Source organism: Pseudomonas sp. NPDC088414 (assembly GCF_044753325.1).
In the GTDB taxonomy this organism is placed as follows: domain Bacteria; phylum Pseudomonadota; class Gammaproteobacteria; order Pseudomonadales; family Pseudomonadaceae; genus Aquipseudomonas.
The window spans coordinates 1-57671 of record NZ_JBIVMY010000004.1; the positions used below are offsets into that span (position 1 = coordinate 1).

General features: G+C 59.4%; 44 protein-coding genes, 1 tRNA gene, 2 rRNA genes and 1 pseudogene (1 of these 48 running past the window's edge). 32 read left to right on the plus strand and 16 right to left on the minus strand.

Features of this window, described 5'->3' with window-relative positions:
* Window positions 1-76 (plus strand): 23S ribosomal RNA (locus ACIP8I_RS06555); the annotation flags it as partial.
* Window positions 77-230: 154 nt separating this feature from the next.
* Window positions 231-346, plus strand: a 5S ribosomal RNA gene (gene rrf / locus ACIP8I_RS06560).
* An 82-nt stretch (window positions 347-428) separates the two neighbouring features.
* Here rrf and ACIP8I_RS06565 read toward each other — a convergent pair.
* The 3 genes from ACIP8I_RS06565 to ACIP8I_RS06575 all read right to left on the minus strand — a co-directional run bounded on the left by ACIP8I_RS06565 (window position 429) and on the right by ACIP8I_RS06575 (window position 3705).
* Window positions 429-1358: an alpha/beta hydrolase gene (locus ACIP8I_RS06565; protein WP_400759613.1), complete on the minus strand. Its 930-nt coding sequence runs from the start codon at window positions 1356-1358 to the stop codon at window positions 429-431.
* 90 nt (window positions 1359-1448) lie between these two features.
* Window positions 1449-2711 carry an MFS transporter gene (locus ACIP8I_RS06570; RefSeq protein WP_367084731.1) on the minus strand — a complete coding sequence of 421 codons (1263 nt, stop codon included), beginning with the start codon at window positions 2709-2711 and terminating at the stop codon, window positions 1449-1451.
* A gap of 52 nt (window positions 2712-2763) precedes the next feature.
* Window positions 2764-3705, minus strand: a complete 942-nt coding sequence (locus tag ACIP8I_RS06575) for a DMT family transporter (RefSeq protein WP_400759615.1) — start codon at window positions 3703-3705, stop codon at window positions 2764-2766.
* 99 nt (window positions 3706-3804) lie between these two features.
* On the opposite strand from ACIP8I_RS06575, the gene ACIP8I_RS06580 reads away from it, so the two are divergent.
* Window positions 3805-4671, plus strand: coding sequence for a LysR family transcriptional regulator (locus tag ACIP8I_RS06580; RefSeq protein ID WP_400759617.1), 867 nt, complete (start codon window positions 3805-3807; stop codon window positions 4669-4671).
* Between the two features lie 48 nt (window positions 4672-4719).
* Here ACIP8I_RS06580 and proP read toward each other — a convergent pair whose 3' ends face one another.
* Window positions 4720-6222: a glycine betaine/L-proline transporter ProP gene (gene proP, locus ACIP8I_RS06585; RefSeq protein ID WP_367084728.1), complete on the minus strand. Its 1503-nt coding sequence runs from the start codon at window positions 6220-6222 to the stop codon at window positions 4720-4722.
* A gap of 239 nt (window positions 6223-6461) precedes the next feature.
* Between proP and ACIP8I_RS06590 the strand changes: the two genes are divergently transcribed.
* Window positions 6462-8666: an OsmC domain/YcaO domain-containing protein gene (locus ACIP8I_RS06590; protein ID WP_400759619.1), complete on the plus strand. Its 2205-nt coding sequence runs from the start codon at window positions 6462-6464 to the stop codon at window positions 8664-8666.
* Between the two features lie 338 nt (window positions 8667-9004).
* Here the strand turns inward: ACIP8I_RS06590 and ACIP8I_RS06595 are convergent, their stop codons facing one another.
* Window positions 9005-9286 carry a hypothetical protein gene (locus tag ACIP8I_RS06595; RefSeq protein ID WP_400759622.1) on the minus strand — a complete coding sequence of 94 codons (282 nt, stop codon included), beginning with the start codon at window positions 9284-9286 and terminating at the stop codon, window positions 9005-9007.
* An 88-nt stretch (window positions 9287-9374) separates the two neighbouring features.
* Between ACIP8I_RS06595 and ACIP8I_RS06600 the strand changes: the two genes are divergently transcribed.
* Window positions 9375-9872, plus strand: a complete 498-nt coding sequence (locus ACIP8I_RS06600; protein ID WP_400759624.1) for an AAA family ATPase — start codon at window positions 9375-9377, stop codon at window positions 9870-9872.
* A 74-nt stretch (window positions 9873-9946) separates the two neighbouring features.
* Here ACIP8I_RS06600 and ACIP8I_RS06605 read toward each other — a convergent pair whose 3' ends face one another.
* On the minus strand, window positions 9947-10855 hold the full coding sequence (locus ACIP8I_RS06605; RefSeq protein ID WP_400759626.1) for a LysR family transcriptional regulator: 909 nt from the start codon (window positions 10853-10855) through the stop codon (window positions 9947-9949).
* Window positions 10856-11033: 178 nt separating this feature from the next.
* Here ACIP8I_RS06605 and ACIP8I_RS06610 point away from each other — a divergent pair, with 178 nt between their 5' ends.
* Together ACIP8I_RS06610 and ACIP8I_RS06615 are read left to right on the plus strand one after the other, a co-directional pair.
* Entirely contained in the window at window positions 11034-11471 is a 438-nt protein-coding gene (locus ACIP8I_RS06610) for a DoxX family protein (protein ID WP_400759628.1), read from the plus strand.
* 36 nt (window positions 11472-11507) lie between these two features.
* Window positions 11508-12431 carry an NADP-dependent oxidoreductase gene (locus tag ACIP8I_RS06615; RefSeq protein WP_400759630.1) on the plus strand — a complete coding sequence of 308 codons (924 nt, stop codon included), beginning with the start codon at window positions 11508-11510 and terminating at the stop codon, window positions 12429-12431.
* Between the two features lie 120 nt (window positions 12432-12551).
* On the opposite strand, the gene ACIP8I_RS06620 is transcribed toward ACIP8I_RS06615, so the two are convergent.
* On the minus strand, window positions 12552-13073 hold the full coding sequence (locus tag ACIP8I_RS06620) for an AAA family ATPase (protein ID WP_400759632.1): 522 nt from the start codon (window positions 13071-13073) through the stop codon (window positions 12552-12554).
* Window positions 13074-13130: 57 nt separating this feature from the next.
* The gene (locus ACIP8I_RS06625) at window positions 13131-13607 is read right to left on the minus strand and encodes a hypothetical protein (protein ID WP_400759634.1); all 477 of its coding nucleotides are present in this window, start codon (window positions 13605-13607) and stop codon (window positions 13131-13133) included.
* A 378-nt stretch (window positions 13608-13985) separates the two neighbouring features.
* On the opposite strand from ACIP8I_RS06625, the gene ACIP8I_RS06630 reads away from it, so the two are divergent.
* Window positions 13986-15905 (plus strand): tyrosine-protein phosphatase, encoded by a 1920-nt coding sequence (locus ACIP8I_RS06630; protein WP_400759636.1) that lies wholly within the window; start codon window positions 13986-13988, stop codon window positions 15903-15905.
* A 115-nt stretch (window positions 15906-16020) separates the two neighbouring features.
* On the opposite strand, the gene ACIP8I_RS06635 is transcribed toward ACIP8I_RS06630, so the two are convergent.
* Window positions 16021-17544, minus strand: coding sequence for an EAL domain-containing protein (locus ACIP8I_RS06635; protein WP_400759638.1), 1524 nt, complete (start codon window positions 17542-17544; stop codon window positions 16021-16023).
* 198 nt (window positions 17545-17742) lie between these two features.
* Window positions 17743-18726, minus strand: a complete 984-nt coding sequence (locus tag ACIP8I_RS06640; RefSeq protein WP_400759640.1) for an AraC family transcriptional regulator — start codon at window positions 18724-18726, stop codon at window positions 17743-17745.
* Window positions 18727-19268: 542 nt separating this feature from the next.
* On the opposite strand from ACIP8I_RS06640, the gene ACIP8I_RS06645 reads away from it, so the two are divergent.
* The 6 genes from ACIP8I_RS06645 to ACIP8I_RS06670 are packed head-to-tail and all read left to right on the plus strand — an operon-like array spanning window position 19269 to window position 25048.
* Window positions 19269-19739, plus strand: a complete 471-nt coding sequence (locus ACIP8I_RS06645) for a hypothetical protein (RefSeq protein ID WP_400759641.1) — start codon at window positions 19269-19271, stop codon at window positions 19737-19739.
* 41 nt (window positions 19740-19780) lie between these two features.
* A complete protein-coding gene (locus ACIP8I_RS06650) occupies window positions 19781-20461 on the plus strand; it encodes a hypothetical protein (protein WP_007969042.1) in 681 nt (226 codons plus the stop codon).
* A 14-nt stretch (window positions 20462-20475) separates the two neighbouring features.
* Complete coding sequence (locus tag ACIP8I_RS06655) at window positions 20476-21327, plus strand: hypothetical protein (protein ID WP_007969043.1); 852 nt, start codon at window positions 20476-20478, stop codon at window positions 21325-21327.
* Window positions 21324-23273 carry a nitroreductase family protein gene (locus ACIP8I_RS06660; protein ID WP_400759644.1) on the plus strand — a complete coding sequence of 650 codons (1950 nt, stop codon included), beginning with the start codon at window positions 21324-21326 and terminating at the stop codon, window positions 23271-23273. The genes ACIP8I_RS06655 and ACIP8I_RS06660 overlap by 4 nt, the downstream gene beginning before the upstream one ends.
* Window positions 23263-24525, plus strand: a complete 1263-nt coding sequence (locus ACIP8I_RS06665) for a polysaccharide biosynthesis C-terminal domain-containing protein (protein ID WP_400759647.1) — start codon at window positions 23263-23265, stop codon at window positions 24523-24525. The genes ACIP8I_RS06660 and ACIP8I_RS06665 overlap by 11 nt, the downstream gene beginning before the upstream one ends.
* A gap of 10 nt (window positions 24526-24535) precedes the next feature.
* Window positions 24536-25048 (plus strand): N-acetyltransferase, encoded by a 513-nt coding sequence (locus tag ACIP8I_RS06670; RefSeq protein ID WP_367084717.1) that lies wholly within the window; start codon window positions 24536-24538, stop codon window positions 25046-25048.
* Window positions 25049-25359: 311 nt separating this feature from the next.
* On the opposite strand, the gene ACIP8I_RS06675 is transcribed toward ACIP8I_RS06670, so the two are convergent.
* The gene (locus ACIP8I_RS06675) at window positions 25360-25722 is read right to left on the minus strand and encodes a DUF6124 family protein (protein WP_400759650.1); all 363 of its coding nucleotides are present in this window, start codon (window positions 25720-25722) and stop codon (window positions 25360-25362) included.
* Window positions 25723-26182: 460 nt separating this feature from the next.
* Between ACIP8I_RS06675 and ACIP8I_RS06680 the strand changes: the two genes are divergently transcribed.
* On the plus strand, window positions 26183-27055 hold the full coding sequence (locus ACIP8I_RS06680; protein ID WP_400759652.1) for a helix-turn-helix domain-containing protein: 873 nt from the start codon (window positions 26183-26185) through the stop codon (window positions 27053-27055).
* A gap of 116 nt (window positions 27056-27171) precedes the next feature.
* A pseudogene (locus tag ACIP8I_RS06685) lies at window positions 27172-28440 on the plus strand (YbiU family protein).
* Between the two features lie 57 nt (window positions 28441-28497).
* Here ACIP8I_RS06685 and ACIP8I_RS06690 read toward each other — a convergent pair.
* The 4 genes from ACIP8I_RS06690 to ACIP8I_RS06705 all read right to left on the minus strand — a co-directional run bounded on the left by ACIP8I_RS06690 (window position 28498) and on the right by ACIP8I_RS06705 (window position 32501).
* Window positions 28498-29427 (minus strand): MBL fold metallo-hydrolase, encoded by a 930-nt coding sequence (locus ACIP8I_RS06690; protein WP_400759654.1) that lies wholly within the window; start codon window positions 29425-29427, stop codon window positions 28498-28500.
* A 41-nt stretch (window positions 29428-29468) separates the two neighbouring features.
* Window positions 29469-30671 (minus strand): NAD(P)/FAD-dependent oxidoreductase, encoded by a 1203-nt coding sequence (locus tag ACIP8I_RS06695; RefSeq protein ID WP_400759657.1) that lies wholly within the window; start codon window positions 30669-30671, stop codon window positions 29469-29471.
* A gap of 309 nt (window positions 30672-30980) precedes the next feature.
* Window positions 30981-31352 (minus strand): response regulator transcription factor, encoded by a 372-nt coding sequence (locus ACIP8I_RS06700; protein ID WP_400759659.1) that lies wholly within the window; start codon window positions 31350-31352, stop codon window positions 30981-30983.
* A gap of 129 nt (window positions 31353-31481) precedes the next feature.
* Window positions 31482-32501, minus strand: a complete 1020-nt coding sequence (locus ACIP8I_RS06705; RefSeq protein ID WP_400759661.1) for a GlxA family transcriptional regulator — start codon at window positions 32499-32501, stop codon at window positions 31482-31484.
* Between the two features lie 198 nt (window positions 32502-32699).
* Here ACIP8I_RS06705 and ACIP8I_RS06710 point away from each other — a divergent pair, with 198 nt between their 5' ends.
* From ACIP8I_RS06710 to ACIP8I_RS06720, 3 genes are all read left to right on the plus strand, one after another.
* Complete coding sequence (locus ACIP8I_RS06710; protein WP_400759663.1) at window positions 32700-33371, plus strand: response regulator transcription factor; 672 nt, start codon at window positions 32700-32702, stop codon at window positions 33369-33371.
* Between the two features lie 48 nt (window positions 33372-33419).
* On the plus strand, window positions 33420-38909 hold the full coding sequence (locus ACIP8I_RS06715) for an AAA family ATPase (RefSeq protein WP_400759665.1): 5490 nt from the start codon (window positions 33420-33422) through the stop codon (window positions 38907-38909).
* Between the two features lie 290 nt (window positions 38910-39199).
* Entirely contained in the window at window positions 39200-39451 is a 252-nt protein-coding gene (locus tag ACIP8I_RS06720) for a DUF2790 domain-containing protein (RefSeq protein ID WP_400759667.1), read from the plus strand.
* Window positions 39452-39495: 44 nt separating this feature from the next.
* On the opposite strand, the gene ACIP8I_RS06725 is transcribed toward ACIP8I_RS06720, so the two are convergent.
* The gene (locus tag ACIP8I_RS06725; protein ID WP_400759669.1) at window positions 39496-40440 is read right to left on the minus strand and encodes a LysR substrate-binding domain-containing protein; all 945 of its coding nucleotides are present in this window, start codon (window positions 40438-40440) and stop codon (window positions 39496-39498) included.
* An 87-nt stretch (window positions 40441-40527) separates the two neighbouring features.
* Between ACIP8I_RS06725 and mug the strand changes: the two genes are divergently transcribed.
* From mug to ACIP8I_RS06790, 13 genes are all read left to right on the plus strand, one after another.
* Window positions 40528-41049, plus strand: a complete 522-nt coding sequence (gene mug / locus ACIP8I_RS06730) for a G/U mismatch-specific DNA glycosylase (RefSeq protein ID WP_400759671.1) — start codon at window positions 40528-40530, stop codon at window positions 41047-41049.
* 304 nt (window positions 41050-41353) lie between these two features.
* On the plus strand, window positions 41354-41869 hold the full coding sequence (locus tag ACIP8I_RS06735; protein WP_027613808.1) for an Hcp family type VI secretion system effector: 516 nt from the start codon (window positions 41354-41356) through the stop codon (window positions 41867-41869).
* 127 nt (window positions 41870-41996) lie between these two features.
* Window positions 41997-44903, plus strand: a complete 2907-nt coding sequence (locus ACIP8I_RS06740) for a type VI secretion system tip protein VgrG (protein WP_400759672.1) — start codon at window positions 41997-41999, stop codon at window positions 44901-44903.
* Window positions 44900-49585: an RHS repeat-associated core domain-containing protein gene (locus ACIP8I_RS06745; protein ID WP_400759674.1), complete on the plus strand. Its 4686-nt coding sequence runs from the start codon at window positions 44900-44902 to the stop codon at window positions 49583-49585. The genes ACIP8I_RS06740 and ACIP8I_RS06745 overlap by 4 nt, the downstream gene beginning before the upstream one ends.
* The gene (locus ACIP8I_RS06750) at window positions 49575-50057 is read left to right on the plus strand and encodes a DUF4265 domain-containing protein (protein WP_007969242.1); all 483 of its coding nucleotides are present in this window, start codon (window positions 49575-49577) and stop codon (window positions 50055-50057) included. Before ACIP8I_RS06745 ends, ACIP8I_RS06750 begins: the two co-directional genes overlap by 11 nt.
* 59 nt (window positions 50058-50116) lie before the next feature.
* Complete coding sequence (locus ACIP8I_RS06755; RefSeq protein ID WP_400759677.1) at window positions 50117-50380, plus strand: PAAR domain-containing protein; 264 nt, start codon at window positions 50117-50119, stop codon at window positions 50378-50380.
* A gap of 124 nt (window positions 50381-50504) precedes the next feature.
* The gene (locus tag ACIP8I_RS06760) at window positions 50505-55208 is read left to right on the plus strand and encodes an RHS repeat-associated core domain-containing protein (protein WP_400759680.1); all 4704 of its coding nucleotides are present in this window, start codon (window positions 50505-50507) and stop codon (window positions 55206-55208) included.
* Window positions 55208-55447 carry a hypothetical protein gene (locus ACIP8I_RS06765; RefSeq protein WP_238547102.1) on the plus strand — a complete coding sequence of 80 codons (240 nt, stop codon included), beginning with the start codon at window positions 55208-55210 and terminating at the stop codon, window positions 55445-55447. The genes ACIP8I_RS06760 and ACIP8I_RS06765 overlap by 1 nt, the downstream gene beginning before the upstream one ends.
* A gap of 49 nt (window positions 55448-55496) precedes the next feature.
* Complete coding sequence (locus tag ACIP8I_RS06770; RefSeq protein ID WP_400759683.1) at window positions 55497-55892, plus strand: hypothetical protein; 396 nt, start codon at window positions 55497-55499, stop codon at window positions 55890-55892.
* Window positions 55893-55916: 24 nt separating this feature from the next.
* Window positions 55917-56300: a DUF1801 domain-containing protein gene (locus tag ACIP8I_RS06775; RefSeq protein ID WP_400759686.1), complete on the plus strand. Its 384-nt coding sequence runs from the start codon at window positions 55917-55919 to the stop codon at window positions 56298-56300.
* Window positions 56301-56437: 137 nt separating this feature from the next.
* A tRNA-Gln gene (locus tag ACIP8I_RS06780) sits at window positions 56438-56512 on the plus strand.
* A 172-nt stretch (window positions 56513-56684) separates the two neighbouring features.
* A complete protein-coding gene (locus tag ACIP8I_RS06785; protein WP_003224376.1) occupies window positions 56685-57065 on the plus strand; it encodes a RidA family protein in 381 nt (126 codons plus the stop codon).
* Between the two features lie 202 nt (window positions 57066-57267).
* Window positions 57268-57671, plus strand: the start of a protein-coding gene (locus ACIP8I_RS06790; protein ID WP_096796873.1) for a U32 family peptidase. Its footprint extends 1585 nt past the window's final position; the window shows 404 of its 1989 coding nt (coding positions 1-404); the start codon lies at window positions 57268-57270; its stop codon lies off the right edge, out of view.

Consider the following 57671-nt stretch of genomic DNA (forward strand, 5'->3'; position numbering starts at 1 on the left):
ACGTTGATAGGTTGGGTGTGTAAGCGCTGTGAGGCGTTGAGCTAACCAATACTAATTGCCCGTGAGGCTTGACCATATAACACCCAAGCAATTTGACTACTCGAGAGAGCATCAGATTGCGGTGTGTGAAGACGCAATGAACCGAAAGTTCGCGCTGCTCACAAACACCTGTATCACATACCCGATTTGCTGAAGCGAGGCCAGCCGGCCACGAGTCAGTACCCGAATTTCTTGACGACCATAGAGCGTTGGAACCACCTGATCCCATCCCGAACTCAGAAGTGAAACGATGCATCGCCGATGGTAGTGTGGGGTTTCCCCATGTGAGAGTAGGTCATCGTCAAGATTAAATTCCGAAACCCCAATTGCGAAAGCAGTTGGGGTTTTGTTTTGCCCGCAGGAAAGTGGTTTGCATGCCAACTCAGGCACTAACTGCTTGTTTTTGCCTCGATCTGACGCGAAAGCCACGCCCGGCTGTAGGCCAGAACACGGCTAGCCATGATGGTCGGAAAATGGATAAAGCCATGGGCGGACGAGGGCAATAGATGTACTTCAGCAGGTGCTGATTGTTGCCAGCGCTGAGCCAGTTCCAGCGTGTCATCGCGTAGCGGATCCAGTTCACCGGTGAACATCAACGCCGGTGGCAATCCGCTCAAGTCGCCGTACAGCGGAGACAGTGGCGCCCGCCGGCGCTCATTATCGCTCAAGCCTGGAGTCAGCAGGCGCAACGCCTCGGCCATGCCCGGGCCGTCTAACACCAGCGTTTCAGCAGCGGCTGAGTGCACGCTCGGGGTGCCCGCAAGATCGTAGACGCCGTAATAAAGCAGGGCGCCGCTGACCCGCTGCAGCAAATCGGCTGATTGCTTGAGCGACAACAGCGTGGCGACGGCCAGGTGCGCGCCCGCCGATTCGCCGACAACGATCACTGGCAGGCCGACGAACTCCGTGCAATCGTCGCTTAGCAGCCAGCGTGCGGCGCACAGACAATCCTGCATGACATCCTCAATAGGCGTATTGACTGCCAATCGATAGTCAACCGATACCACTGCCACGTTGCATGCCTTGACCATGGCGATATTGAGGTCGTCGTTCATCTGCGCATTGCCGATCACCCAGCCGCCACCGTGGTAATCCAGCACCACACCTTGAGCCTTCCCTTGCGGTCGGATGATTCGGACGGGCACTGAAGCACCTTGCGAATAGACCACAGTGTTTTGCGCAAGCAGGTCATATTTGAGCGGTTTGTCCGTGCCGACAATCTGACAGAAGCGCAGCAATGCCTGGATCAAACGCGGAGTCAGCCGATTGCGGATGCGAAACCGCGGCAGCCAGGCGAGTTTGCGGTTGAAGCGCTGCATCTGCGCCAGATCACTTTCGCTGAATTCAAGCGTGTTATCAGCCAAATCCTTTCTCCCTCATCAGCAATCCCCCCTTAAAGATACATACCGTTACGGCGGAGAGGTGAAGGGCGCCGCGCGGTCAGGAACATGTGCATCATTCCCTACGCGCTGCAATGTTTCCGGCACCGCCAACCACAACAGCACAAACGCCACGCCGGCAATCACCGCCAGGGTCAGAAAAGCCGCGTTGTAACCGGCCTCCTGCAACACAATGCCCGCGACACTACTGCTCAATGCCGCGCCTAGGCCGAACACCGTCGAAAGAGCGCCGAGGCTGATGTTGAAGTGGCCGGTGCCCAGCGTCAGGTCTTTCACTACCACCGGGAACAGCGCGCCGAAGATCCCCGCGCCGACGCCGTCGAGCATTTGTACCGCAACCAGCCAGTAAGGATCAGCAGACAAGGTGTAGAGCACGCCACGCAACGGCAGAATCAGGAAGCCTGCGAGCAGCAGCGGCTTGCGTCCCCACACATCAGCTTTGGCCCCGACCAGCAAGGCGACCGGCACCATGACTAGTTGCGCGGCGACGATACAGGCCGAGGTCAACGGCGTCGCCATCTGCAGATTGACCTGCGCCAGTTTCTGGCTCACCAATGGCAGCATCGCCGCGTTGGCGAGGTGGAAGAGGGCGCAGCAGATGGCGAACATCAGCAGCGCCTTGTTTGTCAGCAGCACCGCGAATCCCGAAGGTGCCTTGGCATGTGCGGCGTCGCTGGGGTCAAGTCCCCGCGCCAGATCATGGTTGATCGCGTTGGCATCGACGAAGCTCACGGCGATTACACTGCACAGCGCCATGACCGCCATCAGATAGAACACCGCCACAGGGCCGAACAGGTAGGCGAAACCACCGGCCAGCAACGCCGCGCAGGCGTTGCCGGCGTGGTTGAAGGTTTCGTTGCGTCCGGTGCGTCGGGTGAAGGCTCGTGGGCCGGTGATGCCGAGGGTGATCGCCGAAATGGCCGGGGCGAACACCGACGCTGCCGCGGCGCTCAGCGCTTGGGTGATCGCCACCAGGCTGAAGGAGGTAACGAACGGCAACACCACGCAACTGCCGGTTACCAGCAGCGCGGCAACTGCGATCGCTGCCCGCTTACTACGGGTGTTGTCGACCAGGGCGCCGGCGGGTGTCTGGGTGACAAGGGCGGCGATGCCGGCCAGGGTCATCACCAACCCGATGCTGGCCGGCTCCCAGTGGTGAACCGCCAACAGATAAATCGCCAGATACGGCCCGAGTCCGTCGCGCACATCGGCGAGGAAGAAATTCAGGCTGTCCAGCGAGAGGTTGTTGCGACGATCGTTATGAGTGACCACGCTGGCATCTTCAATAAACGAGGTTTGGCGAAATGCCTCAACCTCCGCTAAGTCAGTGACTAGTCGCCCGCGGATTTAGTTTCGTGCAGGGTGCAGGCGCGAGGCTCGAATCGCTCGACGTTCTCCCGAGCAATGGCAACCCGAAAAAGGTCAAGCCAATACCGAACAGGGCGCTGACACTCAGCGGATCGTCGAACTGCAGCCACGCCCACAGCAGCGTCACGGGTGGCGTCAGAAACAGTGCGCAACTGATGCGTTGCATGCTGAAACGCTGCAGGCAAAGCCAGTAAAACCCATAGCCGCCGAAGGTCGAGAAAATCACCAGCCACAGCACGCCACTGGCGAAATCCGTACTGATGGGCGGGCACAATTCACCCTCGACACCGGCCAGCAACGCAAACAGCGGCACCACGGCACACACCTGAATGAACAGCGCTGTAGTGACCGGCATTGCCACGCCGGCGCGGGCTTTTTCAAACAAGGTGGCCGCCGCCAGCGACAGCACCGCCAGCAATGGCAAGCTGTAGACCCACAGCGTCGCACTGGCCCATTCGACACTCGCGGCGCTGGCCAGCAGCATGCCGATCACACACAACGCCAAACCCAGCCATTGCCAGCCGCGCGTGCGCTGGCCCGGGACGCTGCCCGCCAACAATACAATGGTCAGCGGCAACAGATTGGCAAACAGTGACGCGGTGCCCGGCGTGACGCCAAGTTGAATCGAGGCAGCAATCGGTCCGATGTAGCCACCAATAGCAAACAGCCCCAGCAGTGCCTGATGCATCACATCCTTGCCGCGCAAACCACGCAAGCCAGCCCAGGCGAAGGGCAGCAACAGCAACGCCGCCAGCACAAATCGCCACAACGAAGCCAGGTACACGCTGCCCTGATCGGCGATGTAGCGATAACCGATGAATCCGGAACTCCAGCTGGCCACCATCGCCATCAGCAAGAAAAAATTCAGCAGTGAAAATCGAACCGGCATGACGTTCATCGAATGGCACCTGACAGAGGGCTGAGTTCGATGATATGAATCAACCGCTGATGCATTCAAACGATACGATTCGCACCACTGATGCAGGAATTCTCAAGCATGGCCGAAGCCCTTGATATCGAACTGTTGCGCACCTTTCAGGCGATCGTGCGCTTCGGGCAATTTCTCGCCGCCGCGAGTTTCCTCAACAAGAGCCCGTCGGCAGTCAGCCTGCATGTGCGGCGTCTGGAAGCGCTGGCGGGCGGGCGATTACTGGAGCGCGATAACCAGACTGTCAATCTCACGCCGCTGGGTCGACGCTTCGCCCTGCAGAGCGCCGAACTGTTGCGCCATCACGATCAATTGCTGGCGAGTTTCAGCACGCCGCTGGCCAGTGGGCGGGTTCGCCTAGGGATTTCCGAGGAGTATGCCGGCGCGGTACTGGGCTGTACGTTGCCGCACCTGTCGGCAGATTTTCCGCACATCGAGCTGGAAGTCGAAACCGGTGCCAGCGGCCGTCTGAGTGCGCGTCTGGAGCGCGGGCAACTGGATCTGGCGTTGCTGGTGGTCGTCGCCGATGCGCCGTCATCGACGCGTTGCGCAAGGATGCTGGGCCTGACCCAGCCAGTGTGGGTCGCCGCGCACAACTACACGCAGGATCTCACCCGGCCGGTACCGCTGGCGTTGCACGGCAAGGGTTGCCCGTATCGTAGCGTTGCCGTGGATGCATTGAGCGAGCAGGGTCGGCGGTGGTGCGCAGTGATTGTCAGCGCCGGTGCCAGCGCGCTGGAAACAGCCATTGAGGCCGGACTGGCGGTGGGCATTGTTGATCGTGCGCAAGTGCGACCCGGCATGCGGGTGCTGAGCAGTGAGGAGGGGTTACCCGAGTTGCCGCTGCACGAGTTGCGCCTGATGCGGGCACCGGGTGAATTGAGTGAGGCGGGGGAGGTTTTGGTGCGTTTGATCGGTGACGGCTTTGTGTTGTGAGGTGTTGATCGACGGCAGCCCTGGGCAGGGCCGCCGTCAGTCATCGCATCAGTTGATCCGCGGATGCTGCTGCACCAACTCCTTGCGCTTGGCTTCCAGCTCGGCAATTTCGGCGTCGATGTCTTCGATTTTCTGCTCGATGTTGTCGTGGTGCTCTTTGAGCAGCTCCTTGGCTTCTTCCAGGTCCGACGCCGCCGGTGCGGCACCGCGCAGCGGTTTGTTGGCGGTCTCTTTCATGGTCACGCCGGTGATCAGGCCGACCACGGCAATCACCATCAGGTAGTAGGCCGGCATGTACAGGTTGTTGGTGCTTTCCACCAGCCAGGCCACGGCAGTCGGGGTCAGGCCGGCGATCAGCACCGAGACGTTGAACGCCGCGGCCAGTGCGCTGTAGCGGATGTGCGTGGGGAACATCGCCGGCAGGGTCGAAGCCATGACACCGATGAAGAAGTTGAGCAATACCGCAAGGATCAGCAGGCCGGAGAAGATCAGGCCGATCTTGCCGCTGTTGATCAGCATGAACGCCGGAATCGCCAGCAGAAACAGACCGATGCTGCCGACCACAATGAAGGGCTTGCGGCCGATCTTGTCGCTGATAAATCCAATAGCCGGCTGCACGAACAGCATGCCGACCATGATCGCGATGATGATCAGCACGCCACGGTTTTCGCTGTAGTGCAGGTTGTGCGACAGGTAGCTCGGCATGTAGGTCAACAGCATGTAATAGGTGACGTTGGTCACCGCCACCACGCCGATGCAGGTCATCAGGCTGCGCCAGTGTTTGGTCGCGACTTCCTTGAACGAGACTTTCGGGCCGCCGGCCAGACCTTCGCGATCGCCTTCTTCGAGCTTCTCGACATGCTGTTGAAACGCCGGGGTTTCTTCCAGCGCATGGCGCAGATAAAGGCCGATCATGCCCAGCGGCAGGGCGAGGAAGAACGGCAGGCGCCAGCCCCATTCGAGGAATTTCTCTTCGCCGATGATCGCCGAGATCAGCACCACCACACCAGCGCCGAGGACGAAGCCGGCAATCGAGCCGAAGTCCAGCCAACTGCCGAGGAATCCGCGCTTGCGATCGGGCGCGTATTCGGCGACGAAGATTGAGGCGCCGGTGTACTCACCGCCGACCGAGAAACCCTGGGCCATTTTCGCCAGCAACAACAGGATCGGCGCCCAGATGCCGATCGACTCGTAGGACGGTATCAGGCCGATGGCGAAGGTACTCAGCGACATGATCACGATGGTCGCGGCCAGCACTTTCTGTCGCCCGTACTTGTCGCCCAGTGCACCGAAGAACAGCCCGCCCAAGGGACGGATCAGGAACGGCACCGAGAAGGTCGCCAGCGCTGCAATCATCTGCACGCCAGGGTCGGCGCCGGGGAAGAAGATCTTGCCCAGTGCATAGGCGACGAAGCCGTACACCCCGAAGTCGAACCATTCCATGGCGTTGCCCAGTGCGGCGGCGGTGATCGCCTTGCGCATCTTGGCATCGTCGACAATCGTGATGTCTTTCAATCCGATGGGATTGACCTTGTTTTTCCTTGATTTCATACGGGTCACTCATAGCTGAACGGATTCGATGCCATTGTTTTGCTGGCATGGCTTCTTTCCGTCAGATACAAGAAGACACGAAAAAATTCACTGCTCCGGGCATTTTTGTCGTTTGCCCATGCAGATGCACGGCGCAAGCAGCGGCTCCCACCCGGCGGCGATTACGCAAAAGCACAAGACGTCAGGCTGAAAACCCGGATAATGGCCGCCAATTCGTTTTTGCTCTCTGGTAAACCCGCATGGAAATCAAGGTCAACTTTCTCGACAACCTTCGACTTGAAGCCAAGTTCGACGACTTCACGGTGATCGCCGATCAGCCCATTCGCTACAAGGGCGATGGCTCGGCACCGGGGCCGTTCGACTACTTCCTGGCATCGTCGGCCTTGTGCGCGGCTTACTTCGTGAAGCTGTACTGCGAAACCCGCAACATCCCGACCGAGAATATTCGCCTGTCGCAGAACAACATCGTCGACCCGGAAAACCGCTACAACCAGATCTTCAAGATCCAGGTCGAACTGCCGGCGGACATTTCCGAGAAGGATCGTCTGGGCATCCTGCGCTCGATCGATCGCTGCACGGTGAAGAAGGTCGTGCAGACCGGCCCCGAGTTCGTGATCGAGGAGGTCGAGAACCTCGACGCCGATGCGCAAGCGCTGCTGATGCCGCATTCGACCTCTGAAGCGGGAACCTACATCGCGGGTAAGGATCTGCCGCTGGAGCAGACCATCGCCAACATGTCGGGGATCCTCGCTGATTTGGGGATGAAGATCGAAATCGCTTCGTGGCGCAACATCGTGCCTAACGTCTGGTCGTTGCACATCCGCGATGCGCACTCGCCCATGTGCTTCACCAACGGCAAAGGCGCGACCAAAGAGGGCGCGCTGGCCTCGGCACTCGGCGAGTTCATCGAGCGCTTGAACTGCAACTTCTTCTACAACGACCAGTTCTGGGGCGAGGACATCGCCACCGCCGAGTTCGTGCATTACCCGAACGAGCGCTGGTTCAAACCGGGTCCGAAGGACGAGCTGCCGACAGAGATTCTCGACCAATACTGCCTCGACATTTACAACCGCGACGGCGAGCTCAAGGGCTCGCACCTGTACGACACCAACTCCGGCAACACCCAGCGCGGCATCTGCTCGCTGCCGTTCGTGCGTCAGTCTGATGGTGAAGTGGTGTACTTCCCGTCCAATCTGATCGAAAACCTGTTCCTGAGCAACGGCATGAGCGCCGGCAACACCTTGGCCGAAGCCCAGGTGCAGTGTCTATCGGAGATCTTCGAGCGCGCGGTCAAACGCGAAATCCTCGAAGGCGAAATGGCCTTGCCCGACGTGCCGCAAGAAGTACTGGAGAAGTACCCGAGCATTCTCGCCGGGATCAAAGGGCTGGAAGAGCAGGGCTTCCCGGTGCTGGTCAAGGACGCGTCGCTGGGCGGTGAATTCCCGGTGATGTGCGTGACCCTGATGAACCCGCGCACCGGCGGCGTGTTCGCCTCGTTCGGCGCGCACCCGAGCCTGGAAGTGGCGCTGGAACGCAGCCTGACCGAACTGCTGCAAGGCCGCAGTTTCGAAGGCTTGAACGATCTGCCGCAGCCGACTTTCTCGGGCCAGGCAGTGACCGAACCGAACAACTTCGTCGAGCACTTCATCGACTCCAGCGGTGTGGTGTCGTGGCGCTTCTTCAGTGCCAAGTCTGACTTCGAATTCGTCGAGTGGGACTTCTCAGGGCAGGGCGAAAACTCCAACGCTGAAGAAGCCGCAACCCTGTTCGGCATCCTTGAAGACATGGGCAAAGAAGCCTACATGGCGGTCTACGACGACCTCGGCGCCAATGCCTGCCGGATTCTGGTGCCGGACTACTCGGAAATCTATCCGGTGGACGACCTGATCTGGGACAACACCAACAAGGCCCTGCAATTCCGCGCCGACATCCTCAATCTGCACAGCCTGAGCAAGGTCGGCCTGCGCAATCTCGCTCAAGGCCTGGAAAACAGCGAGCTGGATGATTACACCGACATCACCACGCTGATCGGCATCGAGTTCGACGACAATACACCGTGGGGCAAGTTGACCATTCTGGAGCTGCGCCTGCTGATCTACCTCGCCTTGCAGAAATTCGAACAGGCCAAGGATCTGGTCGAAGCCTTCCTGCAATACAACGACAACACCGTCGAGCGCGGCTTGTTCTATCAGGCGGTGAACGTATGCCTGGAAATGGAGCTGGACGAGGATCTGGAGCTGGCCGATTACGAGGCCAACTTCCGCCGCATGTTCGGTGACGAGCGCATGGACGCGGCGATTGGTTCGGTCAACGGCAGTGTGCGTTTCTACGGTCTGACACCGACCAGCATGAAACTCGAAGGGCTGGATCGTCACCTGCGTCTGATCGACAGCTACAAGAAGCTGCACGCGGCGCGCGCCAATGCGGCGGGTTTGAATCGCTGATTGGTAAGCCTGTAGTGAGGGGATTCATCCCCGATGGCGTGCAAAGCGAGCCCGGCTTCTTCAACCAATAAAGAAGCGGGCCTGCTGCGCAGTCCATCGGGGATGAATCCCCTGGCCACAAATAAGTATTCTGGTGACACAACCTCGTGTGGAAGCAAGCCGGCTCGCGAAGAGCGCGTGTCAGTCGCCATCGTCCTGGCTGACAGATCGCATTCGCCAGCAGGCTGGCTCCCACACTGGATCTCTGGCCGCCGCCAATCCTGAGCCCACCCAACAACCCTGCGGGAGCTGGCTTGCCAGCGATGGGGCCGTGTCAGCCAACATCACTTTCGGCGCTCTCAGCGCTTGCACTGCGCCTGCACCACCTGACAGGTGTTCGGCGTGCCTCCGGAGCGGCTCGCATAACGCATGCAGTTATTCATCGACTTTTTGCGCGCCATGCTCAAGGTATCGCCCCAGGCCAGACCCCCTTCGCCGGAAGTAGGCACGGCTTTGGCGTAGCAGTTCGAGCCGTTGGTGGCGTAGCGCTTGCTCGAACAGCCGGCCGTTAGCGCCATGGCAGTGGTGAGCAGCGTAAGTAGCACCCAGGACGAGCAGTGGCGTGCGGTGATTGTGGTCATCTGGATTCCTCGTTGGGTCATGCGCCTCGATTGCCTCGCCGACAGGCGTTGGGCATTATCCAGCAATCGACATAAGGAAGCGTCCCCAATGCGTGCACCCACCCTACACCTGATGTGCGGCAAGATCGCCTCGGGCAAATCGACACTGGCCAAATCACTGGCTGAGGAGCACCGCGCGCTGGTGCTCAGTGAGGATCAGTGGCTGTCGCGGCTGTATCCGGAACAGATCAAATCCGTGGCGGATTACCTTCGATGTGCGCGGCAGATTCGCGGGGTGTTGGGGCCGTTGGTGATCGATGTGCTCGCGGCCGGGGTGAGTGTGGTGCTGGATTTTCCGGCCAATACTGTGGCGGATCGGCAGTGGCTGCGAGGGCTGGCAGATAGCGCGCGAGTGCCGCACTGCCTGCACTATCTCGAAGTGGATGACGACACCAGCCGCGTCCGGCTGCATGCACGCAACGCGCTGGCGGAGCATGAATTTGCGGCGTCGGATGCGGAGTTTGATTTGATCACGCGCCACTTTCAGGTGCCGGACGTGGGCGAGGGGCTGGAGATTGTCATGCACCGCAATCGGCAACAGGGCTAGTTCCCACAATGATCTCAGTCTGCCAACCTACTGCATGACCCTGTAAGAGTAAGCCTGCTCGCGATAGGGCCATGTCAGGCACCCCGCACACTCTGCTGCACAAACCGCTCGATCAACCACCGCGCCGCCGGTCCCGGTGGCAGGTCGGTGCGGTAGATGACGTCGAACGGGTAGATGCCGCTTTGGTACTCCGGCAGGTTCAGCTGTACCAGTCGGCCGGACTGCAAATCTTCCTCGACCATCGGCAACGGCATGTTCCCCCAGCCAATCCCTTCGCGCAGCAGCATGTGTTTGGCACCCAGATCCGCCAGGCGCCAGGTGCGGTTGCTGAGGACGGCGAAGTCGCGATCCTTGGTCAGTTGCGAGCGGTCGGACAACACCAATTGCGTCAGTTCACGCCCGGCGCCCGGTGTGTTCGCTCCACCCGAAGCCAACGGATGATTCGGTGCCGCCACCGGAATCAACTCGACATTGCCGGCACCGATACGCTCGATCGCATCGATGCCTTCATTCATTGGCCCACTGACGCCAATGATCGCGCCACGATTGATCACCCGCTCAGTCACCGCCCCCAGCGCCTCCATGTGCAAATGCAGAGCGACGGTGGGAAATGCCTCGCGAAACGACTTCAACGCATCCACCACCCGCTGCGGCGGCAGCATCACGTCCAGCACCACATGCACCTCGGCTTCCAGCCCCTGCAACAGGCCTTTGACCTTGGCGCGCAAGCCATGCACGCCGTTGGCGATGGTGCGCGCCTCGGCCAGTACGGTGCGGCCGGCCTCGGTGAGTTGTGGTTTGCGCGTGGTCTGGCGATCAAACAGCGTCACCCCCAGCTGCAATTCCAGGTTGGCCATCGAATAGCTGATCACCGACGTTGCGCGGTGCAGCTTCCTCGCAGCAGCGGCGAAACTGCCCAATTCCACCACCGTCAGAAACACCCGCAGTTGATCCAGCGTCGGCGTGCCCGGGTCAGAAATCATGGCTGTTACCTCGTCATCATCAGCGAACTGGCATCGTCGCTGAGCTGCGTCAGCTTGTCTATTTTCTAGAACGTAATGATCGAAATTAGTCGGCTATTCAGATTAGCGGGCCAGGCGCACCATTTCCTCACTTGGACGATTCATCTCGGATCGCCGCACCTTTGAAGGAAATACCGTCATGACCACTACCGCAAACATTGCTCCAACCGCTACTGAACAAACCCGCAATGACGTCACCCAGGCCTCGGCCTCGTTGATCGGCCGCATTCTGCTCAGCGCGATCTTCATCCTCTCCGGTTTTTCCAAACTGGCGGCGCCGGCGATGATGATCGGCTACATCGGCTCGGTCGGTCTGCCGCTGCCGCAAGTGGCGCTGGCGCTGGCAATCATCGTAGAAATCGGTGGCGGCCTGGCACTGATCGCCGGCTACCGCACCCGAACCGTCGCCGCTGTGCTGGCCGTGTTCAGCGTGGTCACTGCGCTGGCGTTCCACAACGCCTTGGGCGATCAGAATCAGTTCATCCACTTTTTCAAGAACATCGCCATGGCCGGTGGCCTTCTGCAAGTGGTCGCGTTCGGCGCCGGTCGTTTCGCCCTTGACGCTCGTCGTCACTGATCACGCGCTACCCACTCCAATTGATCGAGGTCTCTCATGAAAGCCATCCGTGTGTACGAATACGGCAACCCCGAAGTGTTGCAACTGGAAGACATCGCCGACCCTGTGGCCGGCGAAGGTGAAGTGTTGATCGAGGTCGCCGGGGCAGGGGTCAACCCGATCGACTGGAAGGTACTGTCCGGCGCGATGAAAGCGTTCATTCCGCTGCCACTGCCATTCACCCCGGGCGTTGAAGTGTCCGGCAAAGTAATCGCCACTGGCCCCGGTGTGACCCAATTCAAGCTCGGTGATGAAGTGTTCGGCTTCATCAACATCGTCGGTGGCTATGCGAGCAAAGCCGTGGCCCCGGTGAGCAAACTGGCGCTGAAACCGCAATCGCTCAGCGCCTTGCAGGCTGGTGCCGTTCCGGCCACCGCGCTCACCGCGTGGCAGGCGTTGACCGAGCATGCTGGCGTGCAGCGGCGGCAGAAAGTGCTGATTCACGCCGCCGCCGGCGGCGTGGGCAGCATGGCGGTGCAGATTGCCAAGTACCTGGGCGCCGAGGTCATTGCCACCGCCTCGGCCAGCAACCACGCGTACCTCAAGCAGCTTGGTGCTGACTACGTTATCGACTACACCACGCAGGCGTTCGATGAGCTGGTATCTGAAGTCGACGTGGTGCTCGATCTGGTCGGCGGTGACACCCAGAACCGTTCGTTCCGCGTGTTGAAACGCGGAGGCTTACTGATCTCGCCGGTCAGCGCGCCGAGCATCACGCTGGCCAATGACTACGGCGTAACCCCGATCAACTTCGCCACCCGCTCCGACGGTGCGCAGTTGTCGTTGATCGCCGAACTGTTCGATCGCGGCCACCTTACGGTCGACGTCGAAGTGTTCCCGCTGAGCGAGGCGCAACGTGCGCTCGAGATAAGCCAGAGCCGCCGTGGTCACGGCCGGCTGGTCCTCGATCCCACGATGTAGTTCGCCGCTCACAATTGCACTGCAGAGACCTTCCTGCTCTTCATCGGACAAATGCTGAAGTCGGGTCAAATGGTCGACCCGACCTCAGCACGCCATCAGCAAAATCGGCACTTTGCCGCATCAGGGCAAAACGGTCGGGTGTTGATCAGTCAGTTGGCGCACGACGATCTCCACCGCCTGATCCACGCTGACATTCGCGGTGTCGAGACACAGAATCGGCTGCGTCCAGGCCTCATATTCGTGATTCACAACAGAAAACCAACTCGGTGGTGTCAGCCCCATGATGTCTGATTTCCGCTGCTCCACCCGGCGCCGATGCTCATGTGGGTCCGAGCAAATCACTTCAATGTTGAGCAACGGCACACCCGAGCGAGCCGCGATGTCGGCCCACGCTTGCCGGCTTTCCTCGACGGGGTTCACGCAATCAACCACGACATTGTGGCCAGGACGCAGGTTGTTCGCGGCCAGTTCGTTGGCTACCCGGTAACCGCTGGTACCCACATCATCAGCCAGAACCCCGGCGTTGCGGATGGCTTGTTCGATCGTATCGATACGCAGACAGGTCGCATCCAGCCGGATCGCGAGTGATCTGGCGATCGTGGTCTTGCCGGTTCCCGGCAGGCCGCTGAAGACAATTAGCATTGGCAGTCCTTGTTCGCAGTGGCCCATGTCGCGTTCAGAAGTGGATGAAGAGCTGACTTACAACGCCCACATCCGAACCAGGGCAAATTGCAGATCCACAGGGACGCATGTCCGGCCATCCACCCACTCATCTTCGCGAAGACGGCGCCCGGTATTGGTTTCGCGCTCGCCTTTGGCGATGACCAGGACGAACAGGCGGGTAGGGCACTCGAAAGAGCGCAACCGATCAACATCGGCCCGCACCGACCAATCGCCCTCCAGGCACTTGGCCTGCGAGACATCGCCCAGGCATTTGATTTCGGCGACCATCCTCGGGGCGCCGTTGTCGTCCAATGAGTACAGGTCTGCCTTGCGTCGGTCGCCTATCGGCAGATCCGTCCAGATTTCGATCTCATCTTCGAACCAGGCTTGCAGACTGATCTGGGCTTGAATCCAATGCTCGCGGCAACTGTTGAGTTGCAGCACTTGCTCAAGATTCTTCTCCATGCCTTGAAAGGCGCGCTCGAACAAACCGAGCCATTGAGCGGTGTCCATTTCCGATTTCCTGTTTCAGTCCATTTGGGGGGAGGGATTATGGACGGAATCGCCTTCAACCGAAAACTCCACATTCATCACCGGCAGACATCATTCCTGTGGCCAACACAAACAACTGTGGGAGCTGGCTTGCCAGCGATGAGGCCGTGTCAGTCTCCATCCTTCCCGACTGATCCACCGCCATCGCTGGCAAGCCAGCTCCCACAGGGTTATCTGGTGCTCCCGGAATTTGCGAAACAAACTGATCCCTGACGGACAAAAAACGCAGTCCACGGCCCGATCGCGCAGCCATTTCCTTGCGCAGTCGTTCTGTCATATTCGGTATCAGTTGATTGCAGATAGTAGCCAGCCCAACGCTAATTCCAATGAGGCTGCACTGTGTTTCAACGTCTTGTGTGTTCGCTGTCCGTTCTGAGCCTGTCCATCGCCGCTGCCCACGCCGCCGAACCTGTCGCGCTCGACACGCCGCGCCTGCAAAGTATCGACAACTTCCGTGATGTCGCCGGCCTCACCACCGCGTATTCCACCGCCCACGACGGCACCATGCGCGGCGGCGTGTTTTACCGCTCCAACGCGATCACGCCGTCGGCAGCGGATCTGGCGACCCTCAACAGCCTCGGCATCAAAGCCGTCTACGACCTGCGCACCCCGAGCGAAATCGCCGGCACACCCGACACGATGCTGAGCGGTGCGACCTACCAGAACATCGACATCATCGGCAGCACCACCTCGGGCGCGAACATCACCACCGTGTCGTTCAAAAGCGCCGCCGACGCCATCGCCATGATGGAACAGACCAACCGCGCCTTCGTCAGCGATGCGGGAATGCGCGGTCAGTTCGGCAAGCTGTTCAACGAACTGGCAACCACCGACGGCGCGCAACTGTTCCACTGCACTGCCGGCAAGGACCGCACCGGCTGGACAGCCGCTGTGTTGCAGAGCATCGCCGGGGTCGATAACGCGACCATCATGGCCAACTACCTGGCGACCAACGACTACACCGCCGCCCGCGTCGCCGCGACTCTTAAAGCAATGCCGCCAAGTATGGCTTCGGTGTACGCGCCGCTGCTCGGCGTGCAGGCCAGCTACTTGCAGGCCGGTTTGGATGAGGTCACCGCGGAATACGGCAGCATGGACAACTACCTCAAACAAGGCCTCGGCCTGTCGCAGGAAACCATCTACGTGCTGCGCGGCAAACTGGTCGAGTACAACAGCCTTCCGGGTCAGGCCGGATTGATCGGCAATGCCGCTGCCGGTGCCGAATTGCTCCGCGAATTGCAGAACACCAGCCTGTCCGGCACCTACAGCGCCTACAACTACTACCTGCAATCGGCGATCGACGCCGGCACCCTCGGCGGTGTCGAATCCCAGGTTGGCGGCCAGGTTCACGCCGACGCCGCCAGTTACCTGCTGCGCCAGAACGCAATGATCGAGCAAGCCGCCGCGCCCTATGCCAGCGGCTCCGATCTGAAAGTCGGCCAATACCGTTTGTGGACCACCGCGCTGGCCGGCTACCTCGGCACCGACGGCTCATCCCACGCCGAAAGCAGCAACGAACACAGCCAGGGCCTGATGGTCGGCATCACCCAGCGCTTCTCCGAACAACTCAGCGCACGCGGCGGTTTCGGCTACAGCAAAGGCACCGTCGGCGGCGCGGGCGGCGAGGCCGATACAGATTTCACCTTCTTCAGCCTCGGCGCACGCTACGGCTTCACCAGCCTGGAACGCGGCCTGTTCATCGACGCCAACGCCAGCGCCGGCTACGTCGATTACGACAGCAAACGCGACCTCGGCGGCGGCCTCGGCACGGCCAAAGGCGACACCCACGGCAACCTCACCGGCGCCACCCTGGCGCTGGGTTACCGCGCACCGGTCAACGGCATGATCTTCGAACCGAGTCTCGGCGTGCGCGTCAGCCACCTCGACCTCAAAGGCTTCCAAGAGAAGGGCAGCGAACTGGCACTCGACGTCGACGACAATACCGCCACCCGCCGCAGCGCCGTCGCCAACCTCAACGTGGCCTTCGCCCCGGTAGCAATGGGCGCCTGGCAACTGGTGCCGAGTGTGCAAGTCGGCTACGAACGCACGTTGGGCAACAACGACGTCAACAGCAACGGCCATCTGCTGGGCCTCGACATCGAACAACGCGCCGCCTTCGACAACCGCGACCAGTTCAGCGGCGGCGTCAACCTGATGGCCAGCCTCGGCGCGGTCAGCGTCGGCGCAGAAGTCGGTGCCAGCGGCGGCGGTGACAGCCACGGCTTCAGCGGCAGCCTCAAGGCCAGTTACGCGTTCTAAAAAAAGGGAAAGCACTCAGGTCAAGGATGACCCCCAAAACTGAAGACCGCTCCCAAACCTGTGGCGAGGGAGCTTGCTCCCGCTGGGCCGCGAAGCGACCCCAAAACAGCTCGATTCAAACACACCCAACCGGCTCGCCAACCTGACCATCCAGCTCAGCAATCCCCCCACAACGCCCCCCAACAAACCGCAAAAACTCCCCCGCAGACATCGGCTTGGCAAACAACCAACCCTGCCCGAAATCCACCCCACGACCGCGCAAATACTCCAGTTGCGCTTCCGTCTCGATCCCTTCAGCCACCACCTTCAAGCGCAAACTCTTGGCCATGTCGATGATGTGCGCCGTCACCGAACTCGCCTGCGGATCGCGCCCGATGGTGTCGACAAACGACTTGTCGATCTTCAGCACATCCAGCGGCAGCTGCTGCAAATGCTGCAGGCTGGAAAACCCCGTGCCGAAATCATCGATGGCTGCCAGATGCCCCGACTCCCGCGCCTGATTCATCGTTTGCCGCGCCGATTCAATCTGCACAAAACCGCGCTCTGTGGCCTCCAGCCAGATCTGGCCCGGCCACACATCAGCCTTGCTCATGGCGGACTTGAGCCGGGGCAGGAAACGACCGCTGCTGACATCCGCCGCCGCCAGATTGATCGCTACGTGCAGGCTGCGTTCCTTCACCAGCAGCGGCCCCAGATCCTGCATGACGTGATCGATCACCTGATCGGTGATCGGCAGAATCAGCCCACTTTCTTCCGCCAGCGGAATGAACAGATCGGGCCGCACCAGGCTGCCGTCCGGATGCCGCCAACGCACCAGCGCTTCGGCCCCGACACAAGCGCCATCGCGCAAATCAATGATCGGTTGATAGTGCACGATGAACTCACGATTGCGCACCGCCAGCTCCAGCTCCGCCAGCGGCGACAGACGCTTGCGCGTACGCCGCACAATCACCAGCGCAAGCATCCCGGCAAGCAACCCGCCGATCGGCAGCAACAGCATCTCCCGGCGCACCAGACCTTGCAGCAACTCATGGCGCGACACCGCCGCAATCGCCACCCAGTCACCGCTGTGCACCAGCGTATACAGATAACCGTCCTCCAGCGCGGAAGCGGGGCCCAGGTGCACGCGACTCATGAAGCGCTCCGCCCCTGGCCGCGACACGCCGACCAGATGCCCGGCAGCGGTGCCGACCATCAAATGCACATCGTCCTCGACCATCACCTGCAAAAACTGCTCAGGGTCGATCAGCACATTGAACGCCGCGTACTGCAGCGCCATCATCGGCTTGGCCGGCACAATCCGCGCCTGCACCCCGAGCGACACACGCACGCCATCAGACGTAATGAAGTCTTCTTTCCACGGCGTCACCCGATGGCCCACCGGCCCCCACGAGCCGCAGGCATAAACCTCTTCCTCGACATAGCCGATCGACTTCACCGCAAAGGTGTTGATTGTCAGCAAACGCATCTCGTCGATGCTTTCCGGCGTACACGGCGCAAGGCTCGACGCGGCGACGCTCTTCAGCACCCCGGCGGCTTCATGGAACGTATTATTGGCGCGGCTGGACGCCACGGACGCCAGCGATTCGAGACGTTGCTGCGCCGCTGCCAGGTTCAACACCCAGGCGACGTAACCCATCAAAAGTACTGGAAGCAAGACACACGGAAGGCCCAGGAGAATGCTCCCCCAGACAATGCGTTTTTTGTTCATTTGACGCCACCTTGGCCCACGGCCCGTGACGTGCGGCTGCACGGCTGTTTGATCAGCGACTACAGGTTAGCGCTGGCGCCATCAGCCGATCTTGCCGCAGATCAATACTCCTGCCGCCCACGCCTGTCAGCGTCGCGGGCGCGCGCCCGAGCGCAAATCCGCCGGACTCACCCCATACGCCTGCCGAAAATACTGACAAAACCGCCCGACGTTACTGAAGCCAAAACGCAACGCCACCTCCGTCACCGACGCCGAATGCCGCTGTCCCAGCGCCTCGAAAGCCCGCTCCAGCCGCACCTGACGCTGATACGCGACAATCGACATCCCGACAAACCGCCGAAACCCCTCCTGCAATGCACGCTGACTGACATTGCTCAACCGCGCCAACTCAACCCCACTCACCAGTTGCTCCGGGTGCGCCTGAATAAACTCCATCGCCAACTTCACATGCCGCGGCGCCACCCTCGGCGCCGGCTGGCGCAACGCCTCGGTAAAATTGTGCGGCCACGCCTCCAGCACCGCATCAATCAACATCTCGCGCAACCGCGACGGCATCAGCGTGCCGCTGTTGAGCAACAGATCAAACTCCGTCCCCGTCGCCAGATCAATCAACGCCTTGATCCCGCCAAACGCCGCCGAGTGCAGATCCACCACCGGCTCAAACACAATCTTCTGCACAACCGGCCGCCCCAACAACGCCGCCAACCGCTCGGTCAACTGCCCCCGATTCACCGAAATCCCGTGCTGCGCATGATTGTCGAGAAACCGCATCGAACGGATATCCGCCTTATCAATCGCCAACCCCACCTGCGCCACGCCGACGGACTCGGTACGGTGGTTGAACACAATCTTGCCCGCCGTGGGAATCACGAACGTTATCTCGTCCTGCGGGTCGGGGAAGGTGACGGTGAAATCGCCGTGATAATGCATGCGCCGGAAACTGACGCCGTCGTGTCTGCCGTAGACGCCGCCGATGATGATGCTGGAGGGGATTGGCGGGGTGTCGGCGTAGCGATTGCCGAAGAGTCGGGAGAAGAGGGCGCCGAAGTCATCGGAGTGCAGATTTTCGGAGCGGAGAATGATTTTTGGGCGGGGTGGGGTTGGGGACACCTTGGGGGGCACCTTGGGTTGGGGGCTCTTGGGTGAGGAAATCAGGAAGACGGAGGGGAGGTTAGCAGGTTGGGGGTGACAGGTTTGTGACGGGAAATTGAGTCGCTGGAGTCCAGTCCGCTTTCCGGCATCAGTGGACATTATTGCTTCAGAGCGTGAAATGCCACCAGACGTAAGTTCCGATAACGAACGTCGTTGTTAGCTGTGATGAGATGCCTGTTGGTGCAACGGCTTCGTGCGGAAATGAGGCATTGCCGTTCTAATACCACACCATACAGTTGAACGAGTCAGGAACACGCCTGAGTTGTATCACCCGCTATCGCACTGTTCATCCTGCTGCACTGCTGAGCTTGTACTGACTAGTTACTTGTCGGGTGCGCAGAAATTCCCGATCTTTGTGCGAATGACGCCCGAGGCTATTGGTTATAACGAAAATACAGGCTGGCAGCTGAAAATGATTTAAGTCGCGCCGTTGACAGTCATGAATGAACTAAGTGATATTTCAATTGCTTTCAAACCCAGGAAATGGAGACAACGGAAAAATGTCATTCAATTATCAGGAAGTCCCTAGCGTACTTATTCAGGATCCGCTGGCGGGGCATGCTTATGTCATCAGCAGCGATGAACTCAAAGCGTTTGAACTTACACCGGCCAGCCTGAAAAGCATAAATGACGGAGTTGTGACGTTTGTCGTTCCTGATGACGAGTTCATCGAAACGACGCCAGCATTCAACGCCAGCGGTAGTAAAACTCCTAGTGTTATTGTTCAGGTACTTTCTGTAAACAAGTCCTTTCTGCTCAGCTATGAGCAACTTCAGTTATTCCGGGTGCAGCAGCCAAACGATTACGGTGGTTACGGTATTTCCTTCGTCATTCCTTCCGGCAACGAATTCCTCGAAGACCTTTCACCTGTTCAACAGGCGATGTTGCAGAGCGGAGAGGTCTGCGACGCGGGTACGTCCAGTCGCAAGATCTGCTCGCTGCCGGCACAGAGCGAGCAGTACGCTCACTAGTCAATCGGGCCCGGCGCGTTGTGCCCGGGCCATTCAGCAGAATGGATGCCCGCAGCAATGGAACGGTTTTCCCTTTCAAAAAAAAACTTGCCCTGAATCCGTCAGATGATATTCGCTATTTAGTCATTGATGATTTTCTCGAAGATGAAGTCTGCAAGGCACTGCACGCAGAGCTTTTGGCAAATCAGATGTGGCGTCAGAAAAATCCGTTATCAAAGCATCTGCACAACGCTCGTCCTAAAAGCGACCTGATTATCTCTTTGGTTAACGGAATAACTGCGCAAATAAGACAGGATGCGCTTGAAGATGTCGAACTTATAGATTATTGGGCGCTGTTATATTCGCTCAATACCGACGGCAATGTACACGCCGACTTTGGCCAGCTCACACTGACGTATTGGTTGACGCCGGAACATTACAATCTTGATCCGGTAACGGGCGGGCTTTTGTTATATGACGTGCGGCGCGACCCTGGACAGGGTGCCAATATATATTTGGCGGCGGGAAAGGAGTCCGAAGACTATGTTAATACACGTACGCGAAGAAAAGTGGTTATTCCCTATCGATGCAATCGGGCTGTGCTGTTTGATTCCAGTCACTATCATAAAACCCATTCGCCGAACTTCGATAACTCTCGCCCTGAGGGTATGAGAATGAATTTGACGTTGGCCTATGCCAGCGCCGCACATGTTGAACGACAGTTCAAACTCATCGAAGGCTGATTCGGGCGATCCTCATGCAAGGCATTATTTATAAGCTGTTCAACGAACATTATCGACTGCTCACCGACAGCGCCGAAATGTACGCCTTTCTTCTCGATGTGCTGGAAAAGCACGTCGTCGTCGACGCTCGGGTCAAGCCTAAGTACGACATTCGTATTCCATGGCTGAGCCCGGAGAGAAGGCGCTATCTGACGCGCACGGCTCCCTCGTCGGATCATGCCTTGACGGAGGTTTCCATCCGCGAAGGGGCGACATCGTTCTCGGCATGGTCCAGTACTGCGCCGCCGCTCGTTCCATTCAACCTGGACGTGATTGACGGTCGTTACTTCGCTTTCCATGCGGCGGCTGTCGAAGTCCCCCGGTACGGCGCAATCATCCTGCTTGGCAACAAGGGGGCAGGTAAAAGCACCAACTCGCTGGCCTTGTGCAAGGAGCAGGGCTGGTCATTGCTCACCGATGAAACCTGTGTGATTGACGCTCATGACCTGAGTATTCAGGCCTTGTTGCGCCAACCGCATGGTTATGAAATCGATGAACAGCGCGTCGCGCGCAAAAGCGTACTGCGCTATGCCGACAACCCGTGGCTGGTCACGGCCAGTGTCGCGACCCCGCGACTGGCTTTCGAACTCGTGCACATTCAGGGGCTGTCGATACCCCACGTTCAGCCGATCAGCGACCCGAAGATTGCGACCCAGATATTGCTCAGGCATCAGTTGCAATTCGGCAGTTCGCCCAGTGCTGCCTTGTCGTGCGCGAAAGCATTGGCGGCCAACGTGCAACTGAGTCAGATACATCATGGTGGTTATGAAAGCTTTGCACTGACCCGCGAAACCATTTTCAGCAGCGTCAACAGGATGTTCGCATGACTGCGTTTTTTACTAATCCCTCGCTTTACATACTGCAGACCAAACTGGTTTCCCCGAACAGCCAGGGCAATAGCCGCTGGACGGTCATAAACCCGGATACCACTGCACTTTACGGGGCCGTCGGCAAAGATGTTTACCCCAGACTGCTGCAGATTCTGAAGCGTGCAGGTACGCCGTCCGGCGTGGATCCGGCGGATGTTGCAAACCTGGTGGAGAAGGGGCTGCTTACCGAAGACCAGCACCGCCGGATACGCACTGAGGGCCGATGGTTTCTCGATCATTACCATGAGTTTGTCCACGACTACCGCTTCCATAACTACGCCTCGGTAGAGCGCTTCAGGAAAGATCGAGAACAAATGGCCGAATATGGCAAGATCCAGACGCCGCCATCGGTCTATACGCAACGCGACCAGCGTTCTGAAACCTTCTTGCTTGCACCGCCCCGAATGGACCTCGATGAGGTAGAAGACGAGCTGCAATTACTCAGCAATATTCTGTCGGGTACGTTCCTCGCTGTAGGTCAAATCGAGGGTGGAGATTTCGGGCCTTGGCTGCGCAAGGCCAGCCCCTCGGGCGGCGCACGCCATCCGACCGAAGCGTGGGTGATGGTGTATGGCAAGCGTGACATCGCGGACGGGCTCTATTATTTCGACGCACCTTCCAATCAATTGTTTTGGAAAGGCCCTTATCGGTCGGCCGACGATAGCGAGCAGTTAGCGCTCATCATTACCGCTCACGTAGAGCGACCAATGTGGCGCTACCGTGAAAGCAGAAGTTTTCGCGCCGTACTTCTGGATGCCGGGCACTGCATGGAAACGCTCAACCAATTGAGCGTAGCGTTTGGCTGGACGCTGAAGGGGCGGGATATCCCGCAAGCCGTTCTGCAGGTCCTGGACCTTCAGGACATCGCGCTGTGTGCCCTGGACATCTGTCGAGGGGCCGGCGACGGATCGGCTGTCGGGATCGAGCAACCGACGTCTTGTGCCCCTCAAAAGGTGCCGCGCGTAGAGCGAGATACCGAATACCGGACCAATCCTTTTCTGTGGGGATCGTTCACGGGGGCGGAGCTGACCGGCACGATTGCCTACCCGCAAAGCACGCGCCTCACGCTGAGTGACGATATGCTGCGCATATTGAGCTATGCCCAGGTATCCCGACGCGGTGACCGTCCCTCGACGCCGGGCGCTATCAGCGCCAGTCTTGGCGTTCCAGACGAGTTGATCAGAGTCCTTGTCGAGTCGGGACTGCTGCTCGAGCAGGAACGCGTCAAGGCGCTCTATGCAGAGGCCGCTCACTGGATCGCTCACGGCTGGTACCAAAACCTCTTGCTCTACCTGGAATACCGGTCGACCAAGATTCACGCATCAAGCCAACAAAACCTCACGCTTCTCGCACCCCCCAGACCTGAACACCCTGGCACCCTCTGGCGGGCGCTTTCGCGCCATCGAAAAACCACCCGATCCTTTACCGCTGACACTATTTCGGCAGAGCACTTGAGCCAAGTACTGGCGCCTTGTCTGGAACTGCTGCAGAGCCACGCCTCGCTGGAGCTGTTTCATCTGAAAAGGCATGCCTACGGTCATTTCGAGGGGGAAAAGTGGAATAAGGCGTCAGCGAGTTTCGTTGCCCAGGCGTCGGTTGCCGCCGCGGCGCTTGAAAGTGCGGTCATCGGTCAAAGCCCGATCATTCAGGCATCGAACGTGCTTTGGCTTTCCATCTCGGTACGGGATCTGACTGCAGAAGGTTATTTCAACGCCTTGATGGTACTGGGTATCGCCGCGCAGAAACTTTGCATCCAGTGTGCATTGCTGGGGTTGGGTATATTCGTGACCCCTGCATCAAACGATGGCGAGGCCGCGACGATCAGCCAGCTCGACTCGCTGCATACTATCAATTACTTCGCAGCCATCGGGCACGGGGCAGGAGCTGTCAAACGTGAAGACTGAAAATGGATCTTTGGCCTACAGCGATCAGCGGCGTCTGCTGAGAAACATCAACCACTCGACACTTGTGCAGTTCGCTACGCTGGCGATGTCGCTGCTCTTCGGCGCCTACATGATCAGGCGCGTCGGTGCCGACTATTTTGGACACATCACGTCGGCCAATGCGGTCATCTCCATCTGCATCATCTTTACCACTTTCGGCTGGCCGGTCCTGCTGACCAAAATTTTCGCCAACGGGCATCGAGCAACAGCGTTGCGGGCACTGCGAAAATCTGTCAGCGATGCATGTGTCATCACAGTCCTGACCGGGGCGGTGCTTTATGTGCTGATTCTGCTCGGCGTTCTGAAAGAACCGGCGTACCACTTTGCCTTTTTGCCCTTGCTGATCTTTCTGCGATCGCTGGCAGCCTTGGCAAAGGCGGTACTTGACGGGCTCGGCAAGGTCGTCGTCGAGCAATATGCACTGGGAATCGTCCTGCCTCTACTGACCATCCTGTGTTTCATACTCGCCGGCACACTGGACAGCGTTGACAGCCTGTTCGTCATTTACAGCCTGTCAGCGCTGATCGGCCTGGCCGTGCTGGCGGGGATCGCCACTACGGCTGCCGGCCCGGGGCTCGACGCTAATCAGGCACCACCAGCGGAAAAGCGCTCACACAACTGGTGGCTGATGTCCGCAGGCCTGTCGAACGTCGTGCTGCTGAACACCGACATCATCATCATGGGCCACTACGTCACAGAAGGGGTGATCGCCGTCTACGGGATCATCAGTGTGGTCGTGGCAGTGATGACCATGGCAATCTCGGCTGGAAACGCAATCTATGCGCCAGTCATCGTCAAGCACTATCAGAACAATGATTACAGGGCCGCGCGCATTACCTTCCGCAGCGTGCAGAAACGTGTATTGATCTGGTCACTGCCGTTCTTCCTGATCGTGTCCCTGTTCCCGGGCGGAATTATCGGCGCCCTGGCTGGAAACACGAGCGACCCGGATCTGGCCGGATGCCTGATTATTCTCGCCGTCGCTCAACTGGTGAATGCAGCGACTGGCCCCGTGGCCACTTCGCTTTACATGAAAGGCGAGATTGCGTTCTTCGCCAGCAGCATGATGATCGCAGTCGTGTTGAATATCGCCGGTAACCTGTGGCTGGTCCCTGAGTTCGGCGTGCTGGGGGCAGCTGTTTCCACTGCCGCTGTCATCGCGCTCGCAAACGTCGCCCAGTACCTCAGGGCCCGTCAGTTGCACATCGTCTAGGAGACACGAAATGAGCATCCGCCGTGCCACCCCCGAGGACGCCGTTCAGATCGCCCGGATTCACTGGGCGTCCTGGAAGAGTACCTACCGCGACATCATTCCCGAGGCCTATCTTGAGCGGATCACGGTCGAGTCGCGGCTGGCTCACTGGGAACGCCAGATCGCCAGCGCAGAACTGGACATACAAGTCTGGACCGATGACGCAGGGGACGTCTTGGGCTGGATCGCGACCGGGCCCGATCGCGAAGATCCGAGCAACCCGAACATCGCCGAAATACATGCGTTCTACATTGCACCGCATCACACAGGTAAAGGCATCGGCCGTCAGTTACTCAGCCATACAACGGTGCAGCAGCAGAGCGCCGGACGATCAAGGATTGTGCTCTGGGTCTTGGAAAGAAATGAATCGGCCGTGATTTTTTACCGCCAGTCCGGCTTTCGCAAAGACCCCATCAAGACCCAGCTCATCGAGCGCGGCGGGGCTGAACTGGTTGAGTTGAAGCTGCAGAGAGTCATTGCCTGACGCATTGCTGGAGCTGTTCGGATAGCGCGTTGCGGATGTGCCGTGCGCAATTGACGTACCAACGCGGCAACAAAAAACGAATTGACGAAGAGTTTCGTTAAACCATTGCGCAACACGGCATTAAAAATGTGGAAATCAAAAAGGAACACACGGTGCCAGGGGCCCGTCGCGAAGGCGGAAAACGGCCGTTTGATGTCCACAGGATTGTTCTCAGCCCACCGGATCGCTGGTTTGTGACGAATCATTGCATGCCGATTTCTTACAGCTCCCTCCTTGATCCTCACAATAGAGCGCCAAGGAGGGAGCGTTCGTTATGCCGTCGGCACAACATTATCCAGCGCCTGATTCACCGCCAGTTCCCCCAGCATCACCACCTGCGCAATGCCCAGCAGCGTCTTGCGAATCGGTCCCTCCACCAGCGCGGCCACATCCCCCAACATCACCGTCGCCGAACCCAGTGATTCACTGGCGTTCGCCAGCAATTCCTCGGTGGCGGTTTTGGGGTTGACGAGGAACATGGCGTTGGGTGTGTAGGGCGTGGCCATGATTGGGCTGGCGGGGTTGAGGTAGTGGTCGAGGGCGCGTTCGGCGGCTTCGCTTAGCTTTCTGGAATCGGGGGACTCGTAGGGGGAGACTGTTTCGGTTTCGGGCGGGTTCGGTGTGACTTTGAACATGATGAGACTCCTGGGAAAGCGATTAAGGAGCCATCACGCTTCGCTACCAAACGAAGGGTGGCGGCCATGCACAGGTTGGTAGACCGGCCCAGGAGCCCGGCGCGCCCTAAGACGCCCTACGCATGACCACCATAAAACAGGGACGAGAAATCGACCTCTGCATAAGGGGAGCTATGCGACCTGGAAGTGCTGGGCTACCAAACCCGATCGCTGCTTTTCAGCGACCGCCCCACGATAGAACCCGCACCCTGGGCGCACAAGCCGGCGGATTCTGGCGTAGTCGTAGGCAATGGCGCAAGGCGTTGTAGCCTGGGATGACGTAACACCGGGTGTCTTTAAACAGTGCTAGCAAAAAGGCTTAAACGCGAGCAGGCAACTGACCCATTCGCATCTTGAGCGTTTCGATGACGGTGATACGATCGTGGCGTGCCACCCACACCACAGAGCAGAATCGTTCACCATGAAACCCAGTTTCGAAAAGATCCCCACCGAAGCCACTGCCTCGTGGACGCTGCTGAACCGCCGTTTGCCAGACGCGATTCCGTTTGAGTGGCATCACCATCCCGAGTACGAGCTGACGCTGACCTTGAACAGCCGTGGCCATCGCTACATCGGCAATGATGTCGCGCCATACGATGACGGCGATCTGATTCTGGTCGGGCCGAATGTGCCACATAGCTGGTCGTCGGCGGAGCGGGTCGATGCCGGGCAACCGCATGTGGCGTTGGTGATCTGGTTTTCCGCGGCGTGGGCGGAGTCGCTGGTGGCGCTGTTTCCGGAGCTGGGTTCGTTGCGGCAATTGCTCGCAGCAGCGCGGCAGGCGTTGAGTTTCAGTGCGGCGGCGTCGCGGGAGATTCGCCCGCTGATCGAGGCGATGGTCGAGCAGGAGCCGTCCGAGCGTTTGATCGTATTGCTGACGGTGTTGAGCAAACTGACGCGGGACGTCGATGCCAGACGAATCCTGTCGGCGCCGGACTTGCAGGTTGGCAGTCAGATTGTTGAAGACCCGCGCATCCATCGGGTTCTGGATTACGTGCATGGTCACTACACCGAGGTCATCAGCATTCCGGCGTTGGCCGAGATGGTGTGCGTCAGTGTGTCGGCGTTCCATCGGATGTTCCGTCGTCATACGCGCAGCACGGCGCTGGACTACATCGTACGGCTAAGAGTCGGACATGCCTGTGCGCTGTTGATGCAGGGGCATTCGACGGTTTCGCTGATTGCCGAGGCAGTGGGATATTCGTCGCTGGCGCTGTTCAATCGGCAGTTCAAGGCGTTGAAGGGGCTGACACCTTCAGAGTTTCGTCGTCAGCACGGTCATCACTTTCTGTAAGCGGCACGCTGCTTAACGCCACAATCGTATTACTCGACGCGGCAAATCAGGCTGCCGTCGCCACCCTCGGAAGTGATCCCATACCTGCACCCACAACAAGGTCTGCAGGTCCCCCGATGAGCAAATACCAGGCATTCGAGAGCGCAACGCTGCCGGAGAATTACCGCGACAGTGTCGTCAAAATGAAACGCACCTTGTGCGCGCAGATCGGCGATGTGCAGGGGCTGTTCGCCGAGGTCAGTGAGTTTATTGCCGGCGAGATTGCGTCGATCAAAGCGCAGGAAGCGCAGACCGGGTCGGGCTGGCCGGTGCTGGAGTTCGCCGACATCGCCGGCGGCACAGTGACTGCCGAGCAGTTGGCGTTGATCAAGCGTCGCGGCTGCGTGGTGATCCGCAATCACTTCCCCCGCGAGCAGGTGCTGCAATGGGACCAGGGCTTGCTGGATTACCTCGACAGGAACCGGTTCGATGCGCTGTATCGCGGGCCGGTCGACCAGTTTTTTGGCAATCTGGAGGCGTCGCGGCCGGAGATTTTTCCGATCTACTGGTCGGCGTCGCAAATGCAGTTGCGCCAGCATGAGCGGATGGGCACGGCGCAGGCGTTTCTCAATCGATTGTGGAAGACTCATTCGCACGGGCAGGACTGGTTCAATCCGGACATCAATGCGCTGTATCCGGATCGAGTGCGCCGGCGTCCGCCGGGTACTCACTCAAAAGGCCTTGGGCCGCACACCGATTCCGGGGCGCTGGAGCGCTGGTTGCATCCGGCGTATCTGAAGGTCTTCGACAACATCTACAGCAACGACTTCGCAGCCTACGATCCGTGAGATGCGGCGTTTCGTACCGAGGTCGATGAATACGCCTACAAGGACACGGTCAAGTGTTCGGCGTTTCGCACGTTTCAGGGCTGGACTGCGCTGTCGGACATGCAGGCCGATCAAGGCGTGCTGCACACCGTGCCGATCCCCAAGGCGATAGCCTACCTGCTGCTGCGGCCGCTACTTGATGACGTGCCCGAAGACGAGTTGTGTGGTGTGGCGCCGGGCAAGGTGCTGCCGGTGTCGCGGCAATGGCATCCATTGCTGGTGGAGGGGCTGAGTCCGATACCGGATGTGCAGGCCGGTGATTCAGTGTGGTGGCATTGCGATGTAATCCATAGCGTCGCGCCGGTGCAGAACCAGCAGGGCTGGGGCAACGTGATGTACGTCCCGGCGGCGCCGATGTGTGCGAAGAATCTGCGTTATGCGCGGGATGTGTTCAGGGCGTTTGCGCAGGGGGCTTCGCCGGATGATTTTCCGCGTGAGGATTATGAGCGCTCGTGGGTGGAGCGTTTTGCTGTCGAGAGTCTGAACCCGCTGGGGCGTGCGGGGCTTGGGCTAGCGTGAGGGGGATTGCATCTTCGCTCGGCGAACGCCGGGCGAAGATGCTCTGCGCCATCGCGATCAGTAATCCCAGATTGCCGGAATCCAGCGGAACGCTTCGCCATTGACGGACACACGGCCAACCGAAGGGAAGGGCAGGTGCGTGGCGACAAACAGTTCGCCGCTGGCGGCGGCTTCCTGCAGCAGCCGTACGCGCACGCGCACTGCTTCTTCGGGGTCGTGCTCGAAGCCGTTGTGCCAGTCCGGGTGGTCGAAGGCTACCGGGAACAGGGCGTCGCCGGCAAAGGTAAGGCGTTCGGCGCCGGACGTCACGTAGACCACGCAATGGCCCGGGGTGTGGCCGCCGGTGAGCCTGGCGACCACGCCGGGGGCCACTTGGTATTGGTCTTCGAAGATACGCAGCTTGCTCTGGTACTGGTCGATGAACGCGTTGGCGGTGGAGCGCAAGACGTCCGGGACCGGCGCGGGCATGTCGGTATAGGTGAAGTTCGGCGAGGTCCAGAAATCGACTTCGGTGGCGGTGACGTGGATACGCACGTCGTCGCGCAGTCGGGTTTTTACCGCATCAACAAGCAGGCCACCGATATGGTCCATGTGCATGTGGGTGATCACGATATCGGTGACATCCGCGAGGTCGATCCCGGCCGCCGCGAGGCGTTTGGGAAACTGCCCGGCACGCGGGAAGCCGGGGAACTGGCCGCCGAGGCCGGCGTCGACGAGGATGACCTGCTCGCCGCTGCGCACCACCAGCACGTTGAGTGCCCAGTCGAACGCGTCGGGGCCCAGGTACATTTCTTTGAACCACGCAGCGCGGTCGGCGGGATCGGCGTTGGTCGACATGGTCTGGGTCGGCAGCGGCAGCACGCCGTCGCTGATGACCATGACGTCGATGTCACCGAGGCGCAGCGCGTAGCGCGACGGCACCAGTTCTTCGGTCGGGGTTTGCAGGGTTGCGCGGTTGGCGGTGAAGGAATCCAGAGGCAAGGTCATGGTGTTCTCCTTTTTATCAGGCGAGGTAATCCGGGGGGCGATCAGGCCACCGGGATCATCGGGTCGGCAGCGGCGAGGGCGGTGCGCCGGTCAGCGGCTGGCGGGTAGATCCACACGCTGTTGATTTGCGTCTTCAGCTCCTTGGCTTCGGCTCGCACCAGTTTCAGTTGGCGATCCCAACCTTCGGTGTACACCGCGCCCCAGGCACCCAGATCCAGGCAGGTCACGTACTTGGGCTGACGGTAAGTGGTTGGCGCCACGCCGAGCAGATCGGCGACGGCATTGTTGCCGGCATGCCGACCGAGGCTGATGGCGTGCTGGCAGGACATCACCGAGAAGTTGCCGACGTCGTCGGTGGCGGCGCGGGCGACATCGCCGGCCGCGAACACGTGATCGAGGCCTTGTACTTTGAGGTTGCCATCGACGTGCAGACGCCCCTGGCCATCGCGCTCGGCGTCGAGTTGTCCGGTCAGCGGGCTGGCGCGGAAACCCACGGTCCAGATCACCGTGTTGCTTTCGATGTGGCGACCGTCAGCGAGTGTGACGCCATTGGCATCCACGGCGGCGACGGTCGCGTCGACGATCCATTCGATGCCCAGGTCTTTCGACGCCTCGATGATCGACGGACGAATGCCGTCGCCCATGGTCGCGGCGATGTCTTTGCTGCGATCGACGATGATCACCCGAACGTCTTGCTCCGCACCAAGAATGGCGCGCAGACGGCTGGGCATTTCTGTTGCGGTTTCGATACCGGTGAAGCCACCACCGGCGATCACCACGGTGTTGCGCGCAGCGCTGACGGGTTGCTTGGCCAGTGAGTGGAGGTGGCGTTCGAGGCGCGCCGCCGATTCGATCTGGTCGACGTCGAACGCATGTTCTTGCAGACCGGGTACCGGCGGACGGGCCAGTTGGCTGCCGCTGGCCAGCACCAGGCGATCGTAGGTCAGCTCACCGGGGCGGCCGGCCTCATCGCGATAACCGACACGCCGCGCCTGGCTGTCGACGCTTTCGGCAGTGCCTTTGACGAAACGCACGCCCACGGCATCGAGCAGCGCATCCAGTGGCGCGTACATGCTCTGAACATCCGGCTCGTAGAAGCGCGGACGAATGCGCAGTTCGGCTTGCGGGGCGAGCAGTGTGATCTGCACATCGTGGCGGTCATGCATATCCAGCAAGCGCGCGGCGCTCAACGTGCTCCACAGCCCGCCGAACCCCGCCCCGATCACCAATAATTGCTGTTTCATAATGTGCTCCCTGACGCAGATGGATGGATAAACCGAGTCGTGGTTGCGACTCTGGCGTGACGATCACCGGCCGCCGCAAACTGCTTGCCGTACTGCATGGCGCTTAATCGCCCGCTGTCGAAAGCAATGCTAAGGCGGGGGCTCTGCGGGCGCAGTTGTCCATCGGTGTGTGCGGATTACGCATGGGTCGAAGGGGGGTATACGAAGGTATCGGGCGGGTACGCCAAACTGTAGGAGCTGCCGAAGGCTGCGATCTTTTGATGTTGCCCTTTAAAAGCAAGATCAACAGATCGCAGCCTGCGGCAGCTCCTACACGGGAGGTGTTTGGTTCAGGGCGATCTCGATGTGCCTGAGCAGGCTTTCGGGCTGGAAGGGTTTGGCCAGGCAGGCGATGACGCCGGGGGGAAGATTCTTCATTTCATCGGGACGGGCGGTGACAAAAATCACCGGAATGCGCCAGCCTTGTGCGCATAACGTTTCGTGCAACTGGAGGCCATTCATGCCGGGCATCTGGATATCGGAAATCAGGCAGTGCGTCTGCGCCGGACCTTCCGACTCAAGGAAAGCCTGCCCCCCTGGATAGCCGAGCACCTGATAATCACTGGCGCGCAACAGGCTTTCCAGCGCACTGCGAATGGCCTCGTCGTCGTCAACCACGGCAATGACAACTTTATGCTGCATAGGGCTCCCTGGCCGGATGGGCACGCATGGCGACTCCTGTCGTTCTTGCACCATACGCCGTCGGCAGCGGCGCAAAACTATACCTAGGTATAGCGCGGCCAGCCCCTTTGCCAGTCAGTGCTGACGACGTCAGCCTTCACGGCTGAAACGGCTGCGGTAGTCACGCGGTGAAATCGACAGATGACGCTGGAAGCAGGCGCGCAAACGCTCTTCATCACCAAATCCGCTGAGACGCGCGACCTGGTCGATGTTGTGCGCCGAGGTCTCCAGCAAACGCCTGGCTGCTTCGAGGCGAAACAGCTCGATGGCTCTGGAGGGCGTATGACCGGTGCTCTGTTTATAGACCCGGGTGAAATTGCGCAGGCTCATTTTGGCCTGTTCGGCGAGGCGCTCCACCGTCAGCTTCGGATCGCTTGAGTGCTCCATCAGCCACAGGTGCAGCGAATCGAACTGCGGGCTGCCCTGCATCTGCGATTGCAGCAGGGTGCTGTATTGCGCCTGACCACCGGGACGCTTGAGGTACACCACCAATTCGCGGGCGACCTGCAACGCCACTTCACGGCCGCAATCAGCCTCGACCAGCGCCAGGGCCAGATCGATTCCTGCCGTGACCCCGGCCGATGTCCACACCGCGCCCTGTTGAATGAAGATCGCATCGGCATCCACCTCGACCGCCGAAAAGCGCTCGCGTAACGTGTCGCACATGGCCCAATGCGTGGCGGCGCGGCGACCGTCGAGCAAACCGGCCTGAGCCAGCAGGAAGGCGCCGCTGCACACCGAAACCACACGTCGCGCGGCCTGGCTTTCCTGCCGTAGCCACGCGGTGAGTTCGGCGTGATCGTCGAGGGTCTGGCAAATATCGGGCGCGCCGGGCACCACCAGAGTGTCCAGCGCGGCGATGTCGAGCTGGCGCAGCGCCCGGGTGTCCACGGCCAGGCCTTCGATGGTGTTGATCAGGCCGCCTTCAAGGCTCGCGGTGTGCAATTGATAACCGGGCTGGCCGCGCTCGGCCAAGGCTTTGCTCGCCGCCCAGAACACGGTTTGCGCACCACTGAGGTCGAGCAGGCTCATTCGCGGGTAGGCAATAAACACCACGTCGCGCGGCTCGGATTTTGGCCAGGTGAGGGTTTGCAGAGAAACGCTGGACATGAAAATCGGGCCTGTTCAAACGGTGGCAGAGGGGCGGCGGTGTGGCCGATTTTCAGGGGTTTCTGGCCTGTCGGCAATGCGTTCCGACTGCTAGCCTGTGGCGCGACCGTTTGGCTGGCCTCTGGCTGCGTTCGCCATCATGGACTAGATTTACCCACCTGCACATCGCACGCGTTGCGATCTCGCCGAGGACTCACGATGACCCTGTGGTCGCATTCCAGCCCCAGCACAACCCCGCCCGTGTTGGGGGAACCGGTGGTTTATGTGGTCGACGACGACGCGTCCATGCGTCAGGCCCTCGACGGTTTGTTGCGCTCGATCGGGCTGCAGGTGCAGACGTTCGAAACCTCCCGGGACTTCCTCACTTCGGCCAGACGTGACGCGCCCGGTTGTCTGGTGCTGGATGTGCGTTTGCGCGGTGAAAGCGGGCTGATCGTTCAGGAGCAGATGGAAAAAAACGGTCTGCGCATTCCCGTGGTATTTATGACCGGCCACGGCGACATCGCGATGACGGTCAAGGCGATGAAAGCCGGGGCGGTGGATTTTCTGGCCAAGCCTTTTCGTGATCAGGACATGCTTGACGCCGTAGCCAGCGCGCTGGCCCGTGACAGCGCTCGACTGATTGCCGAACAATCCGGTGCGGCCCTGCGCCTGGCCTACGAGACATTGACCGAGCGTGAGCGCGAGGTGCTGGGTTTCGTGATCAGCGGGCTGATGAACAAGCAGATTGCCGCGCAACTCAACCTCAGCGAAGTGACGGTTAAAGTCCATCGCGGCCAGGTCATGAGGAAACTCGCTGCACGTTCGGTGGCCGATCTGGTGCGTATCGCCGAGGCGTTGGGCATCGAGCCGGCGCGGCGGACAAGGTGAGCTGAACCTCATCGCGTGGCACAAACTCCTTTCACGGTGTCGACTCGGATGGCCAGCAAACAGCAGATTTTGTGGAACGACGGCGAGCGGGTGTTTTCCCGCGAGCGCGCTAAGGGCGAGGGCAGTCCCCGTGTGCTGGTGGTGCGCCCGACCCTTGATCAGCCGTTACCTGCAACCCTTGACCGACTGGTACACGAATACAGCCTCAAGGACTATCTCGGCGATCAATGGGCGTTGCCGCCGCAAACCCTGGAGCGTGCCGGCGGGACAACGTGCCTGCTGTTCGACGACCCCGGCGGCGAGCCACTGTCAGGCTTGCTGGTCGCACCGCTGGACACGGAAACCTGCCTGTTGCACGCGATCAACATCGCCGTCGCGCTCGGCCATGTGCATCAGTGCGGGCTGGTGCACAAGGATCTCAAGCCGCAGCATATTCTGGTCAATTGCCACGACGGTCAGGCCCGTTTGACTGGCTTCGGCCTGGCCTCGCGTCTGCCGCGCGAACGTCAGGCGCCTGCGCCGCCGGAAACCATCGCTGGCACACTGGCCTACATGGCGCCCGAACAGACTGGGCGAATGAATCGCTCGATCGACTCACGCAGCGATTTGTATGCCTTCGGCGTGACCTTGTATCAGATGCTCACCGGCTCGTTGCCGTTCAGCGCCAATGACCCGATGGAGTGGGTGCATTGCCACATTGCACGGCTGCCGATGCCTGCGTGTGAACGAGTAGCCACGGTACCGGTGATGCTCTCGCGTGTGGTCATGAAGCTGCTCGCCAAGACGGCCGAAGCACGCTATCAAACGGCCGCCGGTGTCGAGCATGATCTGCGCCGTTGTCTGGACGAGTGGCGGCGGACCCGGCGGATCCAGGTGTTCACGCTGAACGAGCAGGGCGCGATCGACCGCTTGCTGATCCCGGAGAAGCTCTACGGGCGTGAGCGCGAAGTGCAAACGCTGATCGACGCCTTCGCTCAGGTGGTAAAGACCTCGTCGCCGAGGCTGGTGCTGGTGTCGGGTTATTCGGGCATCGGCAAGTCCTCGGTGGTCAGTGAACTGCACAAGGTATTGGTGCCGTCGCGGGGGTTGTTCGCTGCCGGCAAGTTCGATCAGTACCAGCGCGACATCCCCTATGCGACGCTGGTTCAGGCTTTTCAGGGACTGGTGCGCACGCTGCTGGGCAAGCGCCGTGAGGTGCTGGCTGACTGGCGCGCGGCGTTGTTACAGGCACTGTCACCGAACGCGCGGTTGATGACCGAGCTGATCCCGGAACTCAAACTGATCATTGGCGAACCGCCACCGGTGCCGGAACTTGAGCCACAACAAGCGCAGCAGCGTTTCATGGCGGTGTTGCAACGTTTCATCGGCGTGTTCGCCCGGCCCGAGCACCCGCTGGCGCTATTCCTCGATGACCTGCAATGGCTGGACGCGGCGACACTCGATCTGTTGGAAGACCTGCTGACCCGCTCGGAGCTTGGGCACTTGTTGCTGGTGGGGGCTTACAGGGATAACGAAGTCGATGCCGATCATCCGCTCAATGGCAAGCTTCAGGCCATGCGCACTGCCGGCGTGCACATCGATGAGATCCGCCTGGCGTCGCTCGCCGGTGTGCATATCGAGCAACTGATTGCCGAGTCGCTGCGTTGTCCTCCCGCAAGCATCGTTGCATTGGCGCGGCTGGTGCTGGACAAGACCTACGGCAATCCCTTTTTCGTCATCCAGTTTCTGCACGCCCTGTTCGAGGAGCAGTTGCTGGTGTACGACCATCAGTTCAGCCGCTGGCGCTGGGATCTGGCACTGATCAACGCCAAGGGTTACACCGATAACGTAGTCGATCTGATGCTCGGCAAACTGGCGCGCCTGCCGCTGGACACCCGCCAGGCGCTGCAACAACTGGCTTGCCTGGGCAACGTGGCGCGGATCGACACGCTGGCGACCGTGCTCGATCTGTCGACGGTGCGCGTACGCGCGGTGCTGTGGCCGGCGGTGCGTCAGGAACTGATCGAGTTGCACGAAGGCACCTGTGCATTCGCCCATGACCGCATTCACGAGGCCGCGTACTCGCTGATCGCTGACGTCGAGCGCGCGCAACGCCATCTGCGCATCGGCCGGTTGCTCGCTTTGCAAACGCAGCGCGAAGGGCGCGAAGAGGCCATCTTCGAAATCGTCGGTCAACTCAATCGCGGCGCCAGCCTGATCAGTGCCCGTGCCGAACGCGAACAACTGGCCGAATTCAATTTGCTCGCCGGCCAGCGCGCCAAGGCGTCGACCGCTTACACGTCCGCGCTGACTTACCTGGGCGCAGGGGCGGCGATGCTCGGCGAGCAGGACGCTGACAGTCGCCATGAACTGGGTTTTGCATTGGCACTGAACCGCGCCGAGTGCGAGTTCCTCACCGGGCAACTGGCGCTGGCCGAGGCGCGTCTGGCCGCGCTGGCCGAGCGCGCCATAACTACCGTGGAACGGGCAGCGGTCACCTGTTTGCAGATGGATGTGTACTTGCTGCTCGATCGCAGTGATCGCGCCGTGAACGTGTGCCTGGCGTATTTGCGTCAGGTCGGCATTGACTGGACGGCGCATCCGGACGATCAGCAAGTGCGTTTCGAGTACGAACAGATCTGGACGCAACTGGATGAGCGCAGCATCGAGCAATTGATCGACCTGCCACTGATGGAAGATCCGGCCTCGCTGGTCACGCTGGATGCGTTGAGCAAACTCTTCGCACCGGCGTTGCAGTCGGATGCCAACCTCGCGTGCCTGACGATTTGCAAAGCCGTCAGTCTGAGCCTGCAACACGGCAACTGCGATGCTTCCTGCATGCTCTACGCCAACGTCATGCGAATCGCCGGCCCACGCTTCGGCGACTATGCCGCCGGTTACCGCTTTGGCCGTTTGGGCTGCGATCTGGTCGATCGCCGCGGACTGACGCGATACGAAGCGCGTACCTACCTGTGCTTCTCGATTTTTGTGGTGCGCTGGATGCGACCGGTGCGTGAGTGTCGCGAATTGCTGCGGCGTGCACTCAGTGCCGGTAACCGCATCGGCGATTTGCCTTATGCGGCCTATGCCGGCAATAGCCTGATTTCCGATCTGTTGTTTATTGGCGAGCCGCTGGCGCAAGTGCAGGTTCAGGCCGAGACGGGACTGGCCTATGCGCAGAAGATTCGCTTCGGTCTGGTGGTGAGTTTCATCAGTTGCCAACGCGCGCTGATTCGCATGCTGCGCGGGCAGACGCCGCAGTTTGGCTGTTTCAACGATGAGCACTTTGACGAGGCAAGTTTTGAGACGAACCTTGCCGCCCCGGATCTGGCACTGGCTCGCGGCAAATATTGGGTGCGCAAACTGCAGGCGCGCTATCTGGCCGGGGATTATCCGGCGGCGGCCGTCTGCGCAGCGCAGGCACAGGCGCTGTTGTGGGTGATCTCCTCGTTTTTTGAAGAGGCCGAATATCACTTTTACGCCGCGTTGACTCTGGCCGCTGCCGCCGAATCAAACCCTGATCAACGGCAACGCCTGAAGGAACACCTCGATCAACTGCAAGTCTGGGCGCAACAGTCTGCGCAGACTTTCGCCAGTCAGACGGCGCTGGTCGCTGCTGAAATCGCTCGGGTTGCAGGGCAGTTGATCGAAGCGCAGTCATTGTACGAGCAGGCGATTCAACTGGCCCGGGACAGCGGTTTTGTGCATGTCGAAGCCTTGGCGAACGAACTCGCCGCGCGCTTTTACAGTGCCCGTGGTCTGGACAAGATCGCCCGTCTGTACCTGCAAGACGCGCGCTACGGTTATCGGCGTTGGGGCGCCGAGGGCAAGGTGCGCCAACTGGAGCGATGCCACCGCTATTTGCGCAATGAAGAGGCGTCGCCCAACCCGACGGCGACCATCATCACCCCGGTCGAGCATCTGGATCTGGCCACGGTGCTCAAGGTGTCCCAAGCCGTTTCAGGCGAGATTGTCCTGGATCGACTGATCGAAATGGTCATGCGCACCGCCATCGAGCAGGCCGGCGCCGAGCACGGCCTGCTGATTTTGACTGACGGTGAGACGCCCTATATCGCTGCACGCACCAGCGTCGGCGACGACAGCACGCAATTGTGCAATGAGCCGGTGAGCACCACAGCGTTGGCCGAGTCGGTGCTCTATCAGACCCTGCGCACCGGCGAAAGTCTGTGCCTGGACGACGCCGTCGCCGATCCGGCCTTCGCCGCTGACCTGTACATTCATCAGCGCGGCGCGCGTTCGATCCTGTGCCTGCCATTGATGAATCAGGGGCGGATTGCCGGGGCGCTGTACCTGGAAAACAACCTGTCTGCCGGTGTATTCAGCCCGGCGCGTTTTGCCGTGCTGCGACTGGTGGCTTCACAGGCGGCGATCTCGCTGGACAACGCGCGGCTGTATCGCGACGTCGCCGAGCGTGAGGCGAAGATTCGGCGGCTGGTCGACGCCAACATCATCGGCATCATCGTCTGGAATATTGAAGGGGAGATTATTGAAGCCAACGACGCGTTTCTGCGCATGGTCGGTTACGAACGCGAAGATTTGCTCTCGCGCAAGGTGCATTGGCGAGACATGACCCCGCCGCCGTTGCGCGAGGAAAGTGAAGTTGCGCTGGCGACCGCGATCCGCACCGGGCGCGCCCAGCCGTTCGAAAAGGAATACATCCGCAAGGATGGCAGCCGCCTGCCGGTGATCGTCGGTCTGGCCGCGTTCGAAGCCAGTCAGCAGCAGGGCGTGGCGTTCGTCCTCGACCTGAGCGAACGTAAACAGGCTGAAGAACAAGTGCGCGAGAGCGAACGCCGATATCGCCAGGTCCAGGCGGAACTGTCCCACGCCAATCGCGTGGCGACCATGGGCCAGTTGGCGGCGTCCATCGCCCACGAAGTCAACCAGCCGATCGCCGCCACCGTGACCAATGCCAACGCCGCGTTACGCTGGCTCGGCGCGCAACCGGCGAACATCGACGAGGTTGAGCAGGGCCTCAGGCGCATCATCACCGATGGCAACCGCGCGGCCGAGGTGCTCGGACGCATTCGCGCACTGATCCGCAAGACGCCACCGCAACGCCAGGTGCTGAACCTCAACGCGGTGGTGGGCGAAATGGTCGGGTTCACGCGCGGAGAGGCGGCGCGGTGCGGGGCTGTGGTCAGTACGCAATTGGCCAGCGATTTGCCTGCGGTATTGGCCGATCGGGTCGAATTGCAGCAGGTGCTGCTCAATCTGATCATCAATGCCCTGGAAGCAATGGAGGTGATGGAGGCGGGCGAGCGCAGACTGCTGATCACCAGCGAATCCGTTGCAGATGACGTTCGGATCATGGTCAGCGACTCCGGGCCGGGATTCGCCTGCGAGCGTGCCGAGGAAGTGTTCACCGCGTTCTACACCACCAAATCGACCGGGCTGGGCATGGGCCTGTCGATTTGCCGCACCCTCATCGAGGCTCATGGCGGACGTTTGTGGGCAGAGGCCAATATGCCGTTGGGTGCGCGAGTGTTATTTACGCTGGCGGCGTGCAACAGCGTTGCAACTCTCCAGCAGTCATAGCCGGGGAGGCAGGTGACGGTCGTCTCGGGATCTTTGTTGACTGGGCTTACGCCATCGCGAGCAGGCTCACTCCTACAGAGGGGTTTGCAGTGCTCGCGAATGTTGTGCCGGGCACCCAACCTGTAGGAGTGAGCCTGCTCGCGAAAAGGGCACCCACGGTGTCTGGACTTATTCATCACCATTCTGGACACAGTGTTTGTCCAACCGACCGATTTTTGCCGTGCGCTTGAACCCCTAACATCGTCTCCACTCCGTGAACAAACACGGTTCCCCACGAGACGGTGAACATCATGAAATTTGTAAAAATCGCTGTACTTCTGGCCCTTGGCGGTGTCGGCGCGCAAGCCTTTGCGGCGGACGAAACCGCGCAGGTCGAGGCCTATAACGCCGCCGCTCAAGCAGACATCGCCCACGTCGTGTCGATCTCCGAAGCGGCCAATCAATGCGGCGCGGTGCCGGTGCAGATGACTTATGACGACTCGACCGGTGCGCGGCATGTCGTGCAATACCAGGTGATGGGCAGCGGTTGTTCCAACGGTTGATGTCGGTGCAGGCGCTGGAGGGTCGACACTCCAGGTCTGCGGCACTAAGCGTTGGCGAGTTCTTTGGCCCCGGCCATGTCTTCATCGGATGCCAGCTGTTGCGGGATGGCGGTTTTCAGGAACTCCACCCAGGTCTTGATTTTGGCGTCGACGAATTTGCGCGACGGGTAGATCGCGAACAGGTTGTATTCCTCCAGGCGGTACAGCGGCAGTACCCGCACCAGTGTGCCTCCGACCAATCCTTCGACGGCTGATGCCAGCGGCTGAATGCCGATGCCCATGCCATTTCTGATCGCCGTGGCCATGCCGTCGGCGGTGTTGATGTGAAAAGGGGAGTCGGGGATATTCTGCGTTTCCATGCCTTGTGGCCCTTCGAACACCCAGTTTTCTGCGGGCATCACCGTGTTGACGATGCGCAGGCAGTCGTGCGCGGCGAGTTCGGCGGGTGTGGCGGGGTGGCCGCGTTTGGCCAGGTACGCCGGCGAGGCGCAGAGGATGCTGTAGGTGGTGCCGAGGCGTTGCGCGACGAAGCCGGAATCCGGCAGGTCGCGGGCGAGGACGATCGACATGTCGTAGCTTTCTTCGAGCAGGTCGGGCAGGCGATTGCTCAGTGTCAGGTCGAACATCACCGTCGGGTGAATCTCGCGGTAGCGGGCGATCGCGTTGATCACGTAGTGGTTGCCAATGGCGGCCATGGCGTGGATCTTCAGGCGCCCGACCGGCAAAGTCTGCGCGGTGCCGGCTTCTTCATCGGCTTCGCGCAGGTCATCGAGGATTTTTTCGGCGCGCTGCAAATAGCGCACGCCGGCTTCGGTCAGGGCGAGGCGGCGGGTGGTGCGGTTGATCAGGCGCGTGTGCAGCCGGGTTTCGAGGCTGGAGACGGCTTTGGAGACGTTGGTCGTGGTGGTGTCGAGCACGTCGGCCGCAGCGGTGAAGCTGCCGCTCTGGGCGACGGCAACGAAGCAGCGCAGGGTCTGAATAACGTCCATCGTTGTGCTTGGCTCTGTGGCTGGGATGGCCATTCTAGGGTTTGCTGTGGGAGGTGGTGCAAATGTTTGCGAACGAGGGGCGCGCGCATGGCGGGTGAAGGGCTTGAAGACATTCTGGCGCCGGGGCTTGCGGTGGTGTTTTGCGGGATCAATCCGGGATTGCTCGCGGCGGCGCAGGGGCATCATTTTGCCGGGCGCGGCAATCGCTTCTGGCGCACCTTGCATCTGGCCGGGTTCACGCCGCATGAGGTGCGAGCGGAGGACGATCGAAGCATCCTGCACTTTGGCTGCGGCTTGACGGCGGTGGTCGAGCGGCCCACGGCGCGGGCGGATCAGTTGGCGGCGCAAGAGTTCGCCGCTGCGGCCCTGGGCTTTGAGCAGAAGATCAGCCGCCATGCGCCGCGCTTTGTGGCGTTTCTCGGCAAGGCTGCCTATGCGGCGTTGTCGGGGCAGAAGGTGGTGGCGTGGGGGCCGCAGGCGAAGACCTTCGGCGGCGCGCACGTGTGGGTGTTGCCGAACCCGAGTGGGAGGAACCTCGCGTTCAATCTTCAGCAGTTGGTCGAGGCTTATCGTCAATTGCAGGTAGCGTCGTCGGCGCCGAAAATTTAAACATCACCACTGCGCAAAAAGTTGCGCAGTGGTTTCGCGGATTTCACCCGTGACCCCCCTTCAAACCTCTCTGGATCACGGTTTTCAGCCAAGTGCGCAAGAAGTTGCACAGTACTGCGCAACTTCTTGCGCACTTTTTTCTGTTTATCGAAATTTTAAACTCCTAAACGCAAAGGCATGGCCGCCAACCCGTTGATCCGTAATAGCTAGCTGATGGCTGGCACGGAATTTGATCTCTGAGCAGGCACCCGGACAGGCAATGGTGCCTGTCGGTTGTGTATTTTCGAGCAAGGAGAGCATCCCCATGGCAACACCAGCGTACATGTCCGTCACTGGCGAAAAACAAGGTCTGATCACTGCCGGCGCTTTCACCGCCGATTCCGTGGGCAACACCTTCCAGGAAGGTCACGAAGACCAGGTCATGGTTCAGGCCTTCACCCACGACGTGATCATCCCGCGTGATCCGCAATCCGGTCAGCCAACCGGTCAGCGCGTGCACAAGCCAGTGGTCATCACCAAGGTCTACGACAAGGCTTCGCCTCTGCTGCAAGCGGCGCTGACTTCCGGCGAGCGCATGAGCGAAATCGTTATCCAGTGGTACCGCACTTCGGCTCAAGGTACTCAAGAGCACTACTACACCACCAAACTGGAAGACGCGATCATCGTCGCCATCAACAACAAGATGCACAACTGCCAGGACCCGTCGAACGCCCACTTCACCCACCTGGAAGAAGTGCAGTTCACCTACCGCAAAATCACCTGGACCCACGAAGTCTCCGGTACTTCGGGTTCCGATGACTGGCGTGCTCCAGTCGTTTAATCGCGACTGATGGTTGTACTGCCCCGGCCAGTGCGGCTGGCCGGGGCGGCTTTGATCTACAGAATTTTTTGCGTGCGCCACGCTTCATGGAATGGCGCCCGTCGCAGCATTGCGCGAGGAACAAGGGATGTTCTCACCGGCCAATCAGCCTCATTTCAATCTGACCATCGATGGCGCGGACAGCGATTTCCAGGTGCTGTCGTTCACCGGGAAAGAGGCCCTCAACACGCCCTTCGAATTCGAGCTGGAACTGGTCAGTGAGAAGGCTTCGATCAACCTCGAAAGCCTCCTGCACAAACTCGCGTTCCTGCAGCTGTCGCCCAGCGGCACGGGGATTCACGGGCTGATCTACAGCATCGCCCAGGGCGAAGCCGGCAAGCGCCTGACCCGCTATAAAATCTCCCTGCGCCCGCAGCTGTCGTACCTCGCGCATCGGGTCAACCAGCGCATTTTCCAGCAGATGACCGTGCAGCAGATCATCAGCAAGGTGCTGGAAGAACACGGCATTCTCGCCAGTGACTATCACTTCCAACTGAGCGCGATTTACCCGGAGCGCATCTACTGCGTGCAGTACGACGAAAGCGATCTGCATTTCGTCCAGCGCCTGTGTGAGGAGGAGGGGATTCACTACCATTTCCAGCACACCGCCAGCGGCCACAAACTGATGTTCGGCGATGACCAGACGGTGTTCCCGAAACTGGCGCCGGTGGCCTATCAGCAGGACTCCGGACTGGTCGCCGATCAACCGGTGGTCAAGCGTTTCGGTTTGCGCCTGGCGACCCGCACCAGCCGCACCACACGCCGTGATTACGACTTCGTCAAACCGAAGATCGAGCTCGAAAGCGATGCCAAGAGCAGCGCTCAGCCGGATCTGGAAGATTACGATTACCCGGGGCGTTTCGTTGACCGCGAGCGCGGCAAGCACCTGGCCAATCGCGCGCTGGAGCGCCATCGCAGCGACTATCGACTGGCCGAAGGCAACAGCGATCAGCCGATTCTGGTCAGCGGGCATTTTCTCGCCCTCACCGAACACGCCAACCCGACGTGGAACGATCTGTGGCTGCTCATCGAGATCTTCCACGAAGGCAAGCAGCCGCAAGTGCTCGAAGAGTCGGTGACCAGCGACACCACCGACAACAAGGACGATTTCCACCAGGGCTACCGCAACCGCTTCAATGCGATCCCGTGGGATGTGCCGTACCGGCCGCCACTCGATCACCCGAAACCGAAAGTCCTCGGCACTCAGAGCGCCGTGGTCTGCGGCCCCGAGGGCGAAGAAATTTACTGCGACCAGTACGGCCGGGTGAAGGTGCAGTTCTTCTGGGATCGCGAAGGCGAGCACGACGACAAGACCAGTTGCTGGATGCGTGTGGCCTCGAACTGGGCCGCGGAAACCTTTGGCGCGATCAACATTCCGCGGGTCGGCATGGAGGTGTTGATCACCTTCCTCGAAGGCGATCCCGACCAGCCGCTGATCACCGGTTGCCTGTACCACGGCGCGAACCTGCCGCCGTACAAACTCCCGGACTTCAAGACCCTGGCCACGGTCAAGAGCAAGGAATACAAGGGCAGCCGCGCCAACGAACTGCGCATCGACGACACCACCAGCGAGATCAGCATCGCGCTGCGCAGTGATCACGGCGCGAGTGCGATCAACCTCGGCTACCTGACCCACCCACGCCCGAGCGGCGGGCAGCCGCGTGGCGAAGGTTTCGAGCTGCGTACCGACCGCCATGGCGCGGTGCGTGCTGGCGCCGGTCTGTTGATCACCACCGAGCCGCGCCCTAACGAATCGAAGCACCACAAGGATTTGCCGGAAACCGCCGAGCGCCTCGCCACCGCGAGCGATCAGCAGGACGGTTTCGCCACTCAGGCCAAAGAGCTTCAAGCCCAGGAGGCCGGCGATCAGGACGATGTGGCCAAGGCCTTGCACGCGCAGCATCAAGGCGTGCTCGGCAGTGGCCCGGCGAACATGACCGCCAATGAATTTCCGGAATTCACCGAGCCGCATCTGGTGCTCGCCAGCCCGGCGGGTATCGCCCTGACCACGCCGCGCTCCAGCCACATCGCCACCGGCGAACATCTGGCGCTGAGCAGCACCGGGCACACCAGTTTTTCCATCGGCAAACGCCTGCTGGCCAGTGCCAGCCGTGGCATGCGCCTGTTCGTGCAGAGCATGGGTTGGCGTCTGGTGGCGGCCTCCGGCGACATCGACGTCAAGGCTCTCAAGGACAGCATCAACCTGCTGGCCAAACTCAACATCACCGCCAATGCCGACCGCATCACCATCACCGCCAAGACCGAACTCGTGATCCAGGGCGGAGGCAGCGCGACCACCTACAACGCCGGCGGCATCACCCACGCCACCACCGGCCCGTACACCGCGCACGCGGCGAACTTCGCCTACACCGGGGCGAAAAGTCTGGCCGGGGTGTTCCCGGAACCGCCGAAACCGGGCAAGGGCAATCTGGAACTGTTCAACCAGTACGCCGGGCGTCAGGGCATCAAGGAAGGCGACTACGAAGTCATCGACGCCCTCGGCAAAAGCATCAAGGGCAAGCTCGACGCCAAGGGTTTCGCCAGTGTCGCCGGTGCCGCCCCAGGCCCCGCGCGTGTGGTGTTCGGCAAGGATCCGGCGGACACCTGGAGTGAGGGCAGCTACATCGGCAAAGCGGAATGGCCGCTGAAACCGCCAGCCGCAGAAGAGGTACCGAGCCAAGTGCAGGCGATGGTTGCGCAGGTTCTGCCGAGCAAGAACTGGGACATGCTGGAGAAGGGCAAGGAACTGGCGCAGACCGGCATGGGCGCCATGCAGACCGCACAGGGCGCAATGCAGACGGCGCAGCAGGTGAAAGGGGCGGTGCAGGGCGGGGCGGCCGGGTTGCCGAAACTGGCGAGTGCGGCGCTGCCGAGTGCATCGAGCATCCTCGGCGCAGCGAGCAAGGCAGGGAAACTGCCAAGCCTCCCGGCCCCGTCCTTGCCCAAACCATCGCTCAAGACGCCTGGCCTGCTGAATGGTGAGGTGCTCTCATGACCGAGGCAGCCGTTGCCAAGAAGCGCGAGCCGCAGGTCGCTATCGTTCCGCTCAACACGCTGGACGTGCAGGACGTAGGTCGTGGTGCTGCCCGGTTTGATGCCTGGCTGCGATCCATCAGCGGTGGTGTCGTCACGCTCGATCGAATCAAAGGAGTTGCCGGGTCGCTGCCGGTTGTCGGCAACATCATGGCGCTGGTCGATGCGCTGGGCGATATCGTCACGCTTGCCAGAAGCAAGCAGCGGGAATTGCTTGATTGGGTCAGCCTGGGGATCAACCTGATCGGTGTTTTACCTGCGCCTCCGACCATGGCGGCTGCTCGTATGAGTTTGCGTCCGACCTTGTTTCTGGTACGTCAGGAATTGCGTAACAGCGTCAAGATGCTGTTGGGCGATTCGATGGTCGAAGTGCTGGTCGGGCATTTGAACGCAACCATCGTCGGCACGATCGATGACTTCGTGAAACAGGCTCAAGGCAAACTCTCGGGCATTCTCGCCGATGCAGGGAAACTCGGCGAAAGCGCAGTCACCGAAATTGCCAAGGGTCTTGAGGCCGTTGTAAATGGCAAGCTTGATTCAAAAGGCGATGCGCGCGCGGCTGGACAAAAAATCACGGCGGCGGGCAATCAACTGCTCAGCGATCCCAAAGCGGCAATCAGTAATATCTTCGGGGCTGCATTCAGTGCCTACAAAGCCGTAGGTAAGGGGGTTGCCAACAGCGCGGCGAAAAATCTTCTGCCGGATCAGGCCAAAAAACTGGTGATGACGCACACCGGTTCATTGAGAGCGATGGGGCCTGAGATCAAAACCCAATTGAGCAAGTTGGGTGATCCGGGAACGCGTCACACGATTGGTTGGTTGTTGCAAATGCTCAGCGGTGCTGTGGTGACGTGGCGCAAGCGTCGTGGGCATGGACAGAGTGCCAGCGTTAAACCCAACGCCACCAGTAAGGCTCAGAACAAGGCAGGTGAAGGGCGACTCGAGGCCAGCAGCCATCAGGCTCCTGCGAACGCCAACGCCAATGGCAAAAAAAATGGTGCTTGTGCGGGTACTTGCAACAGCATCAGCTTTGCGTTGGGATCCGAGTCACTGAGCCATACCGATTTCAGCCTGCCAGGTCCATTTCCGGTCGAGTGGGTGCGCACCTACAGTTCCCGGTTTGATGCTTTTGACAATGGCGAATTAGGGGCACGGTGGGTAACTGAGTTTACGACCCGATTCGACTGCAAGGACGATGGACTGGTTTTTTTTGGAGCCGATGGTCGTAGCATCGATTTCCCCCTGCCCAAGCCAGGCCTCTTTCACTATGACCCCGTTGAAAATCTCACGCTGGTTCGTTCCGCTGAGGATCAACTGCTCGTTTGCTTCGGTTTCGAGCGCAAGGAAACCTATGTCCGTCGTGGTCGTTCCTTTTGGCTGACGGATGTGAAGATGCGCAGTGGTTCCGGGCTGATGCTGCATTACGAGCATCGTCATGGGGATGCCCTCGTATTATCCGATCTGATCACCTATCAAGGTGACGTCACGCAAGTCCACTTGCACGTCGGAACGCTGATAGATGATCAAGGGCGCTTGACCGGTCTCTGGGAGATTCGTGACGGCGCGCCTGTGCGGCAATTATGTCATTACCAATATGACCTCCATGGCAACTTGATCCAGGCGCAGGATGAAAACGGTGCGGCCTGGAGTTATCAGTATCAGCATCACCTCCTGACTCGGTATACCGATCGCACCGGCCGCGGTTTGAATCTGCAGTGGGATGGTCACACATCGCACGCCAGGGCTGTGCGCGAGTGGGCGGATGACGGCAGTTTCGATACTCGCCTTGAATGGGACGAAAACATCCGTCTGACTTACGTCACTGATGCCCATGGCAACGAGACTTGGCATTACTACGACATCAAGGGCTATACCTACCGGATTCGCTATGCCGATGAACGTTCAGAGTGGTTCTTTCGCGATGATGCGAAGAATGTGATTCGTCACGTTCATACAGATGGCACCACCGATCGCTACAGCTATGACGAGCGCGGTAATTTGCTCGAGCACATCAGTCCCGACGGCAGTGTCGCTCACTACGCCTACGATGATCTCAACCAACTGATCAAGGTAAGTGATGCAGAAGGCGGTCAGTGGCAACGAGCTTACGATGACGCCGGCAATCTGCTGGAGTCGGTCGATCCGCTTGGCAACAAGACGGAGTACGCCTATGACAAAGCAGGTCAGTTGATCGCTATCAAGGATGCAATAGGCAACGAGAAAACGCTTGAGTACAACGTTGCCGGTCAGCTTCTCAAATATACCGATTGCTCCGGCAAGACCAGCGAATGGGAATACAACGATCGCGGTCAGATGATCTGCTTTACCGATGCGGCGGGGCAAAGCACCGAGTATCAGTACAAGGCCGGGCATGTCGCCTTGATAACGCATCCGGATAAAACCGAGGAGCGATTCGAGCGTGATGCCGAAGGGCGTCTGCTCGCTCATGTTGACGGTCTGGATCGCTGTACGACGTGGAGCTATAACGCGGCCGGTCTGGTTGCCGAGCGAGTAGACGCCTGCGAGCAAACGCTTCGTTACCGTTGGGACCGGTTAGGCCGTTTGATAGCGCTCGAAAACGAAAACGAGCAGCGCACCCGGTTTCACTATGATCCTGTCGGAAGATTGCTTGAGGAAAAAGGCTTCGACGGCCTTGCCACACGCTATCAATACGACGCCGAGAGCGGGCGGTTGGCGAGCGCCATCAGCGGTGAGCGCATCATTTCGATGGTGTTTGACCCAATGGGGCGGCTCGTTGAACGCCATGCGAGCCTGGGCAATGCGACTCAAAGCGAATCCTTTGCGTATGACGGTAATGGCAACATGGTTTTGGCCACGAACGACCAGAGCCGGTTGCTGTGGTTTTATGATTCGGCCGGTAATCTGATCAGAGAGCACCAGCATTATCAGGATCTGGATGCACCGCTCGTTGCCATCTGGAGGCATGAGTACGATGCCCTCAATCAGTGTGTCGCCACGACTCGTCCGGATGGCCATCGGGTGAGTTGGTTGACGTACGGCAGTGGGCATTTGCTCGCGTTAAAACTGGATGATCACGAACTGGTCGGCTATGAGCGAGATGATTTACATCGCGAAGTCGCCCGTTATCAAGGGAATCGCCTGCGCCAGACGCAAAAGTGGGATCCGGCAGGGCGGCTACAGGAGCAACTGCTCGGTCGAAGCGACGACAATTCGACGTTGCTCAAACGCCAGTACCAATATGATGCGGTCGGCCAGTTGACCGAGCTGAACGATACGCGTCGCGGACCGCTTACCTACCGTTATGATCCGGTCGGGCGACTGATCAGCGCAGCAAGTCGCCTCGGCGTTGAAAACTTCGCGTTCGATCCTGCCAGCAACCTGCTCGACGAGAAGGTGACAGAAGTGCGCCGGCCTCTTGATCAGGCCCCGACACGTAGTCGGTTGGTAGACAATCTTTTACGTGAATACGTCGGTACTCATTACGAGTACGACGATCGTGGCAACCAGACATTGCGTTGGCACAATGGTCAACGCAGTCGATTGCAATGGGACCTGTTCGATAGGTTGGTGCATTTTGAGGATGATCGTCTTTCGGTCAGATACGCCTACGATGCCTTGGGTCGCCGGTTGTATAAGCACTCGACAGCCCATTATGTGAACCGTCCTGAAGCGGGTTCGCATTGGAATAAAAATGAGCAGGGGCGCATTCAGCGCTTGCTTGGCTGTGGCTTGACCTTGTACGGGTGGGACGGGGACAACCTTTCCTGGGAAAGCAGTCCAGCCCCTATTGATGGGGGGACAGGTCGCACCGTCCATTACGTTTATGAACCCGGCACATTCGTACCGGTGGCTCAAGCCCTCACACACGCCTCGATTGATCTGTTGAGTCAGCCTGAATATGTCGGCGGCGACAATCTTGAAGATGATCCGCTGTGGAGTCACGCTCCTGAAGCACAACCGTTCGATGCCCTGGCCTGGTATCAGTGTGACCATTTAGGCACACCATTGGAACTTACCGATCAAGACGGTGAGATCGCCTGGAGCGCTCAATACAAAGCGTGGGGGCAGGTGAAAGAACAGACATCAGCCTCGGCAGTGCGGCGCGGGCTGACTAATCCAATTCGTTTCCAGGGTCAGTACCACGATCACGAAACAGACTTGCACTACAACCGCTACAGGTACTACGACCCCCACGTAGGTCGCTTCATCTCGAAAGACCCGATAGGTCTGATGGGTGGTATCAACCTTCATCAATACGCGCCTAACCCGACGCAGTGGGTGGATCCTTTAGGTCTGGTCAGAAAACCGCCATCCAAGCGCGCGCTGAAGGACGGTGCTGGAGCCTCCGCTAAAGACATCGCTGCGAGCAAGGTCGGCGGCGGTAGTCGGAAAGGACAAGCGGCATGTCGCAAAAAACTTATTGCCAAAAGCAAACCGGTGGGTGTGTACAAGTGCTGGCGGTGCGGGCATACCTCTAGCAATCCTGATGACATGCACTTGGGGCATAAAAATGTGGCGACCTCGAATGGCGGCAACCTGGCCGATGTCAACGTAGATCTTGAGGGCGCATCGTGTAACCTGAGTGCTGGAAACAGCGGTTACGTGAAAGAAGGGATGTCGTGTGTCGAACGTGGAAGTTGTGGAGCGCCGTATGGACGATAAAGAATTGCCGGTTCTGATTGAGGTGTTTGTATCAGATGACGATGGCCCTGTATTCGAGGAGCTCCCTGCAATCGCGATGGGGCAGGATACTTATCAGCTGCTGTCCTCACCTGGTCTTGCGTTGAATTTGGCTCGAGGTGACATCATCTCGATAAAAAACAAAAACACTCACGCTGAAGTCCTGAAGCGCGGAGGAAATTTTTGTATTCATATCTACGCCGACTACATCCCCGAGGACGTCATTGCACAACTGGAAACTGATGTTGGCAATGAACTGGGTGGAACGCTGGATGGCGTTTTCGAAGGCAACCTGTCACTGGCTGTGCCCTCAAGCAATGGCATGGACAGCATCAATGCGTTTTTTGATCGGTTCCGCGAGCAAACGGGACTCGAATGGTATTACGCCAATATCTATAAAAACATTGATGATGAAGATGATGAAACGCTGCTCAATTGGTGGCTGCAGAGCTGACTGACAGGCCAGCAGACGGCAAGGTCACGAGACCAGGATCAAGTCAAAGGAGTGACAACATGAAAGACGCCATTCGCTTGGGCGACTCCACCACTCACGGTGGCAAGGTGCTCGAAGCCTTCTCCCAGACCGATCTCAACGGCAAGCCTGTTGCCGGAGTCGGTCACAAGGTCAGCTGTCCACTGTGCAAAGGGGTTTTCCCGATTGCAGAGGGCAGCAGCACCTACACCATTGATGGCACGCCCATCGCTCTGGACGGTATGAAAACCGCTTGCGGTGCTGCGCTGATTGCAAGCGGCCCGAAAGGGGCTGTGATCAGTTGAATCAACATGTACCGCATCGGCATATGCCGGGCATCACCTGATGTTTGTTGCATGAGTGTTGGCAGGCCCAGGCCATCAATCATTTCTTTAAAGTCTCGAACTATCTTACGGATGAGATGCAGTCATGACGACTGAAACGCCTGTCGCGAAAGTACGTGAACCTCAAGTGGCGATCGTTCCGCTCAACACCATTGACATCAAGGATGTCGGACGCGGTGCAGCCAGATTCGATGCCTGGCTGCAATCGATCAGTGGTGGAGTAGTCACTCTTGAGCGCGTCAAGAACGTTGCCGGAGCGTTGCCGGTGGTGGGCAACATCATGGCCTTGGTGGATGCGCTCGGAGACATTGTTGTCCTTGCCAAAAGCAAGCAACGCCAGATTCTGGACTGGGTCAGCCTGGGTATCAATCTGATCGGTGTTTTACCGGCGCCACCCACAATGGCCTCGGCGCGTATGACCTTGCGTCCGACCTTGTCGCTGGTGCGTCAAGAACTTCGTAACAGCGCCAAGATGCTGCTGGGCGATTCGCTGATCGAAGTCCTGATCGGACATTTGAATGCCACCATTGTCGGTACGATCGATGACTTTGTAGAGCAGGCCAAGCCGAAGCTGGCTGAAATACTCGACAACGGCGGCAAGCTTGGCCAGAACGCGGTCAACGAAATCGCCAAGGGACTGGAAACGGTCGTCAACGGCAAGCTTGATGCAAAAGGCGACATGAAGTCGGCGAGTGCCAAGATGAGTGCGGCCGGAGGTCAGTTGTTGCATGACCCCAAGGCAGCCATCAGTAATATTTTCGGCGCAGCCTTCAGCGCCTACAAGGCTGCCGGTAAAGGTGTTGCCAACAGCGCGGCAAAGAACCTGTTGCCGGACAGTGCCAAGGCTTTGGTGCTGAGCAATACCGGCATGCTTCGTACTATGGGTGTGGAATTGCGCACTCAAATGAACAAGCTGGGTGATCCCGCTGTTCAGCATTCAATCGGTTGGCTGCTGCAGATGCTGGCAGGTTCTGTTGTGACCTGGCGCAAGCGTCGAGCACATGGTCAAGGGGCCAGCGTCAAGCCGGATACTACTTCAAAGACTCAGCACAGGGCTGGAGAGGGGCGGCTTGAAGCCAGCAGCCAACAAGCGCCAGCGACGCATAACTGCAAAACATGTAAAAACGGCGTCATGCCGGGCACGGTACATAGCATCAGTTTTGCCCTGGGCTCTGAATCGCTGAGCCATACGGACTTCAACCTGCCTGGTGCATTCCCTCTCGAGTGGACACGCACCTACTGTTCGCGTCTGGATGCGTATGACGCCAGCGAGATGGGCGCCCGCTGGATTACGTCGTTGACTACCCGTTTTGACTGTGTTGGCGGGAGTCTGGTGTTCCATGACGCTGATGGTCGCAGCCACGACTATGTGCTGCCCGAGACAGGGCAGACTCACTACGATGCCATTGAAAACATGACGCTGGTACGGGTGACCGATGACCAGCTTCTGTTGTGCAGAGGGTTTGAACGCAAGGAAACCTATCTGCGTCGCGGACAACGTTTCGTGCTGGTCGGCGTGGTTTTGCGCAACGGTGCGGGAATCATGCTGCACTACGAGCATCGCCACGAAGGAATGCCGGTGCTGTCCGACTTGATTACCTATCAGGGTGATATGGCCGACGTCAGATATCACCTCGGCACCCTGCTTGATGAGCACGGTCGCGTGAAGGGGCTTTGGCTGATCAGCGACGGTGTTCCTCAGCGTCAACTGTGTGCCTATCACTACGACAGTGTCGGTGATTTGATTCAGGCTCAGGACGAGAACGGGGCGGCCTGGAGCTATGAGTACCAGCATCATCTGATCCGTCGTTACACCGATCGGACCGGACGGGGCATGAATCTGGAATGGCAGGGCACAGGCGCTGATGCCCGGGCCGTTCGCGAGTGGGCGGACGACGGCAGTTTCGACACGCGCCTTGAATGGGACGAGAATATTCGCCTGACCTATGTCACCGACGCATACGGTAACGAAACCTGGCACTACTACGACATTCTTGGTTATACGTACCGCATTCGCCATCCGGATGAACGTTCCGAATGGTTGTTCCGTGACGAAGCGAAAAACCTGATTCGACACGTACATGCTGACGGCACAACTGATCGCTTCATCTACGACGAGCGTGGCAACGTCGTCGAACATTTGCGTGCCGACGACAGCGTGCTGCATTTTGCCTACGACGATCTGGATCAACTGATCAAGACCAGCGATGCAGAAGGGGGGCAGTGGCAGCGTGCTTATGACGATCATGGCAACCTTGTGGAAGCAGTCGATCCCCTTGGTAACGTAACGGAGTTCGCCTACAGCGTGGCAGGGTTGCCGACAGCGATCAAAGACGCCGAAGGCAATGAGAAGAAGCTCGACTACAACGATGCCGGTCAACTGATCGAGTATGTCGATTGCTCAGGAAAGACCAGTGCCTGGGAGTACAACGAACTCGGACAGATGATCTGTTTTACCGACGCGGCCGGCCAGAGTACCGAGTACGGGTATCGACTGGGCCAGTTGGCCTGGATCAGGCACCCGGACAAGACCGAGGAGTATTTTGAACGAGACGCTGAAGCCCGGTTGCTCGCGCACACGGATCGTCTTGGCCGCTGCACTACCTGGAAATATACGGCTGCCGGTCTTGTAGCCGAGCGCCTCGATGCTGATGAGCATACATTGGTCTACCGCTGGGATCGTCTCGGGCGCTTGCAGGCGCTGGACAACGAAAACGAGAGCCGGGCGCATTTCCTCTACGACCCGATAGGTCGCCTGCTGGAAGAAAAGAGCTTTGATGGTCGTATCACCCGCTATCGGTATGATTCTGATACGGGCCATTTGAGTCATATCGTCAACGGCGAGCGTGTGATTTGCGTGAGCTTCGATGCCATGGGACGCCTGATTGAGCGACGCGCCAGTCAAGGTGAGAAATCGCAAAGCGAGCGCTTCATTTATGACGGCAACGGTAACCTGATTGAAGCCGCCAACGCAGACAGTCGTTTACAGTGGTTTCACGACCTGGCCGGCAATGTGCTGCGCGAGCATCAGCATTACCTTGGGCTGGACCAGCCCCCGGTAGTTGGCGTGTGGCAGCACGAGTACGATGTGCTCAACAATCGGGTCGCGACAGTTCGTCCGGACGGGCACCGTGTCAGCTGGCTCACCTATGGCAGTGGTCATTTGTTGGGGCTACGCCTGGACGAGCACGAACTGATTGGCCTGGAGCGCGACGACCTTCATCATGAGATTGTCCGGCATCAGGGCAACCACCTGCAGCAGACGCAAAAGTGGGATTCTGCCGGTCGTTTGCAGGAGCAGGTGCTGGGACGCAGTGAGGACGGTGCGACGCTTGTCAAACGGACATATCAATACGATGCCGCTGGTCAACTGACTGCGATCAACGATACCCGAAGAGGCCCGATTTCATACCGTTACGATCCTCTCGGTCGACTGTTGGAAGCGGCGACACGACAGGTGGTTGAAACATTCACCTTTGACCCGGCCAGTAATCTGCTTGATGAAAAGGCGAGTGAAATTCGACGACCACTGGACCGGTCTCCGCGCCAGGAGAGGCAGGTAGACAACCTGCTACACGAGTACGAAGGTAATCAGTTCACATACGATGAGCGCGGCAACCTGGTCGAGCGTCTGCAAAACAATCAGCGGAGCTTCCTGCAATGGGATCTGTTTGACCGTTTGGTGCGATTTGAAGATCAATGCTTGTCGGTTGAATTCGCCTATGACGCTCTTGGACGTCGTCTTCACAAAAACTCTGTCGCCCATTCCAAGGGGCGTCCCGAGGCGGGGTCGCACTGGAACCGGAACGAGCATGCACGCATACAGCGAGAGTACGGCTGTGGCTTCACGCTCTACGGCTGGGACGGTAACCGACTTGCCTGGGAAAGCAGTGCCGCGCAACTGGATGGCGGTGCCGGACGCACGGTGCACTACATTTTCGAGCCCGGTAGTTTCATTCCTGTAGCACAGGCCATACGACATGCCCCGATTACACTGACGAATCAGCCTGAGTATCAGGGAGAGTACAGCCTGGATGACGATCCGTTGTGGAATCGCAAGGTCACGGTTCAGCCAATTGACGTTTTGCTCTGGTATCAGTGCGATCATCTGGGTACGCCTCAGGAACTGACCGACTCTGAGGGGCAGTTGGTCTGGACGGCTCAGTACAAGGCATGGGGGGCGATATCGGAGCAGCAATCGCAATCGGCCCGACAAGGTGATGTGAGAAATCCTATAAGATTTCCAGGGCAGTACCATGATCATGAGACCGGGCTGCATTACAACCGGCATCGTTACTATGACCCGGCGGTGGGGCGATTCGTCAGCCAGGATCCGATCGGTTATGCGGGTGGTCTGAATCTCTACACCTATGGTCCGAACCCTACAGGGTGGGTGGATCCGATGGGTCTGACGGGGGTCGATGTCTATCGGGCCATGAAAACCGACGAAAAAGGAAAGCCCATTGCTGACTCGACCGCGCGTGGCTTAGGGGTACGTCCTGTCGATATTCCAGTTGATAAAGATGGGAACGTTCATCCCAATACCGGTGGTATGTCCGTAGCGCCGGATACCCCGCAAAACCTGCCGGATCATCGGCGCCCCTCCACGTTACCCGGCGGAACCGGCAAAGACAGCGCCTGCAAATTGAATACCGCTTCACTTCCGGAAAGTCTTCGTTATGTGCAAGACAAAAAAACTCACGGAACCATTCAGCCTAGTAAGGCCATGCCACTTTCTGATTACCAGAAGGCACTAGGGTCGACGGCTGAGCATTGGGAGAAACAATGATGAAAACGCTTGATAAACCGTTGGACGATGAACTGTCCGGCGCATTGAGGAGGGGGGATGATCTTCTTTCGATACGGGAAATCCTGCTGAAGTATCGAGATAAGGGTTTTTCGGCTATATCGGTTAATGAACTGTTGGGGTCAATGCGCGGTGATGCCGATGAAGAGTTGGAGGATCGGATTCTGGAGGTGATGGATATCGTTACCGGGTTTTGTGCGCCAGCTCTGGAAGTCTGGTGAGCGGCGGGTTTGGAATCGAGAAGTTTCACTGGAAATCTGGGGAATGAGCATGAAAAACATTGCTGTGATCCTTGCACTGACCGCCACTTTCGGCCTCTGCGCTCTGGCCCGCGCAGACGCGCCAGATCCCGCTACCCTGAAAGGCATGTACGACACCGGTCGCAACATGTCGGGCCTGATCAAGCATTGCGTCGACAAAGGCTACCTGAAAGCGGACAGCACGGAAAATGCCAACAAGATGGTGGCGTTCGTTGCGAATATGCCGGGCGCGTTCGACAAGGCCGATGGCGACAAGAACGAAAGTCTCGGTCGCAAAGGCGAAGTGTTGGCCGACGGTCAATACAAGAGTCTGCAAGGCAACCTGCCGCCGGATCTGAGCCTCAAGCAATGGTGCGAGCAAGCGGATCAAGGGATGCGTGAGGGGCTCAAGCAAATCGGCTTGTAAACAACATCGAAGAGAACACTCGCCATGAAGTCCGAAATACCCCCCATCGACGCTTCGGCACTCATCGACGCTCGAATCGCCGAACTGGCCGATTGGCGCGGCGCCATCCTCGGCGAGATTCGCAAGGTCATGCACCAGGCTGATCCCGAGGTGGTGGAGGAGTGGAAGTGGCGGGGTGTTCCGGTGTGGTCACGGGGCGGCATCATTTGCACCGGGGAGACCTACAAGACGGCGGTGAAGATGACCTTCGCCAAGGGCGCAGCGTTGGCCGATCCGGCGGGATTGTTCAATGCCAGCCTTGAGGGCAACACCCGCCGGGCGATTGATTTTCATGAGGGTGACAAGGTCGATGAACAGGCCTTGCAAGCGCTGATTCGCGAGGCGATTGCGCTGAATTTGTCGAAGTGAATCGTGGCGTTTGCCTCGGCTCAGAAATAACTGGCTGTTTTAAAACAAATTTTTTTGCACTCAGGGCTTCCCAGATCAAAAAAAGCTTGGTAAATTGCGGCCCATTCTCGCAGAGCTTGTTACAGAGCTTGAGATACAGGGGCGTCGCCAAGCGGTAAGGCAGCAGGTTTTGATCCTGCCATGCGTTGGTTCGAATCCAGCCGCCCCTGCCATATTCAGAAAAAACGCCAGTCCGAAAGGGCTGGCGTTTTTTTATGCGCGCGATTTGTGGCTGGGGCTGACAGTTGCCTGAGCCGCAGCGCGGGACTGATGTAAACTGCCCGCGCGAAAGTCCCGGCGCGTTGTTGGCCGGCGACCCTCAATCTCTCCAGACAAGAGACTTTCATGGCTAATCAAGACCTCAGCTTCACCCCTGATCCGGATGCCGATTCCATTTCCTCCGACGTTGTCGGTTTCAACGGCATTCTGGTTTCGACCCAGATCCCGACCCGCGCCGACGGCAGCCTGGAGCTGGGCGACATCACCCTGCAAAGCGAATGCACCCTGCAGGCGCTGAAAGTGGCGTTGGAGCGGGCGGGCAGTTCGATGGATCGCGTGATGCACCTGACCATCTACCTCACCGACATGGCTGATCGCGCGGCGTTCAACGAAGTCTACAAACGCTTCTTCGCCAAACCATGGCCGGTGCGCGCCGCGGTGGGCGTGGCGTCGCTGGCGGTGGAAGGCATGCGCGTGGAAGTTACCGCGATGGCTGCCAAGGCCTGATCCTGCGGTAAAAAACTGTGGGAGCTGGCTTGCCAGCGATGGCGTCAGCACCGCCAACATCTATGTTGACTGAACCATCGTCATCGCTGGCAAGCCAGCTCCCACAGGGTTTGCGGTTGCCACTTGGCAGCACAGGCGTGCCGCTCAGTCGATTCGCGGCTACAATGCGCGCCTTAACCGTGACCGCCTGACTAAAAAAACTATGTCCTTGCCCAAGCATCATCTGGAATTGCTCAGCCCCGCCCGTGACGTGGCGATTGCCCGCGAGGCGATCCTGCACGGCGCCGACGCCGTGTACATCGGTGGCCCGAGCTTCGGCGCGCGCCACAACGCCTGCAACGAGGTGAGCGAAATCGCCGAGCTGGTGGAATTTGCCCGCCGTTATCACGCGCGCATTTTCACCACCATCAACACCATCCTGCACGACAACGAACTGGAGCCGGCGCGCAAGCTGATCCATCAGTTGTACGACGCCGGTGTCGACGCGCTGATCGTCCAGGACCTGGGCGTGATGGAACTGGACATCCCGCCGATCGAGCTGCATGCCAGTACCCAGACTGACATCCGCACCCTTGAGCGGGCGAAGTTCCTCGATCAGGCCGGTTT

Coding starts and splice junctions, on each gene's coding strand:
- ACIP8I_RS06635 (WP_400759638.1), bottom strand. CDS start 17,544: ATGGGTTACGTCGCCTGGGTGTTGAACCTGGCAGCGGCGCAGCAACGT.
- ACIP8I_RS06680 (WP_400759652.1), top strand. CDS start 26,183: ATGAAACCCAGTTTCGAAAAGATCCCCACCGAAGCCACTGCCTCGTGG.
- ACIP8I_RS06565 (WP_400759613.1), bottom strand. CDS start 1,358: ATGCAGCGCTTCAACCGCAAACTCGCCTGGCTGCCGCGGTTTCGCATC.
- ACIP8I_RS06740 (WP_400759672.1), top strand. CDS start 41,997: ATGTTCTCACCGGCCAATCAGCCTCATTTCAATCTGACCATCGATGGC.
- ACIP8I_RS06610 (WP_400759628.1), top strand. CDS start 11,034: ATGACCACTACCGCAAACATTGCTCCAACCGCTACTGAACAAACCCGC.
- ACIP8I_RS06620 (WP_400759632.1), bottom strand. CDS start 13,073: ATGCTAATTGTCTTCAGCGGCCTGCCGGGAACCGGCAAGACCACGATC.
- ACIP8I_RS06615 (WP_400759630.1), top strand. CDS start 11,508: ATGAAAGCCATCCGTGTGTACGAATACGGCAACCCCGAAGTGTTGCAA.
- ACIP8I_RS06595 (WP_400759622.1), bottom strand. CDS start 9,286: ATGACCACAATCACCGCACGCCACTGCTCGTCCTGGGTGCTACTTACG.
- mug (WP_400759671.1), top strand. CDS start 40,528: ATGGCGGGTGAAGGGCTTGAAGACATTCTGGCGCCGGGGCTTGCGGTG.
- ACIP8I_RS06625 (WP_400759634.1), bottom strand. CDS start 13,607: ATGGACACCGCTCAATGGCTCGGTTTGTTCGAGCGCGCCTTTCAAGGC.
- ACIP8I_RS06605 (WP_400759626.1), bottom strand. CDS start 10,855: ATGATTTCTGACCCGGGCACGCCGACGCTGGATCAACTGCGGGTGTTT.
- ACIP8I_RS06700 (WP_400759659.1), bottom strand. CDS start 31,352: ATGCAGCATAAAGTTGTCATTGCCGTGGTTGACGACGACGAGGCCATT.
- ACIP8I_RS06705 (WP_400759661.1), bottom strand. CDS start 32,501: ATGTCCAGCGTTTCTCTGCAAACCCTCACCTGGCCAAAATCCGAGCCG.
- ACIP8I_RS06750 (WP_007969242.1), top strand. CDS start 49,575: ATGGACGATAAAGAATTGCCGGTTCTGATTGAGGTGTTTGTATCAGAT.
- ACIP8I_RS06760 (WP_400759680.1), top strand. CDS start 50,505: ATGACGACTGAAACGCCTGTCGCGAAAGTACGTGAACCTCAAGTGGCG.
- ACIP8I_RS06715 (WP_400759665.1), top strand. CDS start 33,420: ATGGCCAGCAAACAGCAGATTTTGTGGAACGACGGCGAGCGGGTGTTT.
- ACIP8I_RS06660 (WP_400759644.1), top strand. CDS start 21,324: ATGACTGCGTTTTTTACTAATCCCTCGCTTTACATACTGCAGACCAAA.
- proP (WP_367084728.1), bottom strand. CDS start 6,222: ATGAAATCAAGGAAAAACAAGGTCAATCCCATCGGATTGAAAGACATC.
- ACIP8I_RS06575 (WP_400759615.1), bottom strand. CDS start 3,705: ATGAACGTCATGCCGGTTCGATTTTCACTGCTGAATTTTTTCTTGCTG.
- ACIP8I_RS06650 (WP_007969042.1), top strand. CDS start 19,781: ATGGATGCCCGCAGCAATGGAACGGTTTTCCCTTTCAAAAAAAAACTT.
- ACIP8I_RS06770 (WP_400759683.1), top strand. CDS start 55,497: ATGAAAAACATTGCTGTGATCCTTGCACTGACCGCCACTTTCGGCCTC.
- ACIP8I_RS06590 (WP_400759619.1), top strand. CDS start 6,462: ATGGAAATCAAGGTCAACTTTCTCGACAACCTTCGACTTGAAGCCAAG.
- ACIP8I_RS06755 (WP_400759677.1), top strand. CDS start 50,117: ATGAAAGACGCCATTCGCTTGGGCGACTCCACCACTCACGGTGGCAAG.
- ACIP8I_RS06690 (WP_400759654.1), bottom strand. CDS start 29,427: ATGACCTTGCCTCTGGATTCCTTCACCGCCAACCGCGCAACCCTGCAA.
- ACIP8I_RS06785 (WP_003224376.1), top strand. CDS start 56,685: ATGGCTAATCAAGACCTCAGCTTCACCCCTGATCCGGATGCCGATTCC.
- ACIP8I_RS06765 (WP_238547102.1), top strand. CDS start 55,208: ATGAAAACGCTTGATAAACCGTTGGACGATGAACTGTCCGGCGCATTG.
- ACIP8I_RS06670 (WP_367084717.1), top strand. CDS start 24,536: ATGAGCATCCGCCGTGCCACCCCCGAGGACGCCGTTCAGATCGCCCGG.
- ACIP8I_RS06725 (WP_400759669.1), bottom strand. CDS start 40,440: ATGGACGTTATTCAGACCCTGCGCTGCTTCGTTGCCGTCGCCCAGAGC.
- ACIP8I_RS06645 (WP_400759641.1), top strand. CDS start 19,269: ATGTCATTCAATTATCAGGAAGTCCCTAGCGTACTTATTCAGGATCCG.
- ACIP8I_RS06775 (WP_400759686.1), top strand. CDS start 55,917: ATGAAGTCCGAAATACCCCCCATCGACGCTTCGGCACTCATCGACGCT.
- ACIP8I_RS06745 (WP_400759674.1), top strand. CDS start 44,900: ATGACCGAGGCAGCCGTTGCCAAGAAGCGCGAGCCGCAGGTCGCTATC.
- ACIP8I_RS06600 (WP_400759624.1), top strand. CDS start 9,375: ATGCGTGCACCCACCCTACACCTGATGTGCGGCAAGATCGCCTCGGGC.
- ACIP8I_RS06675 (WP_400759650.1), bottom strand. CDS start 25,722: ATGTTCAAAGTCACACCGAACCCGCCCGAAACCGAAACAGTCTCCCCC.
- ACIP8I_RS06655 (WP_007969043.1), top strand. CDS start 20,476: ATGCAAGGCATTATTTATAAGCTGTTCAACGAACATTATCGACTGCTC.
- ACIP8I_RS06580 (WP_400759617.1), top strand. CDS start 3,805: ATGGCCGAAGCCCTTGATATCGAACTGTTGCGCACCTTTCAGGCGATC.
- ACIP8I_RS06710 (WP_400759663.1), top strand. CDS start 32,700: ATGACCCTGTGGTCGCATTCCAGCCCCAGCACAACCCCGCCCGTGTTG.
- ACIP8I_RS06735 (WP_027613808.1), top strand. CDS start 41,354: ATGGCAACACCAGCGTACATGTCCGTCACTGGCGAAAAACAAGGTCTG.
- ACIP8I_RS06720 (WP_400759667.1), top strand. CDS start 39,200: ATGAAATTTGTAAAAATCGCTGTACTTCTGGCCCTTGGCGGTGTCGGC.
- ACIP8I_RS06695 (WP_400759657.1), bottom strand. CDS start 30,671: ATGAAACAGCAATTATTGGTGATCGGGGCGGGGTTCGGCGGGCTGTGG.